Raw genomic sequence first — 57,671 nt, 5'->3', positions numbered from 1 at the left:
TCAATCTTCAGGGAGCAAAGGCGATTGGTGTTCCTTTAAGACAACCGGACTACAGCATTGACTGGTCGGCTGTGAGTGAGCAAATCACCGAGAAGACCAGAATGATCATGATCAACTCCCCTCATAATCCGAGCGGAGCGACTATCTCTGCGCATGACCTTGAAGCATTGGAGCGGATTACATCAGGAACAGGAATCATGGTTTTATCGGATGAGGTGTATGAACATATTGTATTTGATGGGGAGGCTCATCAATCCGTACTTAGATCGGAGGCATTAAGAGCTCGGAGTATTGTTACCTCATCTTTTGGGAAGACTTTTCATGCCACAGGTTGGCGCATGGGTTATTTGATTGCTCCGTCCACACTCATGACTGAAATTAGAAAGGTACACCAGTACAATACTTTCACGATTCATACGGCCACTCAATATTCAATTGCTGATTACTTAAAAAAGCCGGATCACTACGAATCAGTAGCCCCGATGTATCAGAAAAAGCGGGACTTCTTTCTGAAGGTGATGGATAGCTCACGATTTAAGCCTGTTCCATCACAAGGCACTTACTTTCAGTTGATGGATTATAGTGCGATAAGCGATAAGGGCGATGTGGCCTTTTCAGAATGGATGACCAAGGAGGTGGGAGTGGCTACGATTCCGATGTCCGTATTCTATCAGGATAAGCAAGATAATAAGGTGCTTCGTTTTTGCTTTGCTAAAAATGAGGAGACCTTGGAGGCTGCTGCTGAGAAACTTTGTGAGCTTTAATGTGGACCGTCATTCCGAGGGACAGTAGAGACCGAAGGAATCTCCTAATCAGGGGATTCTTTCGACTTCGTACCTCAGTCTCAGAATGACGTGTTAAATTTGAAGCCCTATGCAAGATCTAAAACTAGCGCTGATTCAATCGGATATTTATTGGCATCAAATTGATGCAAACCTTGCCATGTTCGAGGAGAAGATCTGGCAGATCACCGAGCCTACGGACATCATCGTGCTCCCCGAAATGTTCCAGACGGGTTTTACGATGGAGCATGAAGGCCTGAGCGAGCCCATGAACCTTACCAGCTTCAAGTGGATGAAGCAGATGGCCGCTCAAAAGGAGGCTGTCGTTACTGGATCATACATCGTCAAAGAAGGAGGGAAGACTTTCAATCGTCTGGTTTGGATGCAACCAGATGGTCAGTATAAAACTTACGACAAGCGCCACCTTTTTAGAATGGCGAATGAGCATAGCCACTTTGCAGAAGGGGTCGATCGATTGGTAGTGGAATGGAGAGGATGGAAAATATGCCCTTTGATTTGCTATGATCTACGATTCCCAGTTTGGTCTCGTAATGTTAACCTGGAATACGATCTACTGCTTTATGTAGCGAATTGGCCAGCCGTGAGAGTAAACGCCTGGGATACGCTGTTAAAGGCCCGTGCTATGGAAAATGTGGCTTACACTGTTGGGTTGAATCGTGTGGGAAAGGACGGTAAGGAGATTGAGTATAATGGTCATACGGGTGCCTATTCTCCAAAGGGTGAAACGCTGGCCTTTTCCGAAGAGGAGGAGATTGTCAATCTGACTTTGAGCAGATCTAGCTTGGACGATTTTCGAGAGAAGTTTCCAGCACACCTAGATGCTGATCAATTCAGGATTGAGTAGTTAGGAAATCAGAAATTAGTTCGATAGCCGATGCCTTAGAGTCTACCTCATGAGGTGCAGTACCACTCAACTTCAGCATTTTGTCAATATTGTGATGAACACCTTCCCTTATGCATAAAAGAGGTTGCCTGTTTCGTCTGATTGTCTCGAATATGATACCAATACTTCCAACAGGTTCATTATCAATCACATCTAAATGAAGGATTAGCTTTTCTGCTTTTGAAATGGCTTCGGTTGCTTTTGTTACTACAAAAGATTCGGAGTGGGAGTCTAGGTCTATGGCATTCAGTTCTAGGCTTAGGTTCTGCAAGGCCTCGACCAGGTATGAACCAAACTTGACTTTCTCTAAGGGTTTGACTTGTAAGTAGAGGTAGAGTGTCATCGATACACGAGAATTTTGCGAGTTGCCGATTTACTCTGGTTATTGACAATCCTTAGAATGTACAAACCAACAGGTAGCCTGCCAAGGTTCAAGACTTTACTCACCCCGCTTTGGATATTGATATTGAAATGTTTCTTGCGACCGGTGATGTCATAGATCTCCGCGAAACCATCGGTGTTGGTTAGTATGGTCATACGGTCGTCTGTTGGGTTTGGTGAAAGTGAGATTTGAATTTCATTACCACTGCCACCGCTACCATTGCTTATATTTTCAAGCAGGAAGAGGCCTCCTTTTCCGCTTCCGATGATCAATGCTGGTCTACCGGTATTGAAGATATCGGCACTTGTAAGGCTGTTTTGTCTTCCGAATTGAGTTGTAAATGGAAGGTTATTGATGCTGAGTACTTCTGTTTGAGGATCGCCTCCTACAAAGTTCCGATTAATCGGTCCTTCGTAAATATTCATGACACCCGAAGCGCTTAGCGTGATCAGTTCGTCTTCACCATCAGCATTTAGGTCAGCCACATGTGGCCATAAGTTTAGCGCTTGAAAGTCATTTGTTATGCCACCAAAATTTGTGATTTCAGCTGCAAAACTGAAGTTGCCCTCATTGATGAACAGTGATAAGCTACCGAGTTGTTTGCCCAGCAATAGATCAAGGTCTCCATCATCATCAATATCATAAAAGAAAGGGTTGTCATCGAAGTTGGTGGCAATGGGTAGTTCAACAGCTGGTGTCAAATTACCCTCATTTATTTCTTGGAGGTAGATTCGCGTTTCATTGTTGCTGAGCGTTACCTGATAGAAGAGGTCATTATCTCCGTCATTATCAGCATCTGTGAACTGGGGTTTGATATTCTGATAGTTGAGGTTTTCCAGACCTTGGTAGTCACCGTTTGTCAAGTTAAAGGACGGTGCGAAACGGTTACCCGTATTATCTACAAAAGAAAGTGTTCCCGCAATATCAAGGCCGTTTAGAAAACCCTTGTTGCCAATAATCAGATCAAGATCACCGTCCCCATCCATGTCATTAAAGGCTGGGAAGGCATTTTCACCCAGGTCGATCATATCATTCTGGAAGAAAGAAGTAGAAGGCTGATCGAAGACGGGTATGGTTGAACTTCCGGTGTTAGTGTAAACCTTGACGTTATCTCTAAGATCGATTTCATTACCAATGTTCTCATCTGCATTGGTAGAAATAATTAAGTCCATTAACCCATCAAAGTTGATGTCTTCCAGAAAGGCACCAGGAAAAATCTTGAAACCTGCAGGATTGTTGATGGGGAAGCTTGACAGCGATGTCATTTGAGCATTGAGGTTATCACCAGTATTCTCAAGGAAGTAAAGAGATTCACAAAATTCATCTGAGCTGATAAGGTCCATGTCCCCATCATTATCGGCATCGAAGGGTAGTAGTGTCTTTCCTCCGGCATGAAGAATTGCCTCTCCACCATTGACTCCTGACTTTGCCGAAAGTGTTGGGCATGGCACTCCGCCAAAAGAAAAACTATCGCAGTCGCATTCGGTAAACCCACCCCATTGTCTTTCCACACGTGCAAACTCCAGTGAGCCACATGTGCCTGTGTTTTGGAAGTAGTCAACCGTAGTGGAAGTTCCAAAGCGATAGGTGAGGATATCCAGGGCGCCATCCCCATTGATATCTGCAATTCCTGGTAGGTCATTGGGACTCACCTGAATATTGGTGCCTGCATCGAACCTCAAAAAGGGTTGAGCGACTTCCCAAGTTAAATTTCCCCCAGCACTGGCATTACGATAAACCTTTATTCCTAGAGCCGTGCTGGTAAAAAGATCTTTCTGTCCATCGCAGTCATAGTCCTTCAAAATGAGCCAATGTATGACATCATCTGGAAAGAGATAAGCAAACTCAGGCGCCCAAACGTACTGGTTATTGACATTTAAATAGGTGTTGATATCACGTGAAATCCTATTGTAAACTACCAGGTCTTGCGTGCCATCATCATTCAAATCCATGGTTTGAAACTGGGCAGCGTTGAGGCCTCCTTCCCAAGCTCTGGTCAGTGGATTACCTTGATTTGAAAAAGGGACATCCGTTTTATATCTAAATTCAAACTGCCCTTTTAAGGAGAAAGGGAGGCTTAGAATGATAAGAAAAAGGATTGATCTCATTAAGCTGGCAAGGTAATCTGAAAAAACTGTCGTTTCAATTCTAATCAACGCAGTTTTTCTTCATACCTGTATTAACTTGTAGCAACTTTATTGATGACTTCAATGATCGAGCAGCTATATCAACTTTATTTAAAAAGTACTGGGGTTTCGACTGACACCAGATCGATAAAAGAGGGAAATATTTGGTTTGCCCTGAAAGGGCCAAACTTTAATGCCCATCGATTTGCTGATCAAGCCCTTGAAAAGGGAGCTAGTGTTGTCGTGATCGATGATGCTCATTTTGCCAAGGACGATCGCTATTTTGTAGTTGAAGATGGTCTAGAGGCATTACAAAAGCTAGGTAGACATCATCGTAATCAGTTTGATATACCTTTTATTGGCATCACGGGCTCCAATGGAAAGACTACTACTAAGGAGTTGATGCGGGATGTGCTTTCGCAAAAGTATAAAGTGCATGCTACGCAGGGGAACTTTAACAATCATATTGGGGTACCCTTAACCTTACTCCAAATCGATGAAAGTATTGAGATCGCCATTATTGAAATGGGTGCTAACAAGGTGGGTGATATAGCCGAGCTATGTGGTATTGCGGACCCTACACATGGGCTGATCACGAACATTGGCAAGGCTCACCTGGAGGGTTTCGGTGGAGTAGAGGGAGTGATAAGAGGGAAGTCCGAATTGTATCATCATTTGATCCAGAAAGAGGGGGTGATTTTTGTGAATTCTCAAAGTGATGTTTTATCCAACATTGCAAAGAGAAGAATGAAGTCTCCTTATTATTATCCCGCTAAAGGTGACTACTTACACCTAGAACTTCTGGAAAGCCAGCCAACACTCAGACTCAGGACCGATGAGGGTCTTGAAAGTCAGACACACCTTACTGGCGCCTATAATTTTGAGAATATTGGGGCGGCACTTTGTGTAGGCAAGTATTTTGAAGTGAACCATGAGCAGGCCTTAAAAGCTGTTTCTGATTATGATCCGGATAATAATCGATCACAGATCATGAAGAAAGGAAGTAATATCATTTTGCTCGATGCCTATAATGCCAACCCATCTTCAATGTTGGCTTCATTGAAACATTTTGCAGGGGGAGAGGAAGGATACAAAGTGGCTATTCTGGGTGATATGTTTGAGCTCGGTGATGATGCACCTAAAGAGCATGAAGCCATAGGAAAACTGACAGCAGATCTTGATTTAGATGAAGTTCATCTTTGTGGAGAGTTGATGGAGTATGGGAAATTGGGCAATCCAAAAGCGCATTATTGGAAAGACAAGGATACATTGAAATCTCATTTAGAGAAGAATCCTTTAGCGAATGCCTCTATAATCATCAAGGGGTCCAGAGGTATGAGTCTTGAGACACTTTTGGAAACATTAGGATAAAAAAAGAGGGACGGCACCACCCATCCCTCAACCTCAACCTAAGAATGGTGGCTCAAACTGCTTAATCAACATGTAGTGCCACCTTATTATTAATTTCTTTATCTCTGTTTGATAATCACTTTGTTGTCCGCTATCTCAAAATTGAATCCCATCGTCTGGGATATCGATTGGATAGATTCTGAGAGATTGTTTTTATCAAAGTCCCAAGTACCGACTCTACTGAGTTCTGACTCGGATAGTTCCTGAACAATCTCGATATCAAAAATTCTCTCAAGTTCTTCAAAGCCTTCTTTAATGGAGGTACTCTCCAAGAAGTATTCCCCCGATCTCCAAAGGTCTACATTTGATATATTCAGTTCGAGTGGTTCAATCAATTCACCGCTTTTAATTTTAGTCTTGAGGCCTGGTGTTAGTATTTGCTGAGTTTCTGAGAGAAATTCAGTTACTCTGACCTTACCCGTCTTACAAGACACTTCAAAGTCTGCTGCTCTGGAACGTACGTTAAAGCTTGTTCCTAAGACCTCAACTTTACCATTAGGCGTATTGACCGTAAAGTTGCTTCCGCGTTTCACTTCGAAAAAGGCTTCTCCACTCAACATTAACACGCGATTAGTTTCCCAGCCCTTTTTCGAATATGAAATCTCTGTCTCAGCATTTAAATAGACAACGGAGCTATCAGGTAAATAAATGGTCTGAACTTCTGCAAGCTCAGTATTAACATTCACTCGGCCTTCAAAGGCTCCATCAAACAAGAAAAATGCACTGACAATTAAGATGAAAGAGGCCGCTACTCCTGTCAACCAATATCTTCTATTGATTGATATTACTTTCGCTTTAGGTGATTCGGAAATTCTAGCCTCAATATGCTTCCAAGCATCTGCTTTTGAAGTCTTTTCTGGAGCCTTCAAATTAGATGCCTTCTCAATGTATTTGCTGAGCACATCAAAAGAATCTGGGTCCGAAGCATTCGATTTTGCTTCGGTACTAGATATTTTACCCTCTAGCCAATCCTGTTCCCAGTGTCTATTGTGCCCTTTTTCCTGCATTTTGATGTTAATACACGGAAAATGAGGCAAACCCTACCTCGTTATTCAAAAATTAGAAATAAAGATTTAGGAAAATTGAAGGGGTTAAATCCAGGAGTGCAATATCTCGGTACAAGTCGGTCGGTACGGGACCACCCGGGTTCTGATCAATGAAAGTTTCCAAAGCTTCTCGATTGAGTCTTCTACTTTGAATATTCAGTCGATTATAAACATTTAAAATAGACAAACCGAGTTCACCTTTCATGTATTCATTTTCGAACTTTCTGGCTACCGAAATGTCAAGTCTATGGTAAGCTGGTAATCGGGTTACAGCCTTATTCGTGTTGATTACTTCAAAGTTCACTACCTCATTCAAGTTGTTTCTAAAGAAGTTAATTTCCGGTTCGAAAAATGGCTTGCCGCTGCCATATGTCCAAGTAGCAGCAAAGTTCCACTCCGGTAGTTCAAGAATGTTAACAAGCTTTAATTCGTTACGCTGATCTTCTCTTGAAGGTATTTCGGCCCCGGCATTGATCACATCAAATTGGTTCGTTGCCTTGCTTCGAGTGTAAGATATCCATCCCTGATAAGGACCAACCTCTTTTTGAACTAAGAAATCTATCCCCACTATGTCACTGGTGCCTAAGGCATCCATAATCTGGGCACGCCTGATATTTGTAATTGGGTTTACCACATAAGAGACAATGTTTTCGGAGAGGCCTGACACAGTCTTCTTATAGAATTCAACATCGACTGTCAGGCTGTTTTTCTCATATTGAAAACCAGCAATCCAATGATCAGATTCTAAGACCGAAAACTGGTTCCCAGGCCCAGTAGCTTCCTGGTCTGCGAGTATCCAACCATCTTGAGCATTGGTAAATGGGTCGTCAAAATTCTGCTCACGAATGATTTGATAGTAATTACCTGCTGAGACCTTGAGCTCAAATTCGGGAGTGACTTGATAAATGATGCCTAAACGGTTGGAAAGGAAGCTCTCATCTGAAAGACTGGAGATATTGTATCTGAGCCCTGGGTTAAGCAACAGTTTAGGAGTGATGTAGAATTTGTCTGATGCGTAGATAGAAAAAATGGAACCTGAACCGTTGAAGAGTCTTCCCGTCAATCTGCTTCGATCGTTGATCATCAACTGGCTATTCACATTTAGATCAGAATAATTGGTGCCAAAGTCCAGACGATGCCTTTTGCCGAGAAACAATTCATTCCGAATGTTGAATTGATAGTCCTCCACATCGTTTCTCCTATCTAGGTTGTTAAATCGTCTGGCTGTGCCCGTTCCATCACGGGTAGTGTCTGAATAACTGTATTTATAGAAATGATCTGAGTAGGCGAATTGAAAGCTTGAATTGAAGTTTCTGTCCCACTTTCTGGACCAAATAAGACCGATACCTGTATTGCCCCAGTTGGCATTTTCTTCTACTTCTTGAATGCTTCGAATATTGTTGTTTGGTCCTCGCTCGATCGCTTCGAAGTTGGAATCCAGATTGTCTTGCCCATTGTAGAGCGTTAGACTCATCACATCGCGATTGGAAATGTTATAGGTTGCTTTGGCATTGATATCATAGAAATTGAAATTGGGCCTTAATACATCATCGGCATTAATGCCTTCAATATCATTGGATTCTTCTCGAAAGTTTCTGTACAGATTTTCGAAGAGTTTGCTTCGAATAATGTCAGTATAGGCTCTTCTGGCACTGATATGTAGCGCACCTCTTCCTCCGTTCAGTGGAGTGTTCACACTAAATCGGGCACTGAGTAAATTCACCCCAAGAGAGTAACTCGGTTCCTTAAAACTTCCGGTATTACCCGTCATATCAACCACACCAGCTATTCTGCCTCCATACTTGGCTCCAAAGCCACCTTTGTAGATCTGAATATCACGAATGGCATCTGAATTGATCGCACTATAAACCCCAAAGAAGTGATCCAGTCGATAAATATTGAAACCATCAAAAAGTACCAGATTATGAGTAGAAGGGCTATTCCTGATCGTAAGGGCCGAGGAAGTCTCATTGGTGCCTCCTATTCCCGGTAAAAGTTGAAGTGATCGGAATACATCAAACTCACCAAGACTGGGCAGGGCTGCCAGGTTACGAGGGTCAATGGTCATTTGGGAGATTTCATCTCCGTAGCGAACGGTCTTTCTTTGGTTTTCTACCACCACAAAGTCCGATAACTCAACGATGCTTTCTTCCATTAAAATCTCCAGTGTTTTCCTTGTATTACCAGGAATAAGTTTGATTTCTGCTTTCTTATAGCCCAAGTAAGAGATTTCTATAGTGCTCGTGTCATTGGGTACCTGTGGAAGCACAAAATAGCCGTCTTTATTGGTGACTGTACCTCTAGATTCACCTCTAACACGGACAAGGGCATTGGGTAAACTTTCACCTGTGGTAGCATCTTGAACAGAGCCAAAAACTGTCAGATCGAATAGGCTTGGTGTTGAGATGTCCAGGTTGACTTGTTTGGGTATTAAAATGATTTTCCCGTTAAGTATTTGGTAATCTATTCCCTTGTCTTTGAGGATATTATCGAGAAAGTTGGTCAGTGTAAGCCCCGTGTAAGCCCCGTCAATGATAACACCTGTGATTAAGGCATCATCATAGGCAATCTTAATGTCATACTTGTTTCTGAGGGTACGGATTACTTTGGCCAGTGCTACATCGTCAAAACGCTCAGTTATTCTTAGCGTGTTGATGTCTTGCGCCACAAGCACTGATGTAATTAGCCCAAAAAACAGACAGTAAATAAATCGCACTATTGCACATTTACTTGGTTTCCTTCTATTTCTGTAGTCAATCCCATTGGGACAAAAACGAGTTGCAGGGCTTCAGTTAGGTTAGTTTTGCTGAAGTATCCTGAATAGAAACGGTCTCTTAGGTCTATGGATACATTGATTTTGATGTCAAATTGTCTTTCGAGTTCGTCAATGACTTTTTGCAGTGGTGTGGTATCAAAGTAAAATGCGCCTGTTCTCCAGGTAGCTGTTTCATTTTGATTAAAACGATCAACCTTCCAGATATTTTCGGCCGGAACATGAGTTAATTGATCTCCTTTTTCCAATACAACCGTGTTTTCATTGTTCTTGACTTCTACTTTTCCACTAAAGGTAGATACGATCAGTTCGTCATCTCTAGAGAAAACATTGAAGGATGTTCCTAATACACTTACTTCAGCCAAATCAGTGGCAACAGTGAACTTACTTCCCGGCTCAACTTCGAAAAAGGCTTCTCCACTTAGTCTGAGTGACCTCTCATTTGACCAATTCTCCTCGATTAACGATATAGAGCTTTGAGCATTGATAGTGACTACTGAGTTGTCAGGCAGGCTATGGGTGATATTATCGGCAAACTCTGTGCTATAAATGGAAGGCTCAGGGGTGCCTTGCATACCAAAATAACCGATAAAGAAGAGTGCTGCGATACTTGCTACCCAAGCGATCCATTTTCGGTTTGTAGAAGTCTCAGGGACTAGTATGAATTCGTTGTCTGAAGACTCTTCATTGATTTTGCCAAGTACATCGGCCCAGACGTCTGTCTTTGATTTCCTCTCAGGCACCTTCAGGTTTTCGGTGAAGGCAAGGATTTGTTCCATCTCAGCCATTTCATTTGCCGAAACTTCATCAGAAAGCCAGTCTTGAATGAGTTTGTCCTCTTTCACGATTTCAAATTAGTCAAATTTTGTATTTAATATGTTCACGTAAGTGCGACAATGCACCATGCATTCGTTTCTCAACAGCCTTAACACTTAGTTCTAAGCGCTCTGCAATTTCTTTGTAGGTCATTTCTTCAATACGATTCATCAAGAATACCTCTCGCTGCTTTTCTGGCATTCTGCTGATCACACCTTCAAGTTCTTCCTTGAACTCCTTTTCCTGAAGTTGGAATTCGGGAGAATATTCCTCTTGCTGGTTTTTGTTTCGCTCCGCAAAATTGACCACCACCTTGTCATGCCTGATTTTATTGAGCAGCATGTTATTGGCAATGGTATACAGATAACTTTTGACAGTATCGAGCTGAACCTCTTCGCGCTTATCCCAAAGTTTGACAAAGACATCCTGTGCCAAGTCTTCGCTTTGATCAATGTCTCCACATTTGTAGTACAGGAAGTTTTTGATCGGGGTATAGTACTGATCGAAAATGTCCTTGAATTCCGCGAGGGTCATTTAGTAGCCATCGATTTTGGTTGATGAAAGATAAGTAAAAATCAGATTTCTGCTTCTTTTGAGCCGTTTTTGAGTAGGCATTCTTTTTTTTATAAATAATTTGAAGGAAGCATTTGCAATAATCAAAACGCTAATTACCTTTGCAAACCCAATTACAAGGGCGCTTAGCTCAGTTGGTTCAGAGCACCTCGTTTACACCGAGGGGGTCGGGGGTTCGAATCCCTCAGCGCCCACATCAAAGGCTGTCATATGACAGCCTTTTTTTGTTGATATGCACCGCGTTTATATTCTGTACTCACCATCACTAGACCGTTTTTACACTGGTGAGACGGTTGATGTTGAAACTCGTTTGGTTCAGCATAACACTGGTTTCTATAATGGTGCAAGTACTTCTACTACGGACGATTGGCAAGTATTTCTGGTCATCAGTTGTACAGGTAAGACTCAGGCGTTGAAGGTTGAGCGCTTTATTAAAAAGCAAAAGAGTAGCAAGTTTATCCGCAAGCTCAAGGATGAACCTGCGATAATTGAAGATATTCTAAGGAGATTTTAAGGGGGTTCGCCCCGAAGCTTCGGGGCCTCAGCGCCCACATTAAGCGAATCGGAGTGGCCGATTTGAGGTTTGTATTTACAGGAGCGGTCGTAGTGGGATTACGTTTAGATCCTTTATTCTTACGTCATCCTAAACTTGTTTCAGGATCTATGGTAACAGCTTTCGGAGATTCTGAAATAAATTCAGAATGACGAACTTTTGTAAAGCTCGATGAAACAATCTAAGGTTTGAAATCCACTTTCTACTATAAACTACTGATCTGCAACCGCAACCCCGACAAAGGAATCTGCCGTGCCGTAGTACATGTACCATTTATTTTTGAAAGGAACTAAGGCCTCAAGAAAGGTTGTGCCAGCAGCATACTGTCCGGTGACTTCATGTGGCAAACTTGGACAGATGAAAGGGCTCTCCATTCTAGAAAGAAACTTCGAAGGATCGCTCAAATCAAAGAGCGCTTGCCCTCCGCAATAGGTTCCTTTCGGGATGGACGGGTCCGCAATTTCTCCTTCGTCATTTTTGCCATTGTAAATCAGTAGAATGCCTTGATCAGTGACCAGAGCAGGTGGCCCCGGTTCGGTCAGAAAACTGTCGAACTTGCCAGGGCGGGTCTGCATGACAATGGCTAATTCACCAGCATCATTTTGAAGTGGGGTCCAGTTGATCAAGTCATCAGACCAGGCGAGGTTTACGCCTCTTTCTCCAAAGTACATCCAGTATTTGTCATTAATTTTTGTAGCGATCAGTTCGTTACCTACCTGTTGACAGACAATAGAACCCGACTTGCTCCAGGTATCCAAGAATTTCCCTCCAAACGCATTGAGCAAAGCTGGGCCATGTTTAGTCCATTGGGTAAGGTTATCACTTGATGCGATTGAAAGCCTTGCTACATCCTGATTCCATGCAGTATAGGTCATTACGTATTTTCCATCAGGTCTCTTTACCACCCGAGGATCTTCGCAGCCTCCAGGGTAATCCCATTTGATAAAGGCGGATGAATCTGGGTATAGTACTGGTTCTGGAAACTTATTAAAGTTCATGCCATCAGTACTCCAAGCCAGACCTATACGTGAAGTTCGACCACCTAAATAGGCCTTTGGATTGTCTTCTGCACGAAAGAACATAAATACGGTGTCATTTCTAACTACAGCTGCAGGGTTAAAGATGTCTGCTTTTTGCCAAGCTACTTCGGTATTGCTCAGAGGATCTAAAAATGTATAAGTCGAGTCAGCCTGCATGATTGGATTCTGCTCGGGCTTTACGAAACCCTCAATCCAAGGTGATTTCTGAGTGTTACAACCGACTAGAATTAGGAGCAATAAAAAAAAGAGGCATGATTTCATGCCTCAATGTAACTCACATTTTATTAGGATGAGTTATGGAGTTCAATTGACCTTCTTTTGCCAACCATCGTATAAGTCATCCCGCGATCCGTCTTGATCCCAATCCAACAAGCTTACAAACCGAGCTTGATCCTTTGAAAATGTGACTCGATAGGCATTTCTATAATTATTGGAAACGAGAATTAACGAGTCGTTACTGATAGACCATTTTCCCTTCTCCCGGCCAAGCTCTTTCCCGTCAAGGCCTATGTAGACAGAGGCGAAAGTTCCGTCCGTCCAATAAGTTGTCTTTATGGGTTTGATAGACAGCACCTTTTCCCACTCTCCTGGTGCCACTACCAATGTGCTCATTGAGTCTGTATCATTAACAGAGTTGATATCAACGTTCAACGCTGTGTTTTGCCAGGTACCTACAAGGTCTAATGGGCTCAAGTGATCTGTATTCCTGCACGATGCGAAGCTTATCAGCAGTAAGAGATAAATGCTTTTTTTCATTATTACTGAGCTGGAAAGCCTTGATTCTCCATTACTTCTTTCATTTGCTTATGATGTCTCTGAGCATGAGCGCTAAGAAGGATAATCCACTGATAAGCACTGATCTTACCAGCAGGACTGTCAAAGTAATAGGCCTTAAGGTCGTCTTGGCTGCTCTTTGTGAAGTCAATGTTTATTTGCCTTGCCGCTTTGAATTTGGCAATGAAGTCTTCTGGCGATTTGACAAGCCCTTTGGGTTCGAAAGGAGGGGCGGTTTTCACGCGTTTAGCAGGGCTTCGATCAGAGATAATATCAATCACCGTTTGATCTGAAACCCTAGTGGCTTCAGGAACAATCACCCTGAATTTCTCATTCTTAATAATGTTTTGAGTGATGTTCTGATGGATCGCTTGTTCGGCAATTAATAGGTGTTCACAAGCACCTGCCACTGACCATGAGTCTGGACTTGCCTGATAATTCCATTGTTCAGGTGTTAGGTTCTTGATTGATTTAAAGATGTCCTTCATCGAGGACTCAAGGTATTTAGTGGCGAACTTCCTTTCTTTTTTAGATAAGGTTTCTTTTTCTACCGGACTGATCATTGTCAATGCGGTCATCATAAGGACTACTAGTTTTTTCATGTTCTTGATCTTTAAATGAGATAGTTTTTAGGCAAGAACGGGATTGAGCCTATTCGGGGAACGATTCGGCCTTCAATCTGAATCAAGGGTGTTAAAATGAATAACGAGTGGTGGCTATTGACTGACCCATTTTTTAAACTCAGGTCCCGTATATCTACTGACCATGGCTTCTGAAGGAATGTTGGCTGTTGTCGGTTCCAGACTTACACGCAGTTTTTGATTAATGTCTTTCTGGACTTGCTTGACAGCAGAATGACTTATGCTGAATTGTCTGTTTAATCGGAAGAAGCCTTCCGTATCGTAAGTTTCAGATAATTCGCTGAGAGAGCTGAACTGTGTCAGGATTTTCTCTCCATCATTCTTCACGGCATACACCATTCCTTTTTGAGAATAGAGGTATGCGATTTGGTTGGGGGAGATATTGAAGGTTTTACTACCTGATTTAAAAGTCCAGTGTTGATTTTCAGATTTCTGTAGGTCATAGGAAATACTGGATTTTTGGAAGTCTCTCACTATAAAAACTAGGGTTTCAATGGCTATAATTAGCAGTGCGATGAAGAGAGAAGACAGGAATTGGCTTATGCCCGATACATGACCGAACAGGATATAATTCAGTGAATAAACAGATACTCCAAAAACAAAAGTGGTGAGGACTAAAGACATACCCAGTTGGTAGATGATCGTCTTTACGGGGTTTCTTGTAACAGACCACCGATCATTCAACCTAAAATAATTCCATGAGTTCAACTCACAGCATAGTATGCAAATAATCAATGACGAAATATAGAGCACAAGTGGAAACTGGTAGCCTTCGTCCCAAGGAAGTTTACCATATGCCACAAAATGTACCAGTAAAAGCGCCACAAAGGGGATCAGTAACCTACGGACTTGGTTATGAGAAAGGTTTTTAATGCTTGCCACGTTTCTCAATACGAGTCATAGCTGAAGTTGTTCTGAAATGGGTTGTCTACTTTTTATCCAAGCTAGCCAATAGTTTGCTATCCTTAATGCCGGCACGTTCCGCCTCGTATGCTTTTTGGTTGCCTTGACATTTGTAGCAGTATGCCTTGATGTATTTACTAAATTCTTGAGTGTTGGCGTTGGGTGGGCCCATTTTAGAGAGCTGCTTGAGTGCCCTTTTTGCATTGCCATCAATGGCAGTGTTTAAGGCTTGGTTGAGTGCAGCCAATTCAACCATAACTTTATCTGTGTTTTTCTTTCTCGATTTTGCAAAGTATCCTGTGCTCAGCTCAAGCAGCTCACCCCTGATTTCGTCATGTTCCGTTTGATTAGCTAACTTTTGGTATGCCATACCAGCCTCAAAATAGTTTGTGGGTGATTTCTTATCTGTTATTGCAGCCTCAGCCTTAGTGATTTCTGATGCATCTTTAGGTATGCCTCTCAGGGCTTCAATGAATTGATTCGCATTGGAAAAGCCCGTTCTATCCCACAGTACCTTGCCAGAGGGAGTGGTGATAATTACTCTAGGTATTCCCTGAACTCTGTACTCAATGGCTAGATTTCTATCTGCATCTACATCGACCTTATGTGCTACGAAGTTGTCCTTGATGTCAAGCACTTCGGCAACATTCCAAAGGTCGGTGTCCATTTTCTTACAGGGTCCACACCAATGCGCCCAAAAGTCCATAACCACCAGCTTTCCTGTTTCTTTTGCCTCTTTTCGTACGGCCTGGCGGTCGTAGTTCCAATTGATCTGGCCATATGAGTAGACTGAAACGAACGAGATCAGGATTAGGGTAGTGGCTATTTTCCTCATAATGTATGTTATTATTTATATTGAATAGTTAATATAAAAAAAAGAATAGTTATAACATTGGTTTAAGCAAAAAAAGAGCGATAATTTTATCGCTCTTCCAATTAGAATTGTCAAAATATTATAGGCTAGCCAATTTCTCTTCCAAGACCTTGATCTTTGATTCAGCATCGGCTTGTTTCTTTCTCTCATTGGCCACTACTTGTTCAGGAGCACCACTTACGAAGCGTTCATTGCTTAGCTTTTTGGTGACACTATTGAGGAACCCTTTAGTATAGTCAAGCTCTTTTTGGATTTCAGCCTTCTCTTGCTCTACGTCTATGGCACCTTCTGCCATTGGAAGGTAGAATTCGTCTGAATTGATGACAAAGCTCAGCGCATTATCCACCTTGTCAGTTGTTGACTCAATCTCACCGATGTTTCCGAGCTTTTTAATTGTTCCATCAAAGGCCTCGTAAGCCGATTGATCCTTGGCTCTTACAAATAGATTGAGTTGCTCTTTCGGAGATAGGCCTTTACTACTTCGTGCATTTCTGATGTTAGAAACCAACTCGAACACTTTTTCTGCTTGCTTGATTAGGTCAGGGTTCAATTCACCTACGATCGGCCAGGCAGAAATTATAATGTCTTGACCTGCGTCTCTGGTTCGGATCTCGCTCCATACCTCTTCTGTAATGAATGGCATAAATGGATGTAGGACCTTCATCAGCTTCTCGAATAAGTTCAAGGTTACCTCATAAGTTGCTGGATCGATCGGTTCGCCATAAGCTGGTTTGATCATTTCCAAGTACCATGAGCAGAAGTCATTCCATACGAGTTTATAAGTGCTCATTAGCGCATCCGACATTCTGAATTTGCTGAAATGATCTTCAATTTCCGTCAATGCTTGATTGAAACGGGCATCAAACCACTGAATAGCGATTTGATTCTCCGCTGGCATCGTAGTGCCTTTAACCTCCCAGTTTTTCACCAGACGAAAAGCATTCCAAATCTTATTGGCAAAGTTTCTCCCTTGCTCAACGAGTTTCTCATCATACAATAGATCATTGCCAGCAGGTGATGAAAAGAGCATACCCGTTCTGACCGCATCCGCACCCAAGTCTCTGATCAAGTCTAGCGGATCAGGAGAATTACCCAATGACTTGGACATCTTTCTTCGCTGCTTGTCGCGAACGATACCCGTCAGGTACACGTGCTTGAATGGTTTCTCATCCGTGTATTCATACCCGGCAATGATCATCCTTGCTACCCAGAAGAAAAGAATCTCCGGAGCGGTTACCAGAACCGAAGTAGGATAGAAGTAATCTAGATCGGCATTCTTTCCTTTGATGATCTTTCCGGTCTCTTTGTCGAAGCAGTCGTCATTGAAGCCATCAAAAACAGCCAAAGGGAATAACCATGATGAGGCCCATGTATCCAATACATCTTCGTCCTGCCTTAAATCTGATGCTGAAAGTTGCTTACCAGACTTTTCAGTTGCCATTACCAGAGCTTCCTCAACGGTTTCTGCCACAACGTACTCATCGTCACCGGTTCCATAGTAGAAAGCTGGGATTCGCTGCCCCCACCATAGTTGTCTTGAGATACACCAGTCACGAACGTTTTCCATCCAGTGATTGTAGGTGTTCTTGAACTTGGCAGGAACTAATTCAACTTCATCATCCATCACCACTTTGTGGGCAGTTTTGGAAATCTCTTTCATATTGATGAACCACTGTAAAGAGAGTTTAGGCTCAATAACAGACCCAGTTCTTTCGGAACGACCAATCTTTGTGGTGAATTCTTCATCCCCCATTAAGAAGCCAGCTTCATCAAGATCCTTGATGATTTGCTTTCTTACTTTGAAGCGATCCATCCCCACATAGGCCGGAATCTCACATTTCTCGTTCAGCTTACCATCTAGGCTGATGGTATCGATTATTTCCAGGTTATGTCTTAATCCAATTTCATAATCATTAGGATCATGGGCTGGGGTCACTTTCAGGCAACCGGTACCAAATTCGATTTCAACATAATCATCTCCGATAATTGGAATCTCTCGATTGATAAAGGGCACCAAAGCCTTCTGGCCGATCAAGTGTTTGAATCGATCATCTTTCGGGTTAACGGCAATGCCTGTATCACCCATAATCGTCTCCGGACGCTGGGTAGCAATGATTACCTTTTCATCCGAATCTTTAATGTCATACTGAACTTTGTAGAGCTTGGAAGTCTGCTCTTTATCGTCATAGATTACTTCTTCGTTGGAAACGGTAGTTTGGGCTTCAACATCCCAGTTCACCATTCTCCATCCACGATAGATGTATCCTTTTTTATGTAGGTCAACAAAAACCCGGAGTACCGCATTGTGATAGCCTTCATCCATGGTGAAAGCTGTCCTGTCCCAATCGCAGGAAGCACCTAGTTTTTTAAGTTGCTCCAGGATGATTCCCCCATACTTCTCTTTCCACTCCCAGGCATGTTCTAGAAATGCATCTCGTGATAGGTCCGATTTCTTAATGCCTTGCTCACGAAGCATGCGAACTACTTTCGCTTCTGTAGCAATAGAAGCATGGTCAGTTCCCGGAACCCATAATGCTTCCTTGCCTTCCATTCGGGCCTTGCGAATCAGGATGTCCTGAATGGTATTATTCAACATGTGTCCCATATGCAAGACACCCGTCACATTCGGAGGAGGAATGACGACAGTAAATGGCTCTTTGTCTGGGTTGGCTTTGGCTTTGAAATAGCCTTTTTCCATCCAGTGCGCGTACCACTTATCTTCTACTTCTTGCGGGTTGTACTTAGTTGAAATTGACATTGAATTGTTTGAATAAAATTAAGGTGCAAAAATAGATGATTAAGTCGGAAGATGGAAGCTTGAAGACGGAAGTCGAAGAGTGAAGAATAGAGGATGAAGTAGGAAGAGTGAAGGTGGGGGCTAGAAGACTGTAGCTGGAGGAAGAAAACCAGAAATTTAACGTCTCGTCATTCTGAGCTTGACTGTCGGCAGACAGGCAGAGCGAAAGAATCTCCAAAATGTGATTCGGGAAGTTTTAGGGAGATTGCTTTGTCCGTTATCCTTGCAGGAATAAGACAATACGTCACCCTGAACTTGGTTCAGGGTCTAAAATATTCTACCCACATGTCCAGATTCTGAAATAAACCTGCCTTGCCGGTAGGCAGGTTCAGAATGACGGGTGAAATAATCTCCTCAAGATTTACAATTACTTTTTCTCTAGTTTTTCTAGTCTTTCAAGAACGTCTTGAAGTGTTTCTTTTAGCTCCTTATTTTCCTTTTTCAAATCGTCTTTCTCCTTGCTTTCTTGTATAAGATAAAGGGTTAGCTCCTCTACCTTCCTCAAAAGGGTAGCATCCATATCTCCAAGGTCAAGTCCATTGGTCTCAACTTCTTTGGCCGAAGGCACCTCTGGAAGGTGTTTGTTTTCTTTGATATAGCTTTCGAGTTCACCTAAAGTTCTCAGCCCGTAACTGGAAGCAAAAACATAGTCTGGCCAGCCATTGGCATCTACTTTGACTTTCTTGGAACGGATGGTTCCATTTACCTCGAGTTTTTCTGTTGGAGAGGTGGTTCCAATTCCTACATTGCCATTTTGGGCTACCCTCATTCTTTCATTTCTTGTATTAGAGCCTGTACTAAATGATACTCCATCCACGCCATTAATTGATAGTCCATCGGGAGATGATCCACCTCCGTTATGATCGTAGGCCAAAATAGAAACATTGTATTTGTTGGCTGTACTAAATCCTTCTCTGAAGTAAATGCCTCTTTCATGACCTGAATTACCGAAAACATCTAATAATAGATCTCCTTCTATATGCAGAGTGTTATCAGGGGCATTTGTCCCTATTCCCACTTTCCCATCACCTCTTACGTTTAGAACGCCATTTGTAGAATTGCCATTGGGTGATATTGAAACATGATCAATAGCACCTTCTGTGTAAAATATGCCGTAATCAGGATATGTACTACTGAAAGCGAGTCCAAATGTTGTTCCAGAATAATTACCGAGATAGATTCTTCTGTTGAGTCCACCCATATAAATATTTCCTCTCACATCTAGTTTTTCTCTGGGGTCATTCGTGCCAATGCCCACATTGCCAGACTCTGAAATTCGCATAAGTTCCGTTCCGTTTGACTCTCCATTTCTATCGGATGCGAAAATAAAGGCACGATTGGTGTCATTACCATTGGCGTCAATATTAAAATAAAGACTGTTCCCAGAATTAAGTATGGAGTGATATGTGTTGGTATACGGTATATAATTATTGATAGTGTTTACACCCAGATATGAATCTTTGACATCTCCCAGTTTAATATTTCCGCGTACGTCTAATAATCCATTCGGTGAAGTAGTGCCGATGCCCACATTGCCAGATGTGAAGTAAACCGGGTTGGTCCCAAGCCATTGAGCGGATAATGTTGATGTGAGACAAACTGAAATTAAGATTAGAAATACCTTTTTCATAATTCTGATTATTTAGAAGTGAGTGTTTTAAGAAGTGATTCGATTTTACTGAGGCGATCTTTTAATTCTTGATTTTCCTTTGCTTGTTGATCAATCTTCTTTTGTTGATCAATGGTGTAAAGCGTCAGTTCTTCTACCTTTTTCAAAAGTGAAGCATCCATATCCCCAAGGTCAAGACCATTAGTCTCTACATCTTTAGCAGAGGGTACATCTGGAAGGTGTTGATTTTCTTTGATGTATCTCTCTACTTCGCTCAAGGCTCGCAACTCATAGCTCGAAGCGAATACATAGTCTGGCCATCCATTGGCATCTACTTTGACTTTCTTAGAACGGATAGTGCCGTTGACTTCGAGTTTTTCGCTTGGTGTTGAGATCCCAATACCCACATTTCCTTGAATAATTGCTCCATTGGTAGGGGCATTCAATCCACCATAGCTACTCCCAATGGATGAAGATCTAACTCTTATCCCTGCATAGGTATTACCAGGAGTCAAGAAACCGAATTCTTGTCCAGTTCCATAGTTTTGAATTCGATACTGACCAGCATCACCCCCAATTGAAAATCCATTTGTCCCAGTGAACCTTGCAATACCATCCACTTCAAGTTTGGTGTTTGGAGAAGTTGTCCCGATACCTACATTCCCATTATCGCCTCTGAGGATTAGACTTCCACTTCTTGATTCCAAGGTGACACCGTAGTATCCATAATTCCTGAACCTTGCCTCCGTATGTAGGCTGGCATCGTAACTCGAATAGGCATGTACATAGTAGCTTTTATCATAGGAGATTTTTTGACCATATGCTACCGTTATTCCTCCGTTAACCATCAATTTCCTGTTTGGATCTGGTGCATTACCAGTGTTTGGGTTTATGTCGCCAATACCGACACTACCGTTGTCTCTTAATATGCTTAGTCTCTCGACAGGAGAGTTGTTTCCTACAAATATTCCAAACCGATTGTTTGCTCCATCATATTTGAGATAGGTTCCAACATCGCCTGTTCCTTGTTCAACTAGTTTCAGAGTAGAGCTTAAGTTTGGGCCAGACTCAATAGTAAGGTCGGTGTTACTATCGCTATCGAGGTGGAGTAGGCTGTTTGGTGATGTGGTGCCAATCCCGACATTACCAGCATTAGTGAGCGTTAGTCTAGGGGTATAAGCACTGCCATCCCAGTTTCTCCATTGAACGGATGAGCCATTATAAATAACCTGATAGTAATTAGATCCGTTGGCTTTGAATCGAAAACCAATTTCTGGGAGGCTTTGTCCAGAAAATGCCAGGGCTACACCAGTGTTCTCACCTGATGTTGATGTGCTACTAATTGTTAAGGGTGCCCACGGAGAAGATGTACCAATTCCAACATTACCACTGTTGAAATAAACAGGGTTTGTACCTAGCCATTGGGCAGATAAAGTCGAGGTCAGACAAACTGAGGTTAAGAGGAGAAGTATCTTTTTCATAGTATTCATATTTAATCAAATGAAGATTTAATTTGAATATAAAAAGTCTATGAAATAATTCTATAGAGAAAGTGTTAATTGAAAATTAAATTCGAATAATATTTTATTAACGGTACTAAATTCAAGTTTGCGAAGTACAATTGCCTTCGATATCATGTCTTATCACCTCGGTGTAGAACGCAAAGCGCCTTTTGTAAAGTTGCTTTTGTTTTCACAAACGTCACAAGGATCCTCAAAGGCACCTTCTAATGAGAGTATGGGGTTCCCATTCCTTGGGAGATCATTCAGTTGTTTTTCCCATGCGTCCAGTTGCGGTCGAGTGAGCTCTGTAAATGTCGTGGCCTTGAATCCGCCACTGCCTCCTGGTTCAAAATTGTGTGTTCCTGGGACAACCAAGAGATTAATTGGTGGAGATTGAGGTGGAGGAGCGAGCCTTCCCACTTTATAGTGCCCATCGTCATAACAAACACATACAATGGTATCTCCTTCTACACAGACTATCACAGGTTCATAATCCCATTCATGTCTATAGACAAAGTATGCAATTATCAAGGCGATAATTATTAGGGCTATTACGATTAGAATGATTTTCCAACCAATGGCTACAACAACCACCAACACTTTTTTCCATACCCAAGTTACGGCTGTAGCTACGGCTTTCCTGAAGTAGTAAAGAGCGGCAGCCGCTAAGCCAGTTCCTACAACGGCCACTAATTTCCTTTGCCAGGTCCTCGTTACCGTCCGGTACCACCTTTTAACTGGCCCCCAAACTTTCTTTTTGAAATAGTGCGTGACTGTCCAAAGTGTTATATGACTTATACTCCATTCATAGATATAAAGAAAGCAGAGGATGCCGTTGCACATTACGGCTCGGCACCAGACTTTTATTAACTGTTTTTCTTCTCCTGATGGTAATTGTAAATCGGGCTGGTACTTTTTGGCTTTGTCTAAAACAGTACCAGTCAAGGGTTGATATTGAGCAGGCATAACTTGTGTGTTTTAAACATAAGTTAATGAAAATCCACAGACTGATTTTAGGTCCTAAAATCAAGATCAAAGTGCTGGTTGATAGGCCGTTTTGTGAATGTTATTAGATAGCACAAAGGAACTCTGTACCTGACCGAGATTAGCAATGGTGGAAAGCTTGGTAAGAATAAATGCTTCGTATTTCTCCATGTTTTTCACCACAATCTTTAATAAGAAATCAAAGTTTCCAGCAATATGATAGCACTCCATAACTTCAGGGTATTGGTTGATTTCATTCACGAATTTGTCGAGGTATGACCTGGAATGTTTGGTGAGGCTAATGGAGATGAAGGCTGTGAGAATCAAGTCGAGTTTGCGGTTGTCAACTAAGGCGACATACTGCTTGATGATTCCGTCTTTCTCGAGGCGTTTTACCCTTTCAAATACTGGGGTTGTGGATAGGTTCAGTTGTTCAGCAAGCGCCTTTGTGGTAATGCGGCCATCGGCTTGGAGTATTTCTAATATCTTGATGTCTGTCTGATCGAGCTTCATTCAGTTGAATTTTCTTTAGAGACGCTAAAATTAGGCTTTTTATGCTTGAATATTCTTTATGAGTGAGATAAAATAGATGAATCGTCTATTTTTTGATTCTGATTTAGTGGATATAAACTTAAGGTTGGTTTTAATTTTAGCTTTGTAATTATCCTGAAATCAAGAGATTCCTATGAACGATTTACTCTCAAAATTCGAAAATAAACCACCTGAAATCGTCTTCGAATGGCGCGATCAAGAAACTGAAGCAGAAGGCTGGGTGGTCATCAACTCGCTCAGAGGTGGGGCTGCCGGTGGTGGTACTCGGATGCGCAAGGGTTTGAACAAGCGTGAGGTCGAGTCGCTGGCCAAAACAATGGAGGTGAAGTTTACGGTTTCAGGGCCTCCTATTGGTGGTGCTAAATCGGGCATTAATTTCGATCCAAATGATCCTCGCAAGGAAGGAGTCCTCAAAAGATGGTTTGCCGCAGTGAGTCCTTTGTTAAAATTCTACTACGGTACAGGAGGTGATTTGAATGTGGATGAAATTCATGAGGTAATCGCCATGACCGAAGAGGCGGGAATTTGGCACCCGCAGGAGGGCGTCTTCAATGGTCATTTCAAACCTAATGAGGCATCAAAGATCAATAGGATCGGACAGCTGCGTAATGGTGTGGTGAAGGTGATCGAGAATCCAGAGTATTCACCAGATGTGGTCAAGAAGTACAAAGTGGCAGATATGATCACGGGATTTGGTGTGGCCCAGGCGATTCACCATTACTATGATATTTGGGGAGGTAATTACAAAGAAAAGAGAGCGGTCATACAAGGTTGGGGTAATGTAGGCGCTGCAGCCGGTTACTACTTGGCTCAAATGGGAGTGAATATTGTAGGAATCATTGATAAGGAAGGTGGTTTGCTGAATCAAGAAGGCTTTAGCCTTGAAGAAATTCGTGATCTGTTTGTGAATCGAAATGGCAACCAGCTTCATGCCGAAAACATGATCTCCTTTGACGAGGTGAATCAAGGTATTTGGGATCTGGACTTCGAAATTTTTGTTCCGGCTGCTGCTTCGAGATTGATTACGAAGGAGCAAGTTGACAGAATGATCGGTACAAAACTAGAAGTGATTTCCTGTGGGGCGAATGTTCCATTTAACGATCCGGAGATTTTCTTTGGAGAGACGGGTTTGTATGCGGATGAGAACCTTTCGGTTATTCCGGACTTTATCGCCAATTGTGGAATGGCGCGGGTTTTTGCGTATCTTATGGAAGGCGGAGTGGCATTGACGGATGAAGCGATTTTTGAGGATACATCAGAAGTAATTCGCGAAGGATTACAAACAGTTTACGATTTGTCTTCTGATACTAAAGGTATCTCGCAGAGAGCACTTAATCACTCACTCAACCAACTTGTATAAATTTTAGCCTATGCCATTTTATCATCAACTCGGTAAGATTCCTCATAAGAGACATACAACTTTCAAAAAACCTGATGGGAGCTACTACTATGAGCAGCTCTTCGGTACGATCGGCTTCGATGGGATGTCATCACTCATGTATCATGAGCAAAGACCAACCCAGGTGAAGGAGGTCGTCAAATCATATGATGTTTCTCCAAAGATTGCGGTAGAAAAGAATATGCTTTCCTTAGGGCTTAAAGGATTCTCGGTTCCACCTAAGGCAGATTATCTAGAAAGCAGAACTGCAGTCTTGGTTAATAATGATTGCCACATTGTTTTGGCCTCTCCTCAAGAGTCACTACGAGACTACTTCTACAAAAACACGGATTGTGATGAGTTGATCTTTGTTCATGAGGGTTCGGGTACTTTGAGGACCCAACTCGGGAACATTGAGTTCGGTTACGGGGATTATCTTTTGGTTCCTCGTGGAATGATCTATCAGATTGATTTCGACACCAAGGACAATAGACTTTTTATCGTTGAGTCGCACCGACCCATGTATACGCCTAAGCGTTATAGAAACTGGTTTGGCCAAATGCTTGAGCACTCGCCTTTCTGTGAAAGAGATATTAGAAGACCGCAGCACTTGGAGACCTATAATCAAAAGGGTGATTTTATTATTAAGGTTAAGAAAGAGGGTATGATTCATGAATATGTCTATGCAAGTCACCCCTTCGATATCGTAGGCTGGGATGGATACAATTATCCATACGCATTCTCGATCCATGACTTTGAGCCCATCACTGGTCGCGTGCATCAACCACCACCGGTACATCAAACTTTTGAGACAGACGCATTTGTCGTTTGCTCCTTTGTTCCAAGGCTTTTCGATTATCACCCCGAGGCCGTTCCTGCCCCTTATAATCATAGTAATATCGACTCTGATGAAGTACTCTACTATGTGGATGGTGACTTTATGAGTAGAAATAATATAGAAAGAGGTCAGATTACATTGCACCCTGCAGGTATACCGCATGGTCCGCACCCAGGAGCAATGGAAAGAAGTTTAGGAGTAAAGGATACGGCCGAACTTGCCGTAATGGTGGACACTTTCAAACCATTGAAGGTGACTGAAGAAGCAATGAAGATTTTGGTAAAGGATTATCATAAATCCTGGTTAGAAGATTAAGAATAAATAGATAATGGAGAATACGACTTATTCTGGAGAGAAAATATTTGAGGAAGCGCAAGACTTCCTTCCAATTAATGGAACTGATTATGTAGAACTATACGTGGGCAATGCTAAGCAGTCTGCTCATTTCTACAAAACGGCTTATGGTTTTCAGTCGGTAGCTTATGCAGGACTTGAAACGGGTTTAAAGGATCGAGTTTCTTATGTGTTACAACAGGACAAGATCAGACTTGTATTGACCTCCCCATTAAAACAGGACGGACTTATCAACGAGCACATCAATAAGCATGGTGATGGCGTGAAGGTTGTTGCGTTGTGGGTAGATGATGCCACCAAGGCCTGGGAAGAAACCACTAAACGTGGTGCAGTCTCTTTCATGGAGCCCAATAAAGAGGAGGATGACCATGGCTATGTGGTGAAGTCAGGTATTCATACCTATGGTGAAACGATCCACATTTTTGTAGAGCGCAGTAATTATAGTGGTGTCTTTATGCCAGGCTTTGAAAAATGGGAATCTGATTACAATCCATCAGAGGTCGGCTTGAAATACATCGATCATATGGTAGGTAATGTGGGTTGGGGCGAGATGAACAAATGGTGTGATTTCTATGCCAAAGTGATGGGTTTTACCCAGCTCGTTTCATTTGATGATAAAGACATCTCGACCGAGTACACTGCACTGATGAGTAAGGTGATGAGTAATGGAACTGGACGTATTAAGTTCCCAATTAACGAACCGGCAGAGGGCAGAAGAAAGTCACAGATCGAGGAATACATCGATTTCTATAATGGTGCGGGTGTACAGCATATTGCCGTGGCCACGGATAACATCATTGAAACTGTTGGTGCCTTGAGAGCAAGAGGAGTGGAGTTTCTGAAAGTACCTGAGATCTATTACGATGATGTATTGGATAGGGTAGGAGAAATAGATGAAGATCTTGAACCACTGAAAAATCTAAACATCCTGATCGATCGGGATGATGAAGGTTATTTACTTCAGATTTTCACAAAGCCAGTACTGGACAGACCAACCATGTTCTTTGAAATTATTCAAAGAAAGGGAGCACAGTCTTTTGGTAAGGGCAACTTCAAAGCACTCTTTGAAGCAATAGAAAGAGAACAAGAATTAAGGAATACACTTTAGGCCCCATCCTGCCTTCCCCAGAGGGGAAGGTGGTCCCTCCTTTGGAGGGATTTAGGGAGGCTGATGACGTCAATGGAGCATATTATGATCAAAGCAAACGATCCAAATAGAAAATCATGGGTAGGTTTACCTAGTGATTGTGACTTTTCAATACAAAATATACCGTTCGGTATATTTAAATCTAATAATGACGGCCCGAGAGCAGCGACTGCCATTGGAAATAAGGTTTTAGACTTATCCGCGCTTCAAGAAGAAGGACTACTGGATGGTTTAGGACTTCCAACAGGAGTCTTCACCAAATCGACCCTTAATGAATTTATGGGCTTAGGAAAGGCAGTTTGTCGAAGCGTCAGAGATAGGCTTTCGGATTTGCTTGAAGAAGGCAATGCCGAACTCCGAGATAATGAAGCATTGAAAGCTAGGGCTTTTTATGACATGCGCGAGGTGGAAATGCTGATGCCTGTAAACGTACCGAACTATACAGATTTCTATTCTTCAGAACAGCATGCCTTTAATGTGGGGACAATGTTCAGAGGACCTGAGAATGCATTAATGCCTAACTGGAAGCATATTCCTGTTGGCTATCATGGTCGAGCATCCTCAATTGTAGTTTCGGGTACACCATTTCACAGACCCAAAGGACAAACGAAAGCTGATGACGCTGAAGCACCTTCTTTTGGTCCATGCAGGTTGTTAGACTTCGAATTGGAAATGGCCTATATCACCGGTAAGGAAAACCCTTTGGGTGACCCGGTTTCTACCAATGAAGCGGATGACTACATCTTTGGCTTTGTTATTTTGAATGATTGGTCGGCACGCGATATTCAGAAATGGGAATACGTTCCTCTTGGGCCATTCCTTGCTAAGAATTTTGCTTCACATGTTTCACCATGGGTGGTAACCATGGATGCACTTGAACCCTTTATGGTAGATGGTCCAGAACAAGATCCTGAAGTACTGCCCTATTTGAAGTATGATGAAGCGACCCACTTTGATGTAAAACTAGAGGTGGGTATTCAGCCGGATGGATCGGACGAAACAACGGTTTCGAATTCGAACTTCAAGCACATGTACTGGAATGTTAGGCAGCAACTCGCACATCATACGGTCAACGGTTGCAATATGCAGGTGGGTGATATGTATGGCTCTGGTACCATTTCAGGACCAGAAGAAAGCGCTTATGGTTCTATGCTCGAATTGTCATGGAGAGGCACCAAACCAATTCCTATGAAGGATGGATCGGAAAGGAAGTTCATTCAGGATGGAGACACTGTGATCATGAGAGGGCATGCAGAAAAGAACGGAGTTCGTGTGGGCTTTGGAGAGGTTAAAGCAAAAGTGCTTCCGGCCAAGTAAACGTCTCCTCCGACTCATGGATACCCTAATGAAATAATAGAATGAGAATTGATCCAAAAGAAATATCTACTCCTGATTTACACGCTCAGCTATTAGGTTGTATTGGGCCGAGACCTATCGCATGGGCGAGTACCATCGATGAGGGGGGACAGATTAATCTAGCCCCTTATAGTTTTTTCAATGTTTTCAGTACGAATCCACCAACACTAATTTTGTCACCCGCTAAACCACGGGATTTGAAGTTGAAGCATACACTCTTGAATGCCATGGCAACAAAGGAGATCGTGATCAACGTGGTCAGCTTTGATGTGGTGGAACAAATGTCTTTGAGTAGTACGGCTTACGCCAAAGGAGTGAATGAGTTTGTCAAATCGGGTTTGACTGCAGTAGACTCAGAAATCGTGAAGCCACCTAGGGTTGGTGAGTCCATTGCTGCTTTTGAGTGTAAGGTGAAGGAGGTTATTCATTTGGGTGAGGATGCTGGAGCAGGAAACCTGATTGTTTGTGAGATAGTACTTGCACATATAAAGGACGGAGTACTTGGAGATGACGGCAAGCCAGATCCCTATAAAACTGACCTTGTAGGTAGAATGGGGGGAGATTGGTATTGCAGAGCCAATGGTGAGGCTATTTTTAAGCTTCCAAAGCCCAATAGGAATCTGGGTATTGGTGTAGATCAAATACCAGCTGCCATCCGCAATAGTTCAGTGCTCACTGGCAATAATCTAGGGAGATTAGGAAATATTGAAAAAATCCCCGAAAATGATCGCATATTTGCATTTTCGGAGACTCCTGAAATACAAGAGATTAAATCTCGTTTTGTCAATGACCAGGAATCTTTGGAATACCATTTGCATGAATTAGCTCAGGGTTATTTGAATGAAAATGACCTTGAAAAAGCTTGGCTGACCTTAATGCAGGGCAGCTAGATTTTTTAGAAAACTAACTACCATTAAAAACAAAACATATGAAAAAACTCATTTTAACATTAGCACTAATAACTGTAACCTTTGGTGCATCGGCTCAGGTAACATTGGGGCCAAGAATAACTTTGATTTCATCTAACCTGGACTTGAGAGAGGAAATCGCGAATGTACAAGAAGGTGATGCAGAGTTTGGTTTCCAGTATGGAATATTCGCAAGAGTCAAAGTGCCTGTGATTGGTCTTTATGTACAGCCTGAACTACTCTTTAGTAAAACAGAGTCTACAATAACGTCTGGTGCTCAGAATGTGGATCTCTCTTTCAATCGTGTGGATGTACCTATTATGATTGGTGGAAAGATTGGCCCATTAAGGATAAATGCTGGCCCATCACTCAGTTTTTTAACAAGTGCTGAAAGTGATGTTGCTGGTTTGGTAACTGATGTTAAGGATAATTATAGCAGTACAAATGTTGGCTTTCAAGCTGGTATTGGTATTGATATCTTAAAATTTGCTATTGACTTGAAATATGAGGGCAGCCTAAGTGAAAAATTTGGCGATGCTATTACAGTTGGTGGTAACAGTTTTTCGACTGACGAGAGACCTAGCCAAATTGTATTAGGGATTGGTTTTAAATTGTTCTAAGCCAATAATCGAAATCAAAAAGAAAGGAAGCTATATAGCTTCCTTTCTTTTTTTATTAGCCTTTTTGGTGGCTTCCACGTTCTTTTCAATACGGTGGCCAGGTCTCGACCATTTCACCTTCTCATCGACTGAAGGGGTCATTTCTTCCTGTGGTAGAGGAGTGGGTTTGGCCCCCTTAGCATATGGCTTCATTGGGTTGATACCCAGGATATTGAAGAGTTCCATATCCTCATTTACATCTGGGTTTGGAGTGGTCAAGAGTTTATCTCCTGCAAATATTGATCCCGCACCAGCCATAAAACAGAAGGCCTGTCCTTCTTTGCTCATCTCTGTTCTCCCTGCTGAAAGTCTCACTGTCGTTGATGGTAATACAATTCTAGTGGTAGCTACCATACGAATCATATCCCAGATCGGTACAATTTGTTGCTCTTCGAGTGGTGTGCCTTCTACAGAAACCAGCGCATTAATTGGCACTGACTCCGGTTGAGGGCTTAATGAAGCTAATGCTAAGAGCATGCCTGCTCTATCTTCAATGGACTCACCCATCCCTATAATACCCCCGCTACAGACGGTTACATTCGTTTTGCGAACATTATTCAAGGTTTCCAGGCGATCCTCCCAACCGCGGGTTGAGATAATTTCTTTGTAGTATTCTTCCGAAGAATCAAGGTTGTGGTTATAGGCATAAAGACCTGCCTCAGCGAGTCTTTTGGCCTGACTTTCACTCAACATTCCTAAGGTACAGCATACCTCCATGTCCAGTGAGTTAATGGTGCGTACCATGTTTAAGACCTGATCAAACTCAGGACCATCTTCAACATTCCTCCATGCGGCACCCATACATACCCTTGATGAACCAGATGACTTTGCACGCAAGGCCTGTGCTTTGACCTGATCAACAGTCATCAAATCATTAGTTTCGATATCTGTGTGATACCTCGCTGCCTGAGGGCAGTAGGCACAATCTTCTGGACAACCACCAGTTTTGATAGATAAGAGAGTACTTACCTGAACCTCATTCGGGTTATGATATTTTCTATGAACAGTAGCTGCTTCATAAACTAATTCCAATAATGGCTTATTGTATATTTCGAGAATTTCTTCCTTTGTCCAGTCGTGTCTGATCTCACTCATTCTTTCGATTTAAAGTCTCGGCAAAATAGTGACCTGCCTAATCAACTCCAATAACTAATACTATATTTGACCAATATGACGGGCATCTATTTACTATTGGGAACCAATCTTGGTAATAAAACCAAGAACCTTGAGAAAGTGATCGAGCTACTCGTGGCTAATCGGGTTGCTATTAGAAGGGAATCCTCCATTTATGAGACTGCCGCCTGGGGTATTGAAGACCAGCCTTCTTTTCTTAATCAGGTGATTGAAATCGAAACGTCCAGAACTCCTGAGAAACTTCTGGAGCTTTTGCAGCAAATAGAGTCCAATATGGGGCGTGTGAAGAAGATCAAATGGGGCGAACGACTCATTGATATCGATATCCTATACTTTGGTGATACCATTGTTGATCAAGAGAAACTTAAGATTCCTCATCCTGAAATCCAGAACAGGAGGTTTACTTTGGAGCCAATGGTTGAAATAATTCCCGAACTAGTCCACCCTGTTTTGTCTTTATCGCAGAGCGAAATGCTTCGAGCCTGCGAAGACAAACTCGAAGTGAAGCATTACGAACCGGTTATCTGAAATAGAGTCGACTCTAGAAGCTAGAAGCTAGAAGCTAGAAGCTAAATGCTCCTAACTTCTGCCTCACGGTGGATCTTTTTGACTAAGCCTTGAAGCACTTTACCTGGTCCAGACTCTACAAAGTGAGTGGCTCCATCGGCTACCATGGACTGAACGGATTGTGTCCATCTTACTGGTGCTGTCAGTTGGATTTTTAGGTTTTGCTTGATCTCTTCCAAGTCAGTCGAAGCCTTGGCTGTAACGTTTTGATAGATTGGACAAATACCTTGGCTAAAAGTTGTAGCGTCAATTGCTTTTTCTAACTCTTCTCTAGCAGGTTCCATCAATGGCGAATGGAATGCTCCACCAACAGGAAGGGGTAAGGCTCTTCTTGCCCCAGCTTCTTTTGCCTTTTCACAAGCGATCTCAATTCCCTTGTGAGACCCTGAAATTACCAGTTGTCCTGGGCAATTGTAATTAGCGGCCACAACAACTTCATCGATAGACGCACATAAGTCTTCCACTACCTGATCTTCCAACCCAAGAATAGCGGCCATAGTAGATGGGTTTATCTCACAAGCTTTTTGCATAGCCAAGGCTCTTTGGGATACAAGTCTTAAACCATCCTCGAAAGAAAGAACACCACTGGCAACTAGTGCTGAAAACTCACCTAATGAATGCCCTGCAACCATGTCTGGTTTGAAGTCTTCTGAGATTTTCGCCAACACCACTGAGTGTAGGAAAATGGCGGGTTGAGTAACCTTCGTTTCTTTTAGTTGATCTGCAGTACCTTCGAACATAATATCGGTAATGCGAAAACCAAGAATATCATTTGCGGATTCTAATAATTGCTTTGCTTCAGCTGATGAATCGTATAAATCTTTGGCCATTCCCGGGAACTGTGCTCCCTGACCTGGAAATACATATGCAGTCATTTCAAATGGGTTTGTTTGGGTGTGGCAAAGCTAATGAATAATCATCAAGCTTCCACAAATCTTGACTTAAGCTCTGGGGTAGGTATTCGACAAGAATCGCGTTTACCCCACCATTTATATCGGTTTTTTGCAATGATATCGTAAACCCAATGCCTGAGAAAGGGAGGGACAATCATAAATACATATAAAGCTGGGTACAGGCCATTGAGCTTCTTTGCGATGCGCAGTGCGGCTGAGCTCTTCTTATAGACTTTTCCCTGGCTCAATAGTACCAAGCTATCAAACTCCTTGGTATCATAGCCAAGTTCTTTCAGCTTCTTTTGTCCAAACTCTGATTGGAGTGCAGCAAAACGAAAATGACTGTTAGGATCATGGTCTATGATGAAATTAACAGAGCTGTTGCACAGGTTGCAAACCCCGTCAAAGAGGAGTATGTCTTGTTCTATTATTTCGACTTGCTTATTCAATGACTAACCAGTTAACACTACAAAAGTAACAATGCTCCGCTAGCAGTAAGTTCCTTTTGTATACAAACTAGCAGGGGTATTAAAGGTTATCTGAATATCTTAACCCAGTTTCTGAACTCCTGAGTTCTTTTGGCTTCATCAAGTACGTTAAAGGTAACAATGACATGGTAGTAGTATGTTCCTTCCGGTAAGGGGTTGCCTGACTTATCACGGCCATCCCAATTAATAAATATGTCAGGCTCCGTTTCACCACAAGTGGAGTAGCTATAAATTTCTTTTCCACCCCATCGATTAAATACACGAAACTCAACTTCTTCAACAAAACGTGGACACTCTGAATTTGGTTGGTTAAAAGCACTAAAAGTATCGTTTCTGGTGTCAGCATTAGGAGTGAATGTGTTCGGCAAGCGATAGAATGGACAATTATCAAAACAAATGGTTTCACTGAACCCACTTTCATTCCCTGACCGATCAACAGTAGTAATGCGATAGCAACCTTTTAGTGATGATAATCCACCATGCACGTATTCTGTATCTTCCGTAAAGTCCAAAAAGGCAAAACTATTGTCGAGGCCACTTTCCGAAAAATAAACTCTATACCCGGCTATATCATTATCAGTATTATTCTGATTCCATCGCACCGTATTGGAGAAGTTATCATAATTACATGGGGTATTGACTATATTCTGACAGTCTTTAGGCGTAACCAGTACTACTGAATTTCCATCAATATCAATCCGATCTTCATTATTATCAACCAGAATGTCGGGATCGTTTGGAGGAACTTCATCACCAGGTACTGCGCAGATTTGCTGAGAACTGTTTAGCAAGGGACTCTCGACTTGATCGTTGCCATAGCTTCCTTGTGTGATTACGAAATAGCAGTATTCAACCTCTTCTTTAAGCGCTATACCATTAAATCTTCCAGTGTCATTGTAAATGAAACTCGATGTTTTACTGTTTATACTATCAATTAATACAAAGTTTTGAGCGTCAGAGGCATCGGTATCAGTACGGTTTCTATAGATGTAATGGTAAGGTGCCGATTCTGCTCTATTGTTCCATGGTACATTGGCTCTCCAATTAATCTCAATGGCATTTTGTATAGTCAGTGCGGAAAGTCTAACAGTTGAAGCAGGTTCGGAAACGGCAATCAGGTTGTCTGGGTTAGCGGCAGTGTAGAGTTCTACTCTATAATTATAGGATTCATCTAGTGTATTTAGGTTTGTGTCCACGAAGGAGTTGTCTTGCGTGGTGGTGACTAGTGTTCCGTTATTAGCACCAGAAAGTCCTTCAAATCGCATGAGGTTATATTGATATGGAGGAGGAAATACATTGGTGTCTATATCCAAAGGAGGTGTCCACCTAATGAAGATTTCACCATTCGATCCATCAGTTTCTTCAATACTGACATTCGTTATAAGTGCTCTGTCAATTGGTGCTGTTATACAGAATTCGGTAGATGCATAACTTTCACCACCTTTCGGTAATGGAAACTTAGCTACAAGACGATAGCAATACTTCGTTCCAGCTCTGATATTCTCATTGTCAACAGTATTTGTTTGTGCTGATGGCACTTCTTTTATTAATTCATAAGCTCCATCAGGAATACCGGTGTTACATTCATCAGGCGAGAAATCGAAGGTGTCAATTCGTCTCCAAACTTGGATCACTGGATTTAAGTTTGTCGCAACATATTCGTCCCAAACGAGCTGAACACCACTATTATTAGTTAGTACGCCACTCAAGCCGGTAGGTGCAGGAGCCACTACAGTAATATTCCATGTTTCAAAACTTGTAAGGCTCGGCCCATCTTCATCAGATGGCTCATCAGATATTTTTAATTGAATTTGATATGGACGTTCTCTGATATGAGAAGAATTTGTTTGCCAGTTAAATTCATATTCTTGCGGGGAGGCGATAAATGATTCGTCTGGAGAAATAGTAGCTGGGCTATTATTGATTTCGAAAGGACCACCAAAGGCTTCTAGAGAAATTGGGTGTCCATCAGGATCGCTTCCAATAATAACTTCCCTAATGTTTGTACCAGCTTCTACACATAGATCCATTGGTACAGTAATTTCAGGTCTTTCGTTTTGACATTCATCTTCTACAAGAATCTGCATGTCGCGCGTTACAAAACCTAGTTGCACCCATTCTTGCCTTAGTTCTGAGAAACGCCATTCTTCTACAATGAAGGCAACATTGTATTCGCCTACAAATTGTGGAGCATCCCATGTTAAGAGCCCCGTTTTCTGATCTATTTGTAGGAAGGCGGGGTTTGAACCATCCTCGCGTTCATTGGTGATACTAGGATCGTCCAAATCGGTATAACCCAGAATGTTTTGATTTAGGGCAAATTGCGGTAATACGATTTTGAATACAAGGCTGTCACCATCAGGATCAAAAGCACCAGGATTATGAAGGTAAGCTTGTCCAACGCATGCTTTGTCAATAGGGGGGATAGATAGTTTTGGTGATGAATTAACGGTGTTACCTGGCTCAATCCGCGTTACTCCTTGAATGTGAAAAGGTGTGTCTACAGAATTGGGAATATTGATAATGCCTTCATTTCTATTCTGTTCAGTATAACTGGCTATGTAAGTACTTGGGGCTTGGTAAGTATGAACAAAGACCATAACAACTTTGCCCACTTCATCACTTATTTCTGATCGCGTTATAGATTCTGCCTGTGCAATTATAGCACCTTCTCCTTCTATAGATGTGCCATCACCAAAACGAACAATTGGATTTCCCTGTCCAATTCTAACTTGTGACCCTAAGTCAGTATAAAGCGTGAATGTGAATCTGTATGTAAGGTTTGTCTGAGATATTAATTCAATGCAAACATCTCCTGCTCGAATATGTGTTGCTTTTGCTATTGAAGATATGCATAGGAGTAAGGCAATGCAGAGTACAGCAATTTTGCCTGATCTTTTTGAGGAAGGCATGGCAGTTTTGGTTTATTGATAAAACCATAACGAACTAATGCTCTTCAGGATTGCTTGAAATAGTACTGAATTTTATCGAATTATTTTCACCCAGTTTCTAAACTCTTGAGTTCTCAATCTAGGATCGAGCACATCGAAAGTCACAGTGGCAGAATAGTAATACGTGCCTGACGGTAGTGGATTTCCATTCACGTCTCTGCCGTCCCAATCAATGAAGATATTTGGCTCGGTATCCTGAGCAGAGTTATAACTGAAGATTTCAGTTCCACCCCAACGATCAAAGACCTGAAACACTACAGACTCTACAAATCTAGGACAGCTGCCATTAGGCTGATCAAATGCCCTGAAAGTATCATTGATATTATCACCGTTAGGCGTGAATGTATTAGGTAGCTGGTAATTAGGACAGTTATCAAAACAGACCGGATCACTCAAAGGACTTTCATTGTTCGATCGGTCCACCGATGCTATTCTATAACAGCCTTTGATTTCACTTAACCCTGTATGCTCAAATGTGGTGTTTCTGGTGTTAGCAATCAGTACAAAGCTGTCTTCTGCACCCGTATTGGAGAAGTAGATGTTGTAGCTGGCAACATCATTGTCAACGTCATCTACGGTCCAGTCCAAGGTATTTGTAAAGTTGGCAAAAGCACAAGGCTCTGTTTCAAGTCTTTGACAATTGTCACTTTCCAGTAGAATGAGTGGGAAGTCTCCGGGGATCACCGTGGTATCACCCGGCAGCTCAATTTCAGGTTCCTGAGGAGGGTCCTCATCGTTTGGCATTACACAGATGATCTGCGAATCGTTAACCAACGGTGCATCTATTTTTTCATTGCCATAGCTACCTCTAGTAGTCACAAAGTAGCAGTATTCCCTGTCATCGCGGAGAGGGGTATTATTGAACGATCCATCATCAAAATATCTTAGGCCATCCACAGTCACTTTAGCACTGTCAATCAGTACAAAAGTATCTACGTCATTTGCATCTGGATCAGTACGGTTTCGATAGATGAGATGATATGGTGAACTCTGAACCTGATTAGACCAAGGTACACTGGCACTCCATGTAAGATTAACGGATTGGATCTCACCAACAGCTTCGAGCCTAACGGAAGATGCCGTTGCTGAGCTATCTATTAAGTTATCGTCTGCATCATAGAACCTTACCTGATAGTTAAAGGGTTGATCCTGGGTGTTGATACCCGTATCAGTAAATACCGTGTCTGTTGTAGAGACTAACAGTGTCCTTCCGCTGGTTCCAGTAAAACCGTCATAGCGGAACAGTTCATATCTGAATGGAGGAGGGAATAACGTTTCGTCAATATCCAATGGAGAAACCCACCTTATGAAAGCCTCACCATTGGTATCACTCGTTTCATCAATTGAAACATTGGTGATCGCTGGAATATCTAATGGTATAAGAATACAGAATTCTTGTGAGGCGTAGCTTGTTCCTCCTGAAGGAGAAGGGAATTCCGCTACTAACCTGTAGCAATAATTGACACCTGGTCTCACATCATTGTTATCTATATAGGTGGTCTGATCGATCGGTAATTCATCGATCAGTACATAGCCTGAATTTGCAGGAATACCAATATTACAGTTCTCAGGTGTGAAGTCGAAGCTTTCGACCCTCCTGTAAACCTGCATCTTAGGGTTGAAATTAGCGCCAATGTAATTATCCCAATCTAACTGAATGGACGTGCTGGAGGCAATTGATCCAGTCAAACCTGTTGGAGCAGGGGCTACAACGGTCACATTCCACCTTTTGAAATCAGTAAAGGCTGGGGCATCACGGTCAAAGGGCCTGTCGGATACTTTGAATTGTACTTCGTAAGGTCTGGTTCTTACATGTGATATGTCTGTTTGCCAGCTGAAAAGTGACTCTGCTGGCTGGTCTCTAAATCTTGGAAGAGCAGAACTATCAGGCAGCGACAGGAATTCTGCTGGTGAAATATTCAGATCAAATACTCCACCAAAAGCCTCAAGCAATACTTGGTTTCCATCCGGATCCGTTCCCAAAACAACTGCATTTAAGAGAGAGCCAGCCTCTACACAGGTATCTGGCGGAATAAGCAATTCTGGTCGCTCGTTGTTACAATCTTCCACTACAATTTGCATGTCACGGGTAACGAAGCCTATGAGTTCGTACCTGTCGTTTAGGATTGAAAATCGCCATTCTTCAACAATAAAGGCAATATTGTATTCCCCGGCCAGCATAGGTGCGTCCCATACCAAATCCCCGGTGATGGGGTCGATTTCAAAAATTGCCGGGCTACCACCATCTTCTCTAATAGTAGAAATCGAGCTATCATCTAATGGCAAGTAGGTTTCTATTTGAACCCCTCTGTCTTGTAGAGGATTTACAAGTTTATACGCAAGGCTATCGCCATCTGGGTCGAAGGCACCTGCATTGTGAATAAATCTTCCGCCAATACATGCTCTGTCTATTGGAGGGATCGTTAAGATTGGAGTATCGTTCAACGTGTCACCCGCTCTAATTCTTAATGCTGTTTCTACGTGGAATGCTAGACTTTCAGAGGCTGAACCGCCAAGGTTTATAATGTTGGCATTTCTATTTTGCTCCGTAAAGCTTATTACATAGACTCCAGGACCGTCAAAAGTATGATCAAACTGAATAGTGATAACAGAAGTTTGGTTTCCAATTTCAACCTCGGTAATCCTATTATCAACCGCTTCTGCACGTAAAGCTTCGATACCGGGCCCGATTGTTCTTCCCTGACCAAAATTGAAAATACCACCATCTCCAAAGGGTACACCTTCCGTATCTCTATAGATTGTTAGGGTAAAGCGATATCTCAGTCCAGATTGAGATATTCGGACAGCAGTGATTTCCCCGGCACGGATGTGTGTTGCTGCGGCATCAATGGCGAAGAGGGAAATTAGTGTTAAGCACAGAATTAATCTTCTGAACATACTCATGTAGTAATACCTTTAAGGTCTAAACGCAATATCTGTAATTAGTTGTACTTTCCTTTAATATTTCTTGACATTCTGTAGGCCATTTGACCCTTAGTTGAAGTCATTAAGCACTACCTAATAATCCGAACCCAATTTTTGAATTCTTGTTTTATAAGAGAAGTATCGAAGGTGCTGAACGTAACCGAGGCGGTAAAGTAGTAAGTGCCCGATGGTAACGGATTACCCTGATTGTCAATGCCTGACCAGTCTATAAATACTCCCGTTTGCTCATTTAAGTTTTTTGACCGGTAGATGACTTTTCCTCCCCATCTGTCATAAACTTTAAAGTCAATTGACTTAACGAACCTAGAGCATTTACGATTCGGTAAATCGAAAGCTCTGAAGGTATCATTTAACTCATCTCCGTTTGGGGTGAAAGTATTCGGCAGTTCGTAATAAGGACAGTTGTCAAAGCAAATTGCTGAGCTTAGTGCTCCCTCAACTCCGCTCATGTTCACAGCACTGACCTTGTAGCAACCTTTAAATTCGCTGAGTCCTACATGAGTAAAGGTTTTAACCGATTCATTCCCTATTAGCTCATAGTTATTGGGATCACCATCTTTCGAGAAATAGATATTGTAACTGGCAATATTGGTTTCTGATCCATTAATTATCCAGTTGATGGTATTGGTCAGTGAAAGGGCATTGCAAGTTTGAAAGTTGGTATTTTGACAATCCTCTTTCTCAACCACCACCAGGCTATTACCGCTGGGTCCCACAATCAACGATGAGTCATTTTCTATGAGTATTTCAGGGGCACCTGGTACTGGTCTTTCTAACGGTACTGCGCAATGGATTTGAGAATTGTTTAGCAATGGAGCTTCTATTCCCGCTTTGTCTAATACCCCTTGAGTTGATACATAGTAGCAATAGGATCGGTCAGTTTCAAGCGAGAAATCGCCAAAGGTGCCCAAATCTGTATACTCGAAGCCATTATCGAGAACATTCACACTGTCTATTAGTGTATAGTCATCGATATCATTGGCATCTCTATCGGTTCGGTTCCGATATATGTAGTGGTATGGAAAGTCCTGTGATTGAATTGACCAAGGTGTGTTTGCTGTCCAGCTCAACCTGACAGACTCGATTTCTCCCACGGTTTGCGCCCAGACAGATGAGGCTGTCGCACTGCTGTCCACCAGGTTATTGTCAGCATCAAGAAATCGCACATAGTAGTTATATGCCGAATTCTCAGTATTATGGCCTATATCGTTGAATGTCGTATCAGAGGTTGAAGTCAGAAAACTACGGCCATTTTGACCATTAAGGTCATTGTTACGATAAAGCTCATAAGTAAATGGACCGGGGAAGAGAATTTGGTTGATACCAATTGGTGATGTCCATCGAATAAAAGACTCACCATTGTTGGCATCTGTATTCAATACACTAACGTTCGTCATAATTGGAACATCGACATTGATAGCTTGACAGACTTCTGTTGATGCATAGCTAATACCCCCTTTGGGAGCTGGAAACTCCGCGATAATTCGGTAACAGTAATTGATTCCAGGTCGTACATCATTGTCTATGAAACGAGTCTCATTTCCGGCAACTTCACCTATTAGTTCATAGCCCGATCCATCAGGTAGCCCTGTTTCACAATGAGAGGGTTGAAAATCAAAGCTTCCTAATCTGCGATACACCTTCAGCGTGGGATTAAAGCTTGCCCCGACATAACTATCCCAGCTTAACTCAACCGTATTAAAGGTGGAGATATCGGTGATTAAACCCGTAGGAGCTGGTGCAATAACCTGAATACTCATGGTTTTAAAGTCAAATAGTGTAGGTACACTAGGATCGAGTTGAACATCGCTTACTTTAAAGACGACTTCGTGTGGCTGTGCTTGAACGTGTGATAAATCTGTTGCCCACCTGAATAGGTTTTCTGCTGGTGAGTCTCTAAACCTTTCCTGATTGTTGGTGTCTGGATAATTCAAATATTCTGCTGGAGACGAACTTACTTCAAAAGCTCCTCCAAATGCCTCCATAAGAATTTGGTCTCCATTTGGATCATTACCTCTAACAATAGACTCTAATACAGTACCTGCAACTATACATGTGTCAGCAGGGGGCTCCAAAACAGGTCTCTCATCGGAACACTCGGCTACAATAATTTGCATATCCCTTGTCACGTAGCCCAGCAGTTCCGACCTACCTAGTTGTTCGTTAAACCTCCATTCTTCAATAATGAAGGCGATTGAATATTCTCCTGAGAGTTGAGGTGAATCCCATTGAAGGGCACCTCTTAGAGGATCGATAGTAAACAATGCAGGAGTGCTTTGGTCTTCCTTCATGGTGCTTATGGTAGGGTCATCTAATGGAAGGTAATTAGGAATAGGGTTGTTTAATCCTGCCAAGGGCGTGACAATTCGGTATGCGAGGCTGTCACCATCAGGATCAAAGGCGCCAGAAATATGAACAAAGCGTGAACCAAGGCATGCCTGATCCAGCGGAGGGACGGTGAGTTGTGGTGTACTATTGATGACTGTACTGCTTACGGTGAGAATAGTTTCTACGTGAAAAGGAAAGCTGCCTGACAGTGTGCCCCCGAGATTTATAATGTTTTGATTTCGATTCCCCTCCGTATAGCTGACCGTATAGTTACCCTCACTCAGGTAAGTGTAGTCAAACTGAATCACTACACGGGAAGTGAAGTTCCCCAGATTGGTTTCTTGAATGCCTCTTATGGACAATGCCTGTAGGTTCACTCTGCCGGCAGCAATAAATCTTCCGTCTCCTGTATTAAAAACACCATTTATGTCTACTGCTGATTCAGTGTCCCTGTACAATACAACTGTAAACCTATATCTAAGGCTTGTTTGCGAGATTCGCTCCGCAGTAATCTCTCCGGATCTCAAGTGTGTTGCCTGAAGACTAAAGCAGCCTAAAACGACAAATACCAGTGTGACTAACAGCCTTCTGATCATATTTCAGAGAGAATTATTTATGAGTAAACGCGACAAAGCAAAATAGTAATACTATTAGACAAAAAATCTAAACAATGAGTTGTAACAACTTCTTATATGGCTGTTGATATCAAATTCAAATTGACTTTGATTGCAACCCTTTGGAATATAACTTTGAGCTATACATTTAACTGCTAACATATAATGAGTTGGGTTAAACAAACCTTCAGCAGTTCCATTGGACGTAAGTTCGCCATGGCACTGTCAGCACTATTCTTACTTTTTTTCTTGTTACAACATTTCGCTATAAACTTCCTATCCGTTTTTAGCGAAGAACTCTTCAATGAGGTTTCTCATTTTATGGGGACCAATCCTCTGGTACAGTTTGCTTTGCAACCGATCCTCATCTTCGGAGTGGTATTTCACTTTGTTATGGGCTTTGTACTTGAAATCAAGAATAAGAATGCTCGTGACGTCAAATATGCGATGAATAAAGGTGCCGCAAATTCGACTTGGTTCTCAAGAAACATGATTTGGTCTGGACTTGTGATCCTTGGGTTTATCGGATTGCATTTCTATGATTTCTGGATTCCGGAGATCAATGTCAAATACATTCAGGGAGACATGTCAGGAATGATCAATGGTGAATACAGGTACTATGAAGAATTGGTACATAAGTTTCACGATCCAATTCGTGTTGGTTTGTATGTGCTCTCATTTGTTTTCTTAGCAATGCACCTAAAACACGGTTTCCAGTCGGCTTTCCAGTCAGCTGGGGCGCGTCATGATAAATACACACCGGGAATAAAGAAATTAGGAGATATCTATGCAATACTTATTCCAGCCGGATTTATTTTCATTGCACTCTATCATCATCTAACAGCGATTTAAGAAAGGAATTATGACGACATTAAATTCGAGGATTCCAGAAGGTCCAATAGCTGATAAGTGGACAAACTATAAGAACAATATTCGCCTGGTAAACCCAGCCAATAAGAGGTCAATTGACGTTATAGTGGTAGGGACAGGTCTTGCAGGTGGCTCAGCAGCTGCCACTTTAGCCGAGCTTGGTTATAATGTAAAAGCATTTTGCTATCAAGATTCTCCAAGAAGGGCACACTCAATTGCCGCTCAGGGAGGGATCAATGCCGCAAAGAATTATCAGGGTGATGGTGATTCAACCTATCGCTTGTTTTATGATACCGTTAAGGGCGGTGATTACAGATCTAGAGAGGCCAATGTCCATCGTTTAGCTGAAGTATCAACCAATATTATTGACCAGTGCGTGGCACAAGGTGTTCCCTTTGCCAGAGATTACGGTGGGTTATTAGACAACCGCTCTTTTGGAGGTGTTCAGGTTTCAAGAACCTTTTATGCTAAAGGTCAAACAGGCCAACAACTCCTTTTGGGTTGTTACTCTGCGATGTCCAGACAAATTGGTAAGGGCAAAATCCAAATGTACAATCGCCATGAAATGCTTGATGTAGTGGTTGTCGATGGAAAAGCCAGAGGAATTATCGCCAGAAACTTGGTGAATGGAGAGATAGAAAGACATTCTGCACATGCAGTGGTGATCGCTTCTGGGGGGTATGGTAACGTATTCTTCCTTTCAACCAATGCCATGGGATCTAATGTCTCTGCTGGTTGGAAAGTACACAAGAGAGGTGCTCATTTTGCTAACCCTTGCTTTACTCAAATTCACCCCACTTGTATTCCACAACATGGAGATCAGCAGTCAAAATTGACCTTGATGTCTGAATCATTGAGGAATGACGGACGTATTTGGGTGCCAGCTAAAAAGGAAGATGCTGAAGCGATCAGAGCTGGAAAAATGAGCCCGCTTGATATTGCTGAGGAAGACAGAGATTACTACCTAGAAAGAAGGTATCCTTCTTTTGGTAACCTTGTGCCACGTGATGTGGCTTCAAGAGCAGCCAAGGAGCGTTGCGATGCTGGTTTTGGTGTTGGTACCAATGAAACAGGCGAGGCGGTTTATCTGGATTTCTCTTCTGCGATCATGCGATATGGCCAAGAGGAGGCAAATGTAAAAGGATACCACAATCAATCAGAGTCTCAAATTAGAGCCTTGGGAGAAAAGGTGGTTGAGAATAAATACGGTAATCTTTTCCAGATGTATGAAAAGATTACTGCGGACAATCCATACAAAGTTCCAATGAAAATCTACCCTGCAGTTCACTATACAATGGGTGGTGTTTGGGTTGATTATAACTTAATGACAACCATTCCAGGTTGCTATGCGATCGGTGAAGCAAACTTCTCGGATCATGGAGCCAATAGGCTAGGGGCATCTGCATTGATGCAGGGTTTGGCAGACGGGTACTTTGTATTGCCATACACGATCGGGGATTATCTGGCAGATGACATTAGAACTGGTGCAATCCCAACAGATACACCTGAATTTGATGAGGCTGAAAAGTCTGTTAAGGATAGAATTGATTTCTTCCTAAACAATAAAGGTTCTAAGTCTGTCGATCACTTCCACAAGCGATTGGGCAAGGTGATGTGGAACAAAGTCGGGATGGCCAGGAACGAGAAAGGTTTGAAGGAAGCGATCGCTGAAATCAAAGAAATCAGAGAAGAGTTCTGGAAAGAAGTTACAGTACCAGGAACAAATGATAGCATGAACCCTGAGTTGGAAAAAGCTGGTCGGGTTGCGGATTTCCTTGAACTGGGAGAGCTTTTCGCAAGAGATGCATTAGAAAGAGAAGAGTCTTGCGGAGGCCATTACAGAGAAGAGCATAGTACAGAAGAAGGTGAGGCAGTCAGAGATGATGAGAACTTTACGCATGCTTCTGTTTGGGAGTACAAGGGAGAACCTTCGGATGCAGTGTTGCATAAGGAAGAACTCATTTACGAGAACATCGAACTGAAAACGAGGTCATACAAATAAGGATTTAAAGAACTTAGCTATACATATATGTCAGCACAAAAAGGATTAAACCTGACACTTAAAGTTTGGAGACAAAAAAACAACAAGGACAAAGGTCAAATGGAGACATATCAGGTGGCTGATATTTCTACAGACAGCTCTTTCCTTGAAATGATGGATATTTTGAACGAGCAATTGATCGCTGAAGGCAAAGAGCCTGTAGCATTTGATCATGATTGCCGCGAAGGTATTTGTGGTTCTTGCTCTATGTACATCAATGGTGAGGCTCATGGCCCAGGTAGAGAAATTACTACCTGTCAACTCCATATGAGAGAGTTCAAGGATGGAGATACCATTTACATAGAGCCTTGGAGAGCGAAAGCCTTCCCCGTAATAAAAGACCTTGTGGTAGACAGAAGTGCCTTTGATCGAGTAATGGCTGCAGGTGGTTTCATTAGCGTGAATACTTCTGGTAATACGCAAGATGCCAACTCAATTCCAATTGAGAAAGCCGATGCGGATAAGGCATTTGATGCTGCAACCTGTATCGGATGCGGAGCTTGCGTTGCATCCTGCAAGAATGCTTCAGCTATGCTCTTTGTATCGGCAAAAGTCTCTCAGTTTGCTTTGTTGCCGCAAGGCCAGGTAGAAGCTAAAGAACGTGTTCAGAACATGGTGAAGGTGATGGATGAAGAAGGCTTTGGTAACTGCTCAAATACAGGAGCGTGTGAGGTAGAATGTCCAAAAGGTATTTCACTAGAGAATATTGCTAGAATGAATAGAGAATACTTATCGGCAAGTGTAACTTCTGATAAGTAGTTAGTATTATAAAGACATAAAAAAAGGCACCGACTAGTCGGTGCCTTTTTTTATGTCTTTATCCGCTCTATTGCTCTTGTAAATCTAATACGTATAATCCGCTCGTGCCAAATGCAGCACCTCCGTCAGCCGTAAAGTTCACTGACAGTCTCACCGTATTTGGAGTTGCAGTAGTGTTCAAATTGCTAATGGTGAATATGTTATCTGAGTTGCCATCAACGAGAATTTGGTTGATGTTGGTACCGTTAAAATCCCAAGTACCTGAAGCACCAAATAATGGGTCTCCGTCTATAGATGTATAAGTTTTGCTAGTTGCTGTTCCTCTCAGGGTCAGGCTGAAATTATCAAAGCCGGTGGCAGGCGCTCCATCAAATGTAATAGATGTGGCCACCCAAGTAGTTCCGCTTGAGCCAGCTAAATCAACAAGTCTTTGTTCACCTGGGGTTAAGGTTGGGGTATCATCACCATCACCGCCACCTCCTCCGCAGGAGATTACAGAGAAAGAAATAAGAACAAGTAGGCTAAGTAAGTAGTTTTTTGTACGCATTGTCGCTTTTGTCTTCAATTACCAATAATAGACATAAATTCTAAAAATACACACTGCAACAAGCATTCTTATTTATAGTTTGCAATGTGCAATACCTTATCGCAGAAATCATATTCCTGCTTTTGGTTTGAGCTTATAATCAGAAGCTTTTTTCCCAGAAGAGCCTTTACATTGAGGAGGTACCACTCAATACCCTGCTCATCCAGATTTGTTGTAGGCTCATCTAAAAAACAAACCTCGCTTTTCGAGAAGAACGATAGACCAAGCTTTAACCGTTGTTTCATGCCCGAGGAATAGTTCTTTATTTGCTTATTGCGATCGCCCTGTAAATAAACTTTTTCCACAAAGTCATCTATCGACCACCCGTCTTGTAACGCTTTAAATTTGAAATGAAACGCTAAAAACTCGTCTAATGTGAATTCTTCTATTAATTCTAGATAGGGAGTGGTAATGTCAAGGGTCTTGAATACCTCATCTTCGGGAATTAGTTTTCCGTCATCATAGAACTCCACGCTTCCTTCATTGGTAGGAATAAAGCCCGCCACTGATTGAATGAAAGTGGATTTTCCGCTGCCATTCGGTCCGGTGACCGCATAAGAATAAGCAGATTCAAATGTATAGTCAAGGTGTCTGAAAATCCATTCTTTGATGAATTTCTTGCCCAAACCCTTAACCTCAATTCTCATACTATCTGGCAGTATAGCCTTTCATTACTCCACGATCAGATCCCCTAAAGAAATTGATGATTTCATCACGCTCTTTGGTCGGTGGCATCTCTAGTTCCACTAAATCCAATGCTTTTGAATTGTTAAGGCCTTTTAAAAAGATATACCTATAGATTTCCTGAATCTCAGTGATCTTTTCATTAGAAAAGCCCCGTCTTCTTAAACCGATAGAATTTATACCCGCATAACTCAATGGCTCGCGACCTGCTTTGGTATAAGGAGGCACATCTTTTCTCACTAAAGACCCACCAGAAACCATGGTATGAGCACCGACATTCACAAATTGGTGAATCGCTGCCGCACCACCTATAATCGCCCATTCTGCGATGGTAACATGGCCTGCTAGTTGCACTGCATTTACGATGATACAATTGTCTCCAATTACACAGTCATGCGCCACGTGGGTATAAGCCATAATTAGGCAGTTTTTGCCTATTACCGTCTTGTTGGTAGCATCTGTACCTCTATTGAGGGTGACACACTCTCTTATGACTGTATTATCACCGATTTCAAGAGTGGTATCTTCTCCACCAAACTTCAGGTCTTGAGGTATAGCTGAAACAACTGCTCCTGGAAAGATTTTAACGTTCTTACCAATGCGCGCACCTTCCATGATGGTCACATTGGATCCAATCCAAGTGCCTTCATCGATTACGACATTTTTGCTGATGGAAGCGAAGGGTTCAATGACCACATTTCTTGCAATCTTGGCTTCGGGGTGAATATAGGCTAGTGGCTGATTCATGGGTTCTTAACAATTCTTGCTGTCATGGATGCTTCGCATACTAATGTATTTCCAACATAAGCATAGCCAGTCATCTGGGCGATGCCACGTTTAATCGGAGATGTCAATTCGCATTTGAATTTAATAGTATCTCCTGGAATGACCATTCTTCTGAATTTACACCTATCAATACCCAGGAAATAAGGGGTATAGTTTTCCGGATCTGGTACAGTGTTTAAAACTAAAATACCTCCAATTTGGGCCATTGCCTCTACTTGAAGTACTCCTGGCATTACTGGGTTTCCAGGGAAATGACCTTGAAAGAATGGCTCATTCATGGTCACGTTTTTGATACCAGCTACCATATTTTCATCCAGATGAATGATTTTATCAATCAATAAGAACGGATACCGGTGGGGTAGAATTTGTGTAATCTGATTGATATCCATGACAGGCTCCAAACTCGGGTCGTAATGGGGTACATTCGACTTTGAGTCCTGCATGGCCTTCTTTAGCTTCTTTGCAAAAGCAACATTGGCTGCATGCCCTGGCCGTGCCGCTAATATTTGAGCTTTGATGGGTCTACCAACTAGAGCTAAATCGCCAACAACATCTAGTAGCTTATGACGAGCTGGTTCGTTGCGATGTCTGAGGTCAACATTGTTGAGAATACCCTCTTTTTTAACCTCAACCTTTGGCTTGTTAAAAAGACCAGCTAAATAGTCCAGCTCTTCATCTTTTACCACACGGTCCACAACAACAATGGCATTGTTCAAGTCACCACCTTGGATCAAATTGTTTTTGAAGAGCATTTCCAGCTCGTGTAGGAAGCAAAAGGTTCTGCTTGATGCAATTTCTTTTTTAAAGTCTGCAATACTATTCAAAGAAGCATGTTGACTTCCAAGGACTGGTGAATTATAGTCTACCATTACAGTCACCCTGAAGTCATCTAAGGGGAGTGCGGCTATCTCTACATCTCTGTCAGTATCTTTATAAATGACGCTCTCATTAATTTCGAGGAAGTTCCTTAGTGCATTCTGCTCTTCTACACCTACTTTTTCCAGCGCCTCAATGAACATCATAGAGCTACCATCCAATATTGGTGGCTCTGGGCCGTCAATTTTGATCAACACATTATCGATCTCCAGACCAACGAGTGCAGCCAAAGTGTGCTCAACCGTATTGACCCTTGCGCCATTATGCTCAATTGTTGTACCTCTTGACAAGTCCACAACATAATCGACATCTGCGTCTACAATCGGCTCGTCTGGTAAGTCGATTCTTTGAAATTTAATGCCATGATCTGGGCCCGCAGGGGTGAACGTCATATTGGCCGTAACGCCTGTATGTAAACCAACGCCAGATACCGTAACCGGCTCCTTAATTGTATGTTGCTTTGTCTTCATGTATTCTTTGAAAATTCCGCGAATTTAAAGCTTTTTTTCCAGTTCCTTAACCCTTTTGATCACATCAGGTAGGTTTCTTAGGGTAACACTGACCCTTAAGAAATCACGATGCTCCATTATTGGCGAGCCAAACCATACTTTTCCTTCTTCGGTAATGGTCTTCGGTACCCCTGCTTGAGGTCCTATGATAGTCCTGTTGGCTAAGGTCAGGTGGCCCGTAATGCCTGCCTGTCCACCAATTTGACAATTCTCTCCGATTTTGGCACTGCCTGAAAGTCCGGCTTGAGAAGCAATAGCCGTGTTTTTACCCACTTCTACATTGTGAGCGATTTGAACCAGGTTATCAATCTTAGCGCCAGATTTAATGACGGTTGATCCCATAGTGGCACAATCAATAGTTGTATTGGCTCCAATATCTACATTGTCTTCAACGATCACATTGCCAGTCTGCGGAATAGATTTATATGTGCCGTCTTCTTGAGGCGCAAAACCAAAACCGTCACTACCAATCACAACACCTGAATGAATCACACAATTTGCACCAATCTTACAGTTGGCATATACCTTTACACCAGCATAAATGATAGTATTATCACCGATTTCTACATTGTCTCCAATGTAGGTGTTGGGATAGATCTTCACATCCTTACCCAGTCTTGTGTTTTCACCCAAGTAAGAGAATGCGCCCAAGTAAGCTTGTTCACCAATGACGGCAGATTCACTCTGAAATGAGGGTTGTTCAATGCCTGTTTTTACTATGGCAGTCATCTGCTGATAAGCTTCTAGCAGTTTGGCAAAGCTGGAATATGGATCCTCTACTCTTATGAGGTTTGTCGAATAGGCTTTATCAGCCACAAAGTCGTTCTTGACGATCACCGCGCTGGCTTTGGTCGTGTAGAGGTAGGGGGTGTACTTCGGATTGGCTAGAAATGCAATACTACCTTCCGTAGCTTCTTCAATTTTTTCTAAGCGATTAACAGTGGTTTTGCCTTCTCCATCAACCTTGCCGTCAATCAGTTGGGCAACCTGTTCTATTGATATTTCCATGTTTCAATTGTGGATTACAAAGATATGTCTTTTGGCCAGCAACGATAGTACTTGCGGACTATTTTGCTCATGGCTTTTATGTTGGGCAAATCGGCAGCTTCTCCTACATCTTGAACCTGTCCAGACTTAGATAAGATCATGATTTTCTGATCCGTAGAAATATAGGCGTTGTTAGACAATTGGCCTGTTGAGTAGAAGTATTCCGCATCGCTGGATGGCATACCATAAGACCGTTCCACGGTTAAGGCAAGTTGCTTTATTTCGTCTTCGCTTGCTGGTTCAGGGGTGATTTCTATTTTAAATAATTCTCGTTTCAGTAGCATTTCACATAGCTTAGAAAGTACCGTATCATGGAAGTGACTCCATACCTTAATGGCACCCCAGATGTCATAGTCATCTAAGGCCAAGAAGGTTTCTAATACCCCGTCTTCTTTTTGAAAATCCTCAGTCTTGATTTCTTGTTTTAAGAATAACCCTAGGGCTGGAGTTGCGAAAATATCTTGTCCTCTCTGTGTTAGATGTTTGGCTCTTTTGATAATGCTAATGAGCATTTTCTCAGAACTGACACTTGTTTTATGCAGGTAGACCTGCCAATACATAAGCCGCCTGGCACTCAGAAAGTTCTCAATACTGTAAATGCCCTTTTCCTCAACGACCAACTGATCATCTTTGACATTGAGCATTTTAATAATCCTCTCAGCACCAATGGTACCTTCCGATACCCCGGTGAAATAGCTATCTCTTTTAAGGTAGTCTAACCGATCGATGTCCAACTGACTAGAAACGAGTTGGTTCAGGAACTTTCGGTGGTACTTGCCTTGGAAAATCTGGAGGCTCATTTCTAGACTTCCATTTAAGTCTTCATTCAGTTTGGCCAGCGTGAGGTAGGAAATTGATTCGTGGTTTACATCTTTGAGTAAGGTATGCTCTAGGGCATGAGAGAAGGGGCCATGCCCGATGTCATGTAATAAAATGGCGATCAGCGTAGCTTCCATTTCCTCTTCAGAAATATCGACTCCTTTTGATTTGAGATTTTCCAAAGTCTCAGTCATAAGGTGCATCGCTCCAATGGCGTGATGAAATCGGGTATGATGAGCACCGGGATAAACCAGTTCTGTCAGACCTAATTGCTTGATCCTTCTTAGGCGTTGGAAGTAGGGGTGATCAATGATGTCGAAGATGAGCCCGCTTTGGATAGTAATGAATCCGTAGACCGGATCATTGATTATCTTTTTTTTGTTCAAACTTTGTGCATTTAATACTTTAAATTCGAGCTTCTCGCCAAATTCTATCTATGCAAAGATATAACATTTTGTGGGCGGACGATGAGATAGACCTCTTGAAGCCGCATATCCTATTTCTCAAAGATCGAGGCTATGACATTTCTCCAGTGACGAGTGGTGCCGATGCCATTGATGCCGTAGAAAAAGAGCATTTCGATGTCGTTTTCCTAGACGAAAACATGCCGGGAATGACTGGTCTTGAGACGTTAAGTTATATCAAAAATAAGAAGCCATCGCTACCGGTGGTTATGATTACAAAAAACGAAGAAGAGCATATTATGGAAGAGGCGATCGGATCGAAGATTGCCGATTACTTGATCAAACCGCTCAACCCCAATCAAATTCTGATTTCTGTTAAGCGAATTCTGGATAATAGGCGATTGGTCAGCGAGCGTACCAATATGCAGTATCAGCAGGATTTCCGGACGATCAGTATGGAAATGAATGATCGGATGGACCATAGAGAATGGGCGGAAATTTATAAGAAGTTGGTCTATTGGGAATTAGAAATTGATAAGACCGAAAATAAGAGCATGCAAGAAGTGCTTGAAATGCAGAAAGTCGAGGCAAACTCTAATTTTGCAAGATTCATTGAAGACGAATACGAGGAATGGTTGAATGACCCCAATGCCGATCGCCCAATTCTTTCACATCAACTGATGAAAAAGAAGGTCTTTCCTGAATTAAACGAAGAACCTTTCTTCTTTATAGTCATTGACAATCTACGATTTGATCAGTGGAAAGTAATAGAAGAAGATATAGCACCCTACTTCAATATTGAAGAGGAGGATACCTATTATTCCATCTTACCCACAACTACAGCTTATGCTCGAAATTCACTTTTCTCGGGTGAATTGCCACTAGAAATGGCTAAGAAACATCCTGACCTCTGGGTCGGAGATGATGACAGTGAAGAGGGTAAGAATAACAACGAAGCTGAATTTGTTCGCAGACAGCTTAAGAAAAATAATGTTAGCGCTCGAATGAGTTATCACAAGATCATTCATGCTAACCAAGGGAAGCAATTGAATGATAATTTCTCGAATCTCCTTCAAAACCAATTGAATGTGGTCGTCTACAATTTTGTAGACATGTTGTCTCATGCAAGAACCGACATTCGGATGATTAAAGAGTTGGCGGCAGACGAATCGGCCTACCGATCTCTGACAAGGTCTTGGTTTCAGCATTCCCCTTTATTCGATTTACTCCGGATGATAAGTGACAAAGGTCTTCGAGTAATGATTACCACCGATCATGGGACCTACAGAGTGAAACGACCTTTCAAAATCGCAGGAGACAGAAGTGTAAACACCAACCTTAGATACAAGCAAGGCAGAAATCTAGGCTATAAAGGAAAGAATGGAATCTTTGAGGCACTGCAACCTGAAAGGCTACATCTTCCAAAGCAGAACGTGTCCACCACCTATGTCTTCGCCACAGATGACACTTTCTTCGCTTACCCTAACAATTACAATCACTATGTTAAGTATTATAGAGATACATTTCAGCATGGCGGTGTCTCCATGGAGGAGGTAATTATTCCGATTATTTCGTTAAATTCGAAAAGGGCCTAAAAGACATTTGAATGTTGATCAAAGGAGATTCCCTCAACGATTTGCCCAAGGTAGCCTCTGATATTATTGCCTTTGCTGAAGGTGAGAATATTTGGATTTTACAAGGCGAAATGGGCGCAGGAAAGACTACCTTGACCAAAGCTCTTGGGAAACAATTAGGAGTTTTGGACACCGTACAAAGCCCGACATTTTCAATAGTCAATGAGTATTTGACTCAAAATGGAGATACAGTCTTTCATTTTGATTTTTATAGAATTGAGGATCCGGAAGAAGCGATGGCTATTGGTGTTGATGAGTATTTTTATTCCGGAAACTTATGCATTATCGAATGGCCAGAGAGAATAGGAGGGTTGATACCAGAAAAGTTCTTGAAAATTGAGATTGAAAATCTCGAAGGCGAGCAGAGAAATTACAAACTGAGCAAACATGGATGAAACGGGTAAATCGGGATTCGCAGCTTTGGCAAAAGAAGGGAGCCTTTATCCTGAGGAAAAGTTATTGAAAGTTAAGTCAGGTAGTAAATCATTACAGATTTCTGTGCCGAACGAAGTTTCTCTACAAGAAAACCGTGTGAGTCTGACTCCCGCAGCGGTGGGTATATTAGTTGCCAATGGCCATGAAGTTCAAGTAGAACAGGGTGCTGGTAAAAACGCCTTTTTCCAAGATAGAGAGTACGCAGAAAGTGGAGCTCAGATTGTTTACTCGCGTAAGGAAGCTTTTGAGGCCGACCTCATTGTCAAAGTAGAACCACCTACCAAGGAGGAACTGAATCTTATGAAGCCTGGGTCTACCGTATTTTCTGCCATACAACCTGGTAACGCTTCTGCCGAGTATTTCGAACTTCTCAACAAGAAGAAAATTACGGCTTTAGGTTTTGAGCTTTTAGAAGATAAGGCCAAGGGCCAACCGATTGTCAATGCAATGAGTGAAGTTGCTGGTAGTTTGGTCATTCCAATTGCCGCTGAACTAATGAGTAGTATTGGTGGAGGAAAGGGGATCATTCTTGGCGGTATCACAGGCGTTCCACCTACCAGGGTGGTGATCTTGGGAGCAGGTACTGTAGCAGAGTATGCTGCAAGGGCTGCCATCGGTCTCGGAGCTGAAGTCAGAATCTTTGATAACGAAATTTATAAGCTCAGACGCGTTCGGCACAAACTTGGTAATCAGGTCTTCACTTCGGTGATTGACAGTGTGACTTTAAGCCAGTCTTTGCTTACTGCAGACGTAGTGGTAGGTGCCCTAAGAGCTGAGAAAGGAAGAGCACGATGTGTCGTTACGGAAGAGATGGTTTCTGCCATGAAGTCTGGAGCCGTTATTCTTGATGTTTCTATTGACCAAGGCGGTTGTATAGAAACATCCGAGATTACCTCTCATGACCTTCCCACTTTTACAAAGTATGATGTGATTCATTATTGCGTTCCAAATATTGCCTCACGAGCTGCAAGAACAGCTACTACTGCGATTAGTAATATTCTGACCCCTATATTATTGAAGATGGGTGATAATGGTGGAATCAATGAAATGATCTATCACTACTCCTGGTTTAGCAAAGGGATTTATGGCTATAAGGGCTGCACCACCAATTTGGGTATCGCCAAGAGGTTTAACTTACCTTTTAAAGATTTGAGTCTATTGACGACTGCTGCCAGATTCTAGTCAGCTGTCATATTGCTGCTTACCGCTTGGAATAGCTGCTTTGATAATGCTGACTCTTCCTCAGGTTCAAACTCTGTGAACTCAGTAATGCCTACTTGTCGTTTGACTTCTTTTGATGCTACGGATTGATAGGCCATGGTCCAGTTTGGATAGACGCGATAATCCGTTTCCCGCATATGTAAAAGAACAAGTTCCGTATGCCGATCGTCTTTTTTGATGCGCTCATAAAGCTCCATCAATATATTGAACTCTCCTTCGAGTAATTGCAAAAACTGGTTGTTATTGAATAATAGGCAGCCAGTAATGTTCTGAGCTTCGTTAAAACCACGGGCAGTATTGAGAATATTTTGGATATCCTCTTCCGTTATACCTGCCTTGGCATTACTTCTATATATCAGCTCATAAAGCATAGGAAACCTAATTTATGTAAAAATCAGCTTTCTATGAAGGCTCTCTGAGATTTAGTTTTTTCACAAGTGAACCAATCTTTAATTCTTTGGTCACAACAAAGAATCCGAGAATAGTTATTGGATCAAAAGAGGTGTTTGCCCTTAAAGGGTATAAGAGATGTTTTAGCACACTGCTTGTAAGCCAGTCAAACAAACCCGACCTTGCAGCATGTCTGGGCTCAAACAAGACTTACTCAACCACTGTCTTTCCGATATAGATGCGAGAATTACTCGTTTGGAAGAAGAAATGGAAGCCTTGAAGCTTTCTGCTGAGAGTGATACTAAGAGCTCAATGGGTGATAAATACGAAACGGGCCGAGAAATGATTAATCTGGAGAAGGGTAAGATTGCGGAGCAATTGAATGAGGCTGTTCGCATGCGTCAGGCCCTGTTGAGTATCGATGCGGACAAAAAATATGAGGCAGGGGCCTTGGGGGCAGTCATTACAACAGCACAAGCGATGTACTTTATGGCAACCTCAATTGGCAAGGTCTCTCTAGGCAATCAGGACTTCTTTGTAATATCTCCTGTTTCACCAATAGGTCAGCAGTTACTTGATAAGAAGGTGGGTGATCAAATTAACTTTGCAGGAAAACAGATAGCGCTACTGAATATTGAATAGCTCTACTTAAATGGGTCGTCATCTGCTTCCCTTTCAACTACTTCTATCTTGTCATTCGTATCATCCATGAACTTGGTTTCTTGATTGACAATATTGGCGATACCCACCATATAAGCCATCATCAAAGTTCTGACACCTTTAATGAGAAATGTAAAAAACCTTCTTAGTCTTGACTTAGGCATGCCGATCGCTTGACAATCACCATACCAGGGAGGTTTTGTCACTATTTCTCTGTCACTTTGCCCTGAAATAGCAGCCATGTGTCAGGGTCTAGTACGATTCCGGCAGGCCTTTTCTTTGATTTCACTTTGAATGATTGGTATTTGTCCGATATGCTCAATGTTTCCTTTTGGGTAGAGCCATCATCAAAAATGATGAGGAAGTCGAGGTCGAATTTAAAGAGTTCAGCTTGATCTTGAGCCGTAAGGATATGTACCTTCTTTCCTTTATAGGTCCAGTTGAATTCAATTTCAGGTTGTCCCGGAGTATATATCCACTGCTTGAAGAATTGACCAAGGTCTTTACCCGATGCTTCCTCGAAAACTTGTTTCAGGTCTTCAGTCAATGCATTGGAATACTTGAACTTGTTATAGTAGGTTCTGATTCCCTTCCAAAAGACTTCATCCCCAACCTCATTACGCAACATATGAAGTACCCATCCGCCTTTCTGATAGGTGTTGGCATTGAGAAGTTTCATATAGTCATTAACCGCTCTGTTGACAACCGGTACGAATTGTTGTTTGCTGAAGCTGATCACATTTTCCCGCTGAGTCTTTGCCATCTCTACCAATCGATCCCTACCATAAGTTTGTTCCATGTATAGGTTAGTGAAATAGGTTGCAAAGCCTTCGCTCAGCCAGGCGTGATGCCAGTTGGCTTCTGATGCAGAGTTGCCAAACCACTGATGAGCAATTTCATGTGCTATTAGACCTTCGGCACTCCTTTTTCCATCAATAGATCTCTCGGAGTAAAAGATATTACCAGCATTTTCCATTCCACCGAACTGCGTTTTAGATTGAACGTTCGCGAGTTTAGCATAAGGATAGGGTGCTACATTATTGACGAACCACTTCAAGATCGGTGCCGCCTGGGCGTAATCGTAGAAACCTTCTTTCTCATCTTGAGGATAAACCCAGCTTGATACCATAGCTCCATCCACTTCTTCAACTTCGTCAATAGCAAAGCGTGCCGCACCCATGACCATTACTTTCACCGGGATCACCACATCCGTTTTCCAATGAGTGGTGGTCATATTGTCACCTGCAGCTTTCTTTTCTACAAACCGTCCATTTCCCACGACATTATAATGATTTGGTGCCGTAACGATCCATTCCACTGTGGCTTTGTCGGAAGGGTGATCAACGGTCGGTAGCCAATGTCTTCCACGATTGGGCCAGTTGTCCCCAAAGAATGTCCGATCTCCATATTTATTTTTAGAGATGATCAGACCAGTTTCTGGAACACCTTCATACGTAATAGTGAATGATTTAGTGTCTCCCTTGTTGGCCTCCGACTTAATAGTCAACTCATTGTCAAAATGTGTATATGGAATTCTTTTGTCATTGGACATTACTCTTTTCACGTTCATGCCTTTCCCGTTCTTAGGATTAATCAAATCGAGCATGAATTCCTCAATGTCTTTATTGAAGGTTATGGTGATTGTCGCCTTTCCTTCAATTTGATCATTGTCATCATTCAATGTCAATTCAAATTGATAATGCTGTACATCGATTTTCTCCAGACGCTCATAATGTTTTTGAGCGAAAATTGAAGTGGAGAGGAACAGGGCAAGAATGGAAAGTCTGAGCTTCATAAGGTCTTATTTGAAAGTATTGAATGTATGAAATTCAAATACAGAGCACAATGCCGATTTTTTATAAGGCACTATATCTCTCTGTAAATAGGACGTGTGAGACAAGTAGGTCCACCACCGCCTTTTACACTGATCTCTTTTCCTGGATAAGTCAATACTTCACATCCCGCTGCTTCAAGTCTGGATTTGGTTATGGGATTACCTGCTACCATCAGGCACTTTCTGGGTGATAACGCGAGCACATTGCAACCCATAGACTCAAACTCCTCTTCCGGAACTTCCACGAAATCGAAACCACGGTTTATCAAAGTGTTTCTGAACTTGATGGGCATAAGGGGCGAATAGATAACCGCTAAACCGCTATCAATAGGACTCAGGATTGACATCAAATGAAAAACGTCTGAGGGCCCTTTGTAATGTGGCAGTTCTACCGTGATTACTTCTAGACCTTTTGGGTTTAGCAGCTGTCTCAGTTGCTTGATTCCTTCTTCATTGGTACGATATGTATGTCCGACTGCTAGTGTTTTTTCATCTAGCCAGGCCACATCACCAC

Annotated in this window: 50 protein-coding genes and 1 tRNA gene (2 of these 51 only partly in view); 19 read left to right on the top strand and 32 right to left on the bottom strand. The window is 42.2% G+C overall.

Annotated features, from left to right (window positions below):
• Positions 1–764, top strand: the 3' portion of a protein-coding gene (locus BFP97_RS10550) for a methionine aminotransferase (RefSeq protein ID WP_069842382.1). It extends 379 nt beyond the left edge of the window; 764 of the gene's 1,143 nt are visible here — the last part of the coding sequence; its start codon lies off the left edge, out of view; it ends in the stop codon at positions 762–764.
• Between the two features lie 109 nt (positions 765–873).
• Positions 874–1,647, top strand: coding sequence for an amidohydrolase (locus BFP97_RS10545; protein WP_069842381.1), 774 nt, complete (start codon positions 874–876; stop codon positions 1,645–1,647).
• On the opposite strand, the gene BFP97_RS10540 is transcribed toward BFP97_RS10545, so the two are convergent.
• The gene (locus BFP97_RS10540) at positions 1,634–2,029 is read right to left on the bottom strand and encodes a hypothetical protein (protein WP_069842380.1); all 396 of its coding nucleotides are present in this window, start codon (positions 2,027–2,029) and stop codon (positions 1,634–1,636) included. The two genes, BFP97_RS10545 and BFP97_RS10540, sit on opposite strands and share 14 nt — an antisense overlap.
• Complete coding sequence (locus BFP97_RS10535; RefSeq protein WP_069842379.1) at positions 2,026–4,176, bottom strand: FG-GAP-like repeat-containing protein; 2,151 nt, start codon at positions 4,174–4,176, stop codon at positions 2,026–2,028. Before BFP97_RS10535 ends, BFP97_RS10540 begins: the two co-directional genes overlap by 4 nt.
• A 102-nt stretch (positions 4,177–4,278) precedes the next feature.
• Between BFP97_RS10535 and BFP97_RS10530 the strand changes: the two genes are divergently transcribed.
• Complete coding sequence (locus BFP97_RS10530; protein WP_317039329.1) at positions 4,279–5,565, top strand: UDP-N-acetylmuramoyl-tripeptide--D-alanyl-D-alanine ligase; 1,287 nt, start codon at positions 4,279–4,281, stop codon at positions 5,563–5,565.
• 98 nt (positions 5,566–5,663) lie between these two features.
• Here BFP97_RS10530 and BFP97_RS10525 read toward each other — a convergent pair whose 3' ends face one another.
• Genes BFP97_RS10525 through BFP97_RS10510 form a run of 4 tightly spaced genes read right to left on the bottom strand, consistent with a single transcriptional unit; the run spans position 5,664 to position 10,773 of the window.
• Positions 5,664–6,611: a FecR family protein gene (locus tag BFP97_RS10525; RefSeq protein ID WP_069842377.1), complete on the bottom strand. Its 948-nt coding sequence runs from the start codon at positions 6,609–6,611 to the stop codon at positions 5,664–5,666.
• Between the two features lie 52 nt (positions 6,612–6,663).
• Positions 6,664–9,366: a TonB-dependent receptor domain-containing protein gene (locus tag BFP97_RS10520; protein ID WP_083262510.1), complete on the bottom strand. Its 2,703-nt coding sequence runs from the start codon at positions 9,364–9,366 to the stop codon at positions 6,664–6,666.
• Entirely contained in the window at positions 9,366–10,268 is a 903-nt protein-coding gene (locus BFP97_RS10515) for a FecR family protein (RefSeq protein ID WP_069842375.1), read from the bottom strand. Before BFP97_RS10515 ends, BFP97_RS10520 begins: the two co-directional genes overlap by 1 nt.
• A 13-nt stretch (positions 10,269–10,281) precedes the next feature.
• A complete protein-coding gene (locus BFP97_RS10510; protein ID WP_069842374.1) occupies positions 10,282–10,773 on the bottom strand; it encodes an RNA polymerase sigma factor in 492 nt (163 codons plus the stop codon).
• A gap of 158 nt (positions 10,774–10,931) precedes the next feature.
• Here BFP97_RS10510 and BFP97_RS10505 point away from each other — a divergent pair.
• Both BFP97_RS10505 and BFP97_RS10500 read left to right on the top strand, forming a co-directional pair.
• Positions 10,932–11,006: transfer RNA gene (locus BFP97_RS10505), tRNA-Val, on the top strand.
• 38 nt (positions 11,007–11,044) lie between these two features.
• Positions 11,045–11,326 (top strand): GIY-YIG nuclease family protein, encoded by a 282-nt coding sequence (locus BFP97_RS10500; RefSeq protein ID WP_069842373.1) that lies wholly within the window; start codon positions 11,045–11,047, stop codon positions 11,324–11,326.
• A 251-nt stretch (positions 11,327–11,577) separates the two neighbouring features.
• On the opposite strand, the gene BFP97_RS10495 is transcribed toward BFP97_RS10500, so the two are convergent.
• The 10 genes from BFP97_RS10495 to BFP97_RS10450 all read right to left on the bottom strand — a co-directional run bounded on the left by BFP97_RS10495 (position 11,578) and on the right by BFP97_RS10450 (position 23,002).
• On the bottom strand, positions 11,578–12,666 hold the full coding sequence (locus tag BFP97_RS10495) for a glycoside hydrolase family 130 protein (protein WP_069842372.1): 1,089 nt from the start codon (positions 12,664–12,666) through the stop codon (positions 11,578–11,580).
• A 42-nt stretch (positions 12,667–12,708) separates the two neighbouring features.
• Positions 12,709–13,161, bottom strand: coding sequence for a lipocalin family protein (locus BFP97_RS10490; protein WP_069842371.1), 453 nt, complete (start codon positions 13,159–13,161; stop codon positions 12,709–12,711).
• Positions 13,162–13,163: 2 nt separating this feature from the next.
• Positions 13,164–13,781 carry a DinB family protein gene (locus BFP97_RS10485; RefSeq protein ID WP_069842370.1) on the bottom strand — a complete coding sequence of 206 codons (618 nt, stop codon included), beginning with the start codon at positions 13,779–13,781 and terminating at the stop codon, positions 13,164–13,166.
• 114 nt (positions 13,782–13,895) lie between these two features.
• Positions 13,896–14,702, bottom strand: coding sequence for a LytTR family DNA-binding domain-containing protein (locus BFP97_RS10480; RefSeq protein WP_139135263.1), 807 nt, complete (start codon positions 14,700–14,702; stop codon positions 13,896–13,898).
• Positions 14,703–14,748: 46 nt separating this feature from the next.
• Entirely contained in the window at positions 14,749–15,558 is an 810-nt protein-coding gene (locus BFP97_RS10475; RefSeq protein WP_069842368.1) for a thioredoxin family protein, read from the bottom strand.
• 118 nt (positions 15,559–15,676) lie between these two features.
• Complete coding sequence (locus BFP97_RS10470) at positions 15,677–18,355, bottom strand: valine--tRNA ligase (protein ID WP_069842367.1); 2,679 nt, start codon at positions 18,353–18,355, stop codon at positions 15,677–15,679.
• Positions 18,356–18,761: 406 nt separating this feature from the next.
• Positions 18,762–20,024 carry a hypothetical protein gene (locus BFP97_RS10465; protein WP_069842366.1) on the bottom strand — a complete coding sequence of 421 codons (1,263 nt, stop codon included), beginning with the start codon at positions 20,022–20,024 and terminating at the stop codon, positions 18,762–18,764.
• Positions 20,025–20,032: 8 nt separating this feature from the next.
• Positions 20,033–21,484 (bottom strand): hypothetical protein, encoded by a 1,452-nt coding sequence (locus BFP97_RS10460; RefSeq protein ID WP_139135262.1) that lies wholly within the window; start codon positions 21,482–21,484, stop codon positions 20,033–20,035.
• A gap of 162 nt (positions 21,485–21,646) precedes the next feature.
• Positions 21,647–22,471: a hypothetical protein gene (locus BFP97_RS10455; RefSeq protein ID WP_069842364.1), complete on the bottom strand. Its 825-nt coding sequence runs from the start codon at positions 22,469–22,471 to the stop codon at positions 21,647–21,649.
• Between the two features lie 66 nt (positions 22,472–22,537).
• The gene (locus BFP97_RS10450) at positions 22,538–23,002 is read right to left on the bottom strand and encodes an Lrp/AsnC family transcriptional regulator (RefSeq protein ID WP_069842363.1); all 465 of its coding nucleotides are present in this window, start codon (positions 23,000–23,002) and stop codon (positions 22,538–22,540) included.
• Between the two features lie 172 nt (positions 23,003–23,174).
• Between BFP97_RS10450 and BFP97_RS10445 the strand changes: the two genes are divergently transcribed.
• The 6 genes from BFP97_RS10445 to BFP97_RS10420 all read left to right on the top strand — a co-directional run bounded on the left by BFP97_RS10445 (position 23,175) and on the right by BFP97_RS10420 (position 29,642).
• On the top strand, positions 23,175–24,401 hold the full coding sequence (locus BFP97_RS10445) for a Glu/Leu/Phe/Val dehydrogenase dimerization domain-containing protein (protein ID WP_069842362.1): 1,227 nt from the start codon (positions 23,175–23,177) through the stop codon (positions 24,399–24,401).
• Between the two features lie 10 nt (positions 24,402–24,411).
• Positions 24,412–25,572: a homogentisate 1,2-dioxygenase gene (locus BFP97_RS10440; protein WP_069842361.1), complete on the top strand. Its 1,161-nt coding sequence runs from the start codon at positions 24,412–24,414 to the stop codon at positions 25,570–25,572.
• Between the two features lie 13 nt (positions 25,573–25,585).
• Positions 25,586–26,719: a 4-hydroxyphenylpyruvate dioxygenase gene (gene hppD, locus BFP97_RS10435; RefSeq protein WP_069842360.1), complete on the top strand. Its 1,134-nt coding sequence runs from the start codon at positions 25,586–25,588 to the stop codon at positions 26,717–26,719.
• A gap of 84 nt (positions 26,720–26,803) precedes the next feature.
• Complete coding sequence (gene fahA, locus BFP97_RS10430) at positions 26,804–28,075, top strand: fumarylacetoacetase (RefSeq protein ID WP_069844277.1); 1,272 nt, start codon at positions 26,804–26,806, stop codon at positions 28,073–28,075.
• 41 nt (positions 28,076–28,116) lie between these two features.
• The gene (locus BFP97_RS10425) at positions 28,117–29,004 is read left to right on the top strand and encodes a flavin reductase family protein (RefSeq protein WP_069842359.1); all 888 of its coding nucleotides are present in this window, start codon (positions 28,117–28,119) and stop codon (positions 29,002–29,004) included.
• A 38-nt stretch (positions 29,005–29,042) separates the two neighbouring features.
• On the top strand, positions 29,043–29,642 hold the full coding sequence (locus BFP97_RS10420; protein ID WP_069842358.1) for an outer membrane beta-barrel protein: 600 nt from the start codon (positions 29,043–29,045) through the stop codon (positions 29,640–29,642).
• 30 nt (positions 29,643–29,672) lie between these two features.
• On the opposite strand, the gene bioB is transcribed toward BFP97_RS10420, so the two are convergent.
• Positions 29,673–30,776: a biotin synthase BioB gene (bioB, locus tag BFP97_RS10415; RefSeq protein ID WP_069842357.1), complete on the bottom strand. Its 1,104-nt coding sequence runs from the start codon at positions 30,774–30,776 to the stop codon at positions 29,673–29,675.
• 75 nt (positions 30,777–30,851) lie between these two features.
• On the opposite strand from bioB, the gene folK reads away from it, so the two are divergent.
• Positions 30,852–31,343 (top strand): 2-amino-4-hydroxy-6-hydroxymethyldihydropteridine diphosphokinase, encoded by a 492-nt coding sequence (folK, locus tag BFP97_RS10410; protein WP_069842356.1) that lies wholly within the window; start codon positions 30,852–30,854, stop codon positions 31,341–31,343.
• A 41-nt stretch (positions 31,344–31,384) separates the two neighbouring features.
• Here the strand turns inward: folK and fabD are convergent, their stop codons facing one another.
• The 5 genes from fabD to BFP97_RS10385 all read right to left on the bottom strand — a co-directional run bounded on the left by fabD (position 31,385) and on the right by BFP97_RS10385 (position 41,584).
• Positions 31,385–32,257, bottom strand: coding sequence for an ACP S-malonyltransferase (gene fabD / locus BFP97_RS10405; RefSeq protein WP_069842355.1), 873 nt, complete (start codon positions 32,255–32,257; stop codon positions 31,385–31,387).
• 44 nt (positions 32,258–32,301) lie between these two features.
• Complete coding sequence (locus tag BFP97_RS10400) at positions 32,302–32,724, bottom strand: thiol-disulfide oxidoreductase DCC family protein (protein WP_221406600.1); 423 nt, start codon at positions 32,722–32,724, stop codon at positions 32,302–32,304.
• 86 nt (positions 32,725–32,810) lie between these two features.
• Positions 32,811–35,675 (bottom strand): gliding motility-associated C-terminal domain-containing protein, encoded by a 2,865-nt coding sequence (locus tag BFP97_RS10395; protein WP_069842354.1) that lies wholly within the window; start codon positions 35,673–35,675, stop codon positions 32,811–32,813.
• 72 nt (positions 35,676–35,747) lie between these two features.
• Positions 35,748–38,612, bottom strand: a complete 2,865-nt coding sequence (locus BFP97_RS10390; protein ID WP_170827448.1) for a gliding motility-associated C-terminal domain-containing protein — start codon at positions 38,610–38,612, stop codon at positions 35,748–35,750.
• A gap of 116 nt (positions 38,613–38,728) precedes the next feature.
• Positions 38,729–41,584 carry a gliding motility-associated C-terminal domain-containing protein gene (locus BFP97_RS10385; RefSeq protein WP_069842352.1) on the bottom strand — a complete coding sequence of 952 codons (2,856 nt, stop codon included), beginning with the start codon at positions 41,582–41,584 and terminating at the stop codon, positions 38,729–38,731.
• Between the two features lie 183 nt (positions 41,585–41,767).
• Between BFP97_RS10385 and BFP97_RS10380 the strand changes: the two genes are divergently transcribed.
• The 3 genes from BFP97_RS10380 to BFP97_RS10370 are packed head-to-tail and all read left to right on the top strand — an operon-like array spanning position 41,768 to position 45,272.
• A complete protein-coding gene (locus BFP97_RS10380; RefSeq protein WP_069842351.1) occupies positions 41,768–42,454 on the top strand; it encodes a succinate dehydrogenase cytochrome b subunit in 687 nt (228 codons plus the stop codon).
• A 10-nt stretch (positions 42,455–42,464) separates the two neighbouring features.
• Positions 42,465–44,474 (top strand): fumarate reductase/succinate dehydrogenase flavoprotein subunit, encoded by a 2,010-nt coding sequence (locus tag BFP97_RS10375; protein ID WP_069842350.1) that lies wholly within the window; start codon positions 42,465–42,467, stop codon positions 44,472–44,474.
• A gap of 27 nt (positions 44,475–44,501) precedes the next feature.
• Positions 44,502–45,272 carry a succinate dehydrogenase/fumarate reductase iron-sulfur subunit gene (locus tag BFP97_RS10370; protein WP_069842349.1) on the top strand — a complete coding sequence of 257 codons (771 nt, stop codon included), beginning with the start codon at positions 44,502–44,504 and terminating at the stop codon, positions 45,270–45,272.
• Positions 45,273–45,339: 67 nt separating this feature from the next.
• Here BFP97_RS10370 and BFP97_RS10365 read toward each other — a convergent pair whose 3' ends face one another.
• The 6 genes from BFP97_RS10365 to BFP97_RS10340 all read right to left on the bottom strand — a co-directional run bounded on the left by BFP97_RS10365 (position 45,340) and on the right by BFP97_RS10340 (position 50,965).
• On the bottom strand, positions 45,340–45,819 hold the full coding sequence (locus BFP97_RS10365) for a lipocalin family protein (protein ID WP_069842348.1): 480 nt from the start codon (positions 45,817–45,819) through the stop codon (positions 45,340–45,342).
• 68 nt (positions 45,820–45,887) lie between these two features.
• Entirely contained in the window at positions 45,888–46,505 is a 618-nt protein-coding gene (locus BFP97_RS10360; protein ID WP_069842347.1) for an ATP-binding cassette domain-containing protein, read from the bottom strand.
• A gap of 1 nt (position 46,506) precedes the next feature.
• Complete coding sequence (gene lpxA, locus BFP97_RS10355) at positions 46,507–47,289, bottom strand: acyl-ACP--UDP-N-acetylglucosamine O-acyltransferase (protein WP_069842346.1); 783 nt, start codon at positions 47,287–47,289, stop codon at positions 46,507–46,509.
• On the bottom strand, positions 47,286–48,674 hold the full coding sequence (locus tag BFP97_RS10350) for a bifunctional UDP-3-O-[3-hydroxymyristoyl] N-acetylglucosamine deacetylase/3-hydroxyacyl-ACP dehydratase (RefSeq protein WP_069842345.1): 1,389 nt from the start codon (positions 48,672–48,674) through the stop codon (positions 47,286–47,288). Before BFP97_RS10350 ends, lpxA begins: the two co-directional genes overlap by 4 nt.
• A gap of 24 nt (positions 48,675–48,698) precedes the next feature.
• Complete coding sequence (gene lpxD / locus BFP97_RS10345) at positions 48,699–49,721, bottom strand: UDP-3-O-(3-hydroxymyristoyl)glucosamine N-acyltransferase (RefSeq protein ID WP_069842344.1); 1,023 nt, start codon at positions 49,719–49,721, stop codon at positions 48,699–48,701.
• A gap of 14 nt (positions 49,722–49,735) precedes the next feature.
• Positions 49,736–50,965 (bottom strand): HD domain-containing protein, encoded by a 1,230-nt coding sequence (locus BFP97_RS10340; protein WP_069842343.1) that lies wholly within the window; start codon positions 50,963–50,965, stop codon positions 49,736–49,738.
• A 50-nt stretch (positions 50,966–51,015) separates the two neighbouring features.
• On the opposite strand from BFP97_RS10340, the gene BFP97_RS10335 reads away from it, so the two are divergent.
• The 3 genes from BFP97_RS10335 to BFP97_RS10325 are packed head-to-tail and all read left to right on the top strand — an operon-like array spanning position 51,016 to position 54,234.
• Positions 51,016–52,578, top strand: coding sequence for a PglZ domain-containing protein (locus BFP97_RS10335; protein WP_069842342.1), 1,563 nt, complete (start codon positions 51,016–51,018; stop codon positions 52,576–52,578).
• An 11-nt stretch (positions 52,579–52,589) separates the two neighbouring features.
• Complete coding sequence (gene tsaE, locus BFP97_RS10330; protein ID WP_069842341.1) at positions 52,590–53,012, top strand: tRNA (adenosine(37)-N6)-threonylcarbamoyltransferase complex ATPase subunit type 1 TsaE; 423 nt, start codon at positions 52,590–52,592, stop codon at positions 53,010–53,012.
• A complete protein-coding gene (locus BFP97_RS10325) occupies positions 53,005–54,234 on the top strand; it encodes an alanine dehydrogenase (protein ID WP_069842340.1) in 1,230 nt (409 codons plus the stop codon). Before tsaE ends, BFP97_RS10325 begins: the two co-directional genes overlap by 8 nt.
• Here BFP97_RS10325 and BFP97_RS10320 read toward each other — a convergent pair.
• On the bottom strand, positions 54,231–54,644 hold the full coding sequence (locus BFP97_RS10320; RefSeq protein ID WP_069842339.1) for a BLUF domain-containing protein: 414 nt from the start codon (positions 54,642–54,644) through the stop codon (positions 54,231–54,233). The genes BFP97_RS10325 and BFP97_RS10320 overlap by 4 nt on opposite strands.
• Positions 54,645–54,852: 208 nt before the next feature.
• On the opposite strand from BFP97_RS10320, the gene BFP97_RS10315 reads away from it, so the two are divergent.
• Complete coding sequence (locus BFP97_RS10315) at positions 54,853–55,305, top strand: GreA/GreB family elongation factor (protein ID WP_069842338.1); 453 nt, start codon at positions 54,853–54,855, stop codon at positions 55,303–55,305.
• A 2-nt stretch (positions 55,306–55,307) separates the two neighbouring features.
• Here BFP97_RS10315 and BFP97_RS10310 read toward each other — a convergent pair whose 3' ends face one another.
• The 3 genes from BFP97_RS10310 to BFP97_RS10300 all read right to left on the bottom strand — a co-directional run.
• The gene (locus tag BFP97_RS10310) at positions 55,308–55,487 is read right to left on the bottom strand and encodes a hypothetical protein (protein ID WP_139135261.1); all 180 of its coding nucleotides are present in this window, start codon (positions 55,485–55,487) and stop codon (positions 55,308–55,310) included.
• Positions 55,488–55,528: 41 nt separating this feature from the next.
• Positions 55,529–57,118 carry a M1 family metallopeptidase gene (locus tag BFP97_RS10305; RefSeq protein WP_069842336.1) on the bottom strand — a complete coding sequence of 530 codons (1,590 nt, stop codon included), beginning with the start codon at positions 57,116–57,118 and terminating at the stop codon, positions 55,529–55,531.
• A 71-nt stretch (positions 57,119–57,189) separates the two neighbouring features.
• Positions 57,190–57,671, bottom strand: the 3' portion of a protein-coding gene (locus tag BFP97_RS10300; RefSeq protein WP_069842335.1) for a dimethylarginine dimethylaminohydrolase family protein. The gene runs 394 nt beyond the window's last position; 482 of the gene's 876 nt are visible here — the last part of the coding sequence; its start codon lies beyond the right edge, outside the window — the gene reads right to left on this strand; it ends in the stop codon at positions 57,190–57,192.

The sequence above is a fragment of the Roseivirga sp. 4D4 genome (assembly GCF_001747095.1).
Lineage (GTDB): Bacteria > Bacteroidota > Bacteroidia > Cytophagales > Cyclobacteriaceae > Roseivirga.
Note: the sequence above shows the minus strand (reverse complement) of the source record. Positions and strands in the feature narration are given on the sequence as shown.

Excerpts from the sequence above, each read along its gene's own strand:
- BFP97_RS10545 (WP_069842381.1), top strand. The coding sequence starts at position 874 with ATGCAAGATCTAAAACTAGCGCTGATTCAATCGGATATTTATTGGCAT.
- BFP97_RS10540 (WP_069842380.1), bottom strand. The coding sequence starts at position 2,029 with ATGACACTCTACCTCTACTTACAAGTCAAACCCTTAGAGAAAGTCAAG.
- BFP97_RS10535 (WP_069842379.1), bottom strand. The coding sequence starts at position 4,176 with ATGAGATCAATCCTTTTTCTTATCATTCTAAGCCTCCCTTTCTCCTTA.
- BFP97_RS10530 (WP_317039329.1), top strand. The coding sequence starts at position 4,279 with ATGATCGAGCAGCTATATCAACTTTATTTAAAAAGTACTGGGGTTTCG.
- BFP97_RS10525 (WP_069842377.1), bottom strand. The coding sequence starts at position 6,611 with ATGCAGGAAAAAGGGCACAATAGACACTGGGAACAGGATTGGCTAGAG.
- BFP97_RS10510 (WP_069842374.1), bottom strand. The coding sequence starts at position 10,773 with ATGACCCTCGCGGAATTCAAGGACATTTTCGATCAGTACTATACCCCG.
- BFP97_RS10500 (WP_069842373.1), top strand. The coding sequence starts at position 11,045 with ATGCACCGCGTTTATATTCTGTACTCACCATCACTAGACCGTTTTTAC.
- BFP97_RS10495 (WP_069842372.1), bottom strand. The coding sequence starts at position 12,666 with ATGAAATCATGCCTCTTTTTTTTATTGCTCCTAATTCTAGTCGGTTGT.
- BFP97_RS10490 (WP_069842371.1), bottom strand. The coding sequence starts at position 13,161 with ATGAAAAAAAGCATTTATCTCTTACTGCTGATAAGCTTCGCATCGTGC.
- BFP97_RS10485 (WP_069842370.1), bottom strand. The coding sequence starts at position 13,781 with ATGAAAAAACTAGTAGTCCTTATGATGACCGCATTGACAATGATCAGT.
- BFP97_RS10475 (WP_069842368.1), bottom strand. The coding sequence starts at position 15,558 with ATGAGGAAAATAGCCACTACCCTAATCCTGATCTCGTTCGTTTCAGTC.
- BFP97_RS10470 (WP_069842367.1), bottom strand. The coding sequence starts at position 18,355 with ATGTCAATTTCAACTAAGTACAACCCGCAAGAAGTAGAAGATAAGTGG.
- BFP97_RS10465 (WP_069842366.1), bottom strand. The coding sequence starts at position 20,024 with ATGAAAAAGGTATTTCTAATCTTAATTTCAGTTTGTCTCACATCAACA.
- BFP97_RS10460 (WP_139135262.1), bottom strand. The coding sequence starts at position 21,484 with ATGAAAAAGATACTTCTCCTCTTAACCTCAGTTTGTCTGACCTCGACT.
- BFP97_RS10455 (WP_069842364.1), bottom strand. The coding sequence starts at position 22,471 with ATGCCTGCTCAATATCAACCCTTGACTGGTACTGTTTTAGACAAAGCC.
- BFP97_RS10450 (WP_069842363.1), bottom strand. The coding sequence starts at position 23,002 with ATGAAGCTCGATCAGACAGACATCAAGATATTAGAAATACTCCAAGCC.
- BFP97_RS10445 (WP_069842362.1), top strand. The coding sequence starts at position 23,175 with ATGAACGATTTACTCTCAAAATTCGAAAATAAACCACCTGAAATCGTC.
- BFP97_RS10440 (WP_069842361.1), top strand. The coding sequence starts at position 24,412 with ATGCCATTTTATCATCAACTCGGTAAGATTCCTCATAAGAGACATACA.
- hppD (WP_069842360.1), top strand. The coding sequence starts at position 25,586 with ATGGAGAATACGACTTATTCTGGAGAGAAAATATTTGAGGAAGCGCAA.
- fahA (WP_069844277.1), top strand. The coding sequence starts at position 26,804 with ATGATCAAAGCAAACGATCCAAATAGAAAATCATGGGTAGGTTTACCT.
- BFP97_RS10425 (WP_069842359.1), top strand. The coding sequence starts at position 28,117 with ATGAGAATTGATCCAAAAGAAATATCTACTCCTGATTTACACGCTCAG.
- BFP97_RS10420 (WP_069842358.1), top strand. The coding sequence starts at position 29,043 with ATGAAAAAACTCATTTTAACATTAGCACTAATAACTGTAACCTTTGGT.
- bioB (WP_069842357.1), bottom strand. The coding sequence starts at position 30,776 with ATGAGTGAGATCAGACACGACTGGACAAAGGAAGAAATTCTCGAAATA.
- folK (WP_069842356.1), top strand. The coding sequence starts at position 30,852 with ATGACGGGCATCTATTTACTATTGGGAACCAATCTTGGTAATAAAACC.
- fabD (WP_069842355.1), bottom strand. The coding sequence starts at position 32,257 with ATGACTGCATATGTATTTCCAGGTCAGGGAGCACAGTTCCCGGGAATG.
- BFP97_RS10395 (WP_069842354.1), bottom strand. The coding sequence starts at position 35,675 with ATGCCTTCCTCAAAAAGATCAGGCAAAATTGCTGTACTCTGCATTGCC.
- BFP97_RS10390 (WP_170827448.1), bottom strand. The coding sequence starts at position 38,612 with ATGTTCAGAAGATTAATTCTGTGCTTAACACTAATTTCCCTCTTCGCC.
- BFP97_RS10385 (WP_069842352.1), bottom strand. The coding sequence starts at position 41,584 with ATGATCAGAAGGCTGTTAGTCACACTGGTATTTGTCGTTTTAGGCTGC.
- BFP97_RS10380 (WP_069842351.1), top strand. The coding sequence starts at position 41,768 with ATGAGTTGGGTTAAACAAACCTTCAGCAGTTCCATTGGACGTAAGTTC.
- BFP97_RS10375 (WP_069842350.1), top strand. The coding sequence starts at position 42,465 with ATGACGACATTAAATTCGAGGATTCCAGAAGGTCCAATAGCTGATAAG.
- BFP97_RS10370 (WP_069842349.1), top strand. The coding sequence starts at position 44,502 with ATGTCAGCACAAAAAGGATTAAACCTGACACTTAAAGTTTGGAGACAA.
- BFP97_RS10365 (WP_069842348.1), bottom strand. The coding sequence starts at position 45,819 with ATGCGTACAAAAAACTACTTACTTAGCCTACTTGTTCTTATTTCTTTC.
- BFP97_RS10360 (WP_069842347.1), bottom strand. The coding sequence starts at position 46,505 with ATGAGAATTGAGGTTAAGGGTTTGGGCAAGAAATTCATCAAAGAATGG.
- lpxA (WP_069842346.1), bottom strand. The coding sequence starts at position 47,289 with ATGAATCAGCCACTAGCCTATATTCACCCCGAAGCCAAGATTGCAAGA.
- BFP97_RS10350 (WP_069842345.1), bottom strand. The coding sequence starts at position 48,674 with ATGAAGACAAAGCAACATACAATTAAGGAGCCGGTTACGGTATCTGGC.
- lpxD (WP_069842344.1), bottom strand. The coding sequence starts at position 49,721 with ATGGAAATATCAATAGAACAGGTTGCCCAACTGATTGACGGCAAGGTT.
- BFP97_RS10335 (WP_069842342.1), top strand. The coding sequence starts at position 51,016 with ATGCAAAGATATAACATTTTGTGGGCGGACGATGAGATAGACCTCTTG.
- tsaE (WP_069842341.1), top strand. The coding sequence starts at position 52,590 with ATGTTGATCAAAGGAGATTCCCTCAACGATTTGCCCAAGGTAGCCTCT.
- BFP97_RS10325 (WP_069842340.1), top strand. The coding sequence starts at position 53,005 with ATGGATGAAACGGGTAAATCGGGATTCGCAGCTTTGGCAAAAGAAGGG.
- BFP97_RS10320 (WP_069842339.1), bottom strand. The coding sequence starts at position 54,644 with ATGCTTTATGAGCTGATATATAGAAGTAATGCCAAGGCAGGTATAACG.
- BFP97_RS10315 (WP_069842338.1), top strand. The coding sequence starts at position 54,853 with ATGTCTGGGCTCAAACAAGACTTACTCAACCACTGTCTTTCCGATATA.
- BFP97_RS10310 (WP_139135261.1), bottom strand. The coding sequence starts at position 55,487 with ATGCCTAAGTCAAGACTAAGAAGGTTTTTTACATTTCTCATTAAAGGT.
- BFP97_RS10305 (WP_069842336.1), bottom strand. The coding sequence starts at position 57,118 with ATGAAGCTCAGACTTTCCATTCTTGCCCTGTTCCTCTCCACTTCAATT.